This window comes from Salinimicrobium gaetbulicola (assembly GCF_042676025.1).
GTDB classification, from domain to species: Bacteria; Bacteroidota; Bacteroidia; order Flavobacteriales; family Flavobacteriaceae; genus Salinimicrobium; species Salinimicrobium gaetbulicola.
Window position 1 is genome coordinate 575,712 of the sequence record NZ_JBHTJP010000032.1, and the last position, 55,559, is coordinate 631,270.

The 55,559-nt window shown below is 40.3% G+C and carries 62 protein-coding genes (2 of these 62 cut by a window edge); 27 read left to right on the forward strand and 35 right to left on the reverse strand.

The features are described from left to right. The 7 genes from ACFQ1G_RS04030 to ACFQ1G_RS04060 all read right to left on the reverse strand — a co-directional run. Positions 1–284 carry the 5' portion of a response regulator gene (locus tag ACFQ1G_RS04030; protein WP_380736988.1) on the reverse strand. The gene continues 97 nt to the left of window position 1, outside the view, so 284 of the gene's 381 nt are visible here — the first part of the coding sequence; its start codon is at positions 282–284; the stop codon falls past the left edge of the window. Further along, complete coding sequence (locus ACFQ1G_RS04035) at positions 256–2,508, reverse strand: PAS domain-containing sensor histidine kinase (RefSeq protein WP_380736989.1); 2,253 nt, start codon at positions 2,506–2,508, stop codon at positions 256–258. Before ACFQ1G_RS04035 ends, ACFQ1G_RS04030 begins: the two co-directional genes overlap by 29 nt. A gap of 275 nt (positions 2,509–2,783) precedes the next feature. Further along, positions 2,784–4,775, reverse strand: coding sequence for an NAD-dependent DNA ligase LigA (gene ligA / locus ACFQ1G_RS04040; RefSeq protein ID WP_380736990.1), 1,992 nt, complete (start codon positions 4,773–4,775; stop codon positions 2,784–2,786). Continuing rightward, complete coding sequence (locus tag ACFQ1G_RS04045; RefSeq protein WP_380736991.1) at positions 4,772–5,437, reverse strand: VOC family protein; 666 nt, start codon at positions 5,435–5,437, stop codon at positions 4,772–4,774. The genes ligA and ACFQ1G_RS04045 overlap by 4 nt, the downstream gene beginning before the upstream one ends. Then, positions 5,434–6,285, reverse strand: a complete 852-nt coding sequence (gene prmC / locus ACFQ1G_RS04050; RefSeq protein ID WP_380736992.1) for a peptide chain release factor N(5)-glutamine methyltransferase — start codon at positions 6,283–6,285, stop codon at positions 5,434–5,436. Before prmC ends, ACFQ1G_RS04045 begins: the two co-directional genes overlap by 4 nt. Positions 6,286–6,288: 3 nt before the next feature. Beyond that, positions 6,289–6,792 carry a GNAT family N-acetyltransferase gene (locus ACFQ1G_RS04055; protein ID WP_380736993.1) on the reverse strand — a complete coding sequence of 168 codons (504 nt, stop codon included), beginning with the start codon at positions 6,790–6,792 and terminating at the stop codon, positions 6,289–6,291. A 68-nt stretch (positions 6,793–6,860) separates the two neighbouring features. After that, a complete protein-coding gene (locus ACFQ1G_RS04060) occupies positions 6,861–7,853 on the reverse strand; it encodes a 2-hydroxyacid dehydrogenase (RefSeq protein WP_380736994.1) in 993 nt (330 codons plus the stop codon). A gap of 190 nt (positions 7,854–8,043) precedes the next feature. On the opposite strand from ACFQ1G_RS04060, the gene ribD reads away from it, so the two are divergent. The 4 genes from ribD to ACFQ1G_RS04080 are packed head-to-tail and all read left to right on the forward strand — an operon-like array spanning position 8,044 to position 11,177. Then, the gene (gene ribD / locus ACFQ1G_RS04065) at positions 8,044–9,093 is read left to right on the forward strand and encodes a bifunctional diaminohydroxyphosphoribosylaminopyrimidine deaminase/5-amino-6-(5-phosphoribosylamino)uracil reductase RibD (protein WP_380736995.1); all 1,050 of its coding nucleotides are present in this window, start codon (positions 8,044–8,046) and stop codon (positions 9,091–9,093) included. Beyond that, complete coding sequence (locus ACFQ1G_RS04070; protein ID WP_380736996.1) at positions 9,086–9,694, forward strand: HAD family hydrolase; 609 nt, start codon at positions 9,086–9,088, stop codon at positions 9,692–9,694. Before ribD ends, ACFQ1G_RS04070 begins: the two co-directional genes overlap by 8 nt. Then, positions 9,691–10,572 (forward strand): EamA family transporter, encoded by an 882-nt coding sequence (locus tag ACFQ1G_RS04075; RefSeq protein WP_380736997.1) that lies wholly within the window; start codon positions 9,691–9,693, stop codon positions 10,570–10,572. The genes ACFQ1G_RS04070 and ACFQ1G_RS04075 overlap by 4 nt, the downstream gene beginning before the upstream one ends. Continuing rightward, the gene (locus ACFQ1G_RS04080; protein WP_380736998.1) at positions 10,560–11,177 is read left to right on the forward strand and encodes an IMPACT family protein; all 618 of its coding nucleotides are present in this window, start codon (positions 10,560–10,562) and stop codon (positions 11,175–11,177) included. Before ACFQ1G_RS04075 ends, ACFQ1G_RS04080 begins: the two co-directional genes overlap by 13 nt. A gap of 40 nt (positions 11,178–11,217) precedes the next feature. Here ACFQ1G_RS04080 and ACFQ1G_RS04085 read toward each other — a convergent pair whose 3' ends face one another. After that, positions 11,218–11,616, reverse strand: coding sequence for an acyl-CoA thioesterase (locus ACFQ1G_RS04085; RefSeq protein WP_380738449.1), 399 nt, complete (start codon positions 11,614–11,616; stop codon positions 11,218–11,220). Positions 11,617–11,830: 214 nt separating this feature from the next. Between ACFQ1G_RS04085 and dnaA the strand changes: the two genes are divergently transcribed. The 3 genes from dnaA to ACFQ1G_RS04100 are packed head-to-tail and all read left to right on the forward strand — an operon-like array spanning position 11,831 to position 14,456. Beyond that, a complete protein-coding gene (gene dnaA / locus ACFQ1G_RS04090; protein WP_380738451.1) occupies positions 11,831–13,258 on the forward strand; it encodes a chromosomal replication initiator protein DnaA in 1,428 nt (475 codons plus the stop codon). A gap of 9 nt (positions 13,259–13,267) precedes the next feature. Next, on the forward strand, positions 13,268–13,735 hold the full coding sequence (locus tag ACFQ1G_RS04095; RefSeq protein ID WP_380736999.1) for a low molecular weight protein-tyrosine-phosphatase: 468 nt from the start codon (positions 13,268–13,270) through the stop codon (positions 13,733–13,735). Further along, positions 13,722–14,456: an SAM-dependent methyltransferase gene (locus ACFQ1G_RS04100; RefSeq protein ID WP_380737000.1), complete on the forward strand. Its 735-nt coding sequence runs from the start codon at positions 13,722–13,724 to the stop codon at positions 14,454–14,456. The genes ACFQ1G_RS04095 and ACFQ1G_RS04100 overlap by 14 nt, the downstream gene beginning before the upstream one ends. Here the strand turns inward: ACFQ1G_RS04100 and ACFQ1G_RS04105 are convergent. From ACFQ1G_RS04105 to dapF, 4 genes are all read right to left on the reverse strand, one after another. Next, entirely contained in the window at positions 14,434–15,111 is a 678-nt protein-coding gene (locus ACFQ1G_RS04105; RefSeq protein ID WP_380737001.1) for a peptidoglycan-binding protein LysM, read from the reverse strand. The genes ACFQ1G_RS04100 and ACFQ1G_RS04105 overlap by 23 nt on opposite strands. 196 nt (positions 15,112–15,307) lie before the next feature. Continuing rightward, complete coding sequence (gene mltG / locus ACFQ1G_RS04110; protein WP_380737002.1) at positions 15,308–16,351, reverse strand: endolytic transglycosylase MltG; 1,044 nt, start codon at positions 16,349–16,351, stop codon at positions 15,308–15,310. Next, positions 16,341–16,874 carry a GNAT family N-acetyltransferase gene (locus ACFQ1G_RS04115; RefSeq protein ID WP_380737003.1) on the reverse strand — a complete coding sequence of 178 codons (534 nt, stop codon included), beginning with the start codon at positions 16,872–16,874 and terminating at the stop codon, positions 16,341–16,343. The genes mltG and ACFQ1G_RS04115 overlap by 11 nt, the downstream gene beginning before the upstream one ends. Next, the gene (gene dapF / locus ACFQ1G_RS04120; protein ID WP_380737004.1) at positions 16,861–17,655 is read right to left on the reverse strand and encodes a diaminopimelate epimerase; all 795 of its coding nucleotides are present in this window, start codon (positions 17,653–17,655) and stop codon (positions 16,861–16,863) included. Before dapF ends, ACFQ1G_RS04115 begins: the two co-directional genes overlap by 14 nt. A 125-nt stretch (positions 17,656–17,780) precedes the next feature. On the opposite strand from dapF, the gene ACFQ1G_RS04125 reads away from it, so the two are divergent. The 7 genes from ACFQ1G_RS04125 (at position 17,781) to ACFQ1G_RS04155 (ending at position 26,781) form a co-directional block, all read left to right on the forward strand. Beyond that, entirely contained in the window at positions 17,781–19,145 is a 1,365-nt protein-coding gene (locus ACFQ1G_RS04125; RefSeq protein WP_380737005.1) for a S1C family serine protease, read from the forward strand. A gap of 140 nt (positions 19,146–19,285) precedes the next feature. Then, the gene (locus tag ACFQ1G_RS04130) at positions 19,286–20,734 is read left to right on the forward strand and encodes a glyceraldehyde-3-phosphate dehydrogenase (protein ID WP_380737006.1); all 1,449 of its coding nucleotides are present in this window, start codon (positions 19,286–19,288) and stop codon (positions 20,732–20,734) included. A gap of 309 nt (positions 20,735–21,043) precedes the next feature. Next, a complete protein-coding gene (locus ACFQ1G_RS04135) occupies positions 21,044–21,628 on the forward strand; it encodes a PspA/IM30 family protein (protein ID WP_380737007.1) in 585 nt (194 codons plus the stop codon). A gap of 96 nt (positions 21,629–21,724) precedes the next feature. Beyond that, positions 21,725–22,411 carry a tRNA (guanosine(37)-N1)-methyltransferase TrmD gene (trmD, locus tag ACFQ1G_RS04140; RefSeq protein WP_380737008.1) on the forward strand — a complete coding sequence of 229 codons (687 nt, stop codon included), beginning with the start codon at positions 21,725–21,727 and terminating at the stop codon, positions 22,409–22,411. A 119-nt stretch (positions 22,412–22,530) separates the two neighbouring features. After that, on the forward strand, positions 22,531–22,881 hold the full coding sequence (gene rplS, locus ACFQ1G_RS04145) for a 50S ribosomal protein L19 (RefSeq protein ID WP_093112404.1): 351 nt from the start codon (positions 22,531–22,533) through the stop codon (positions 22,879–22,881). A 558-nt stretch (positions 22,882–23,439) separates the two neighbouring features. Continuing rightward, positions 23,440–25,665, forward strand: coding sequence for an NADP-dependent isocitrate dehydrogenase (locus tag ACFQ1G_RS04150; protein WP_380737009.1), 2,226 nt, complete (start codon positions 23,440–23,442; stop codon positions 25,663–25,665). A 174-nt stretch (positions 25,666–25,839) separates the two neighbouring features. Further along, a complete protein-coding gene (locus ACFQ1G_RS04155; protein WP_380737010.1) occupies positions 25,840–26,781 on the forward strand; it encodes a LysR family transcriptional regulator in 942 nt (313 codons plus the stop codon). Positions 26,782–26,829: 48 nt separating this feature from the next. Here ACFQ1G_RS04155 and ACFQ1G_RS04160 read toward each other — a convergent pair whose 3' ends face one another. The 3 genes from ACFQ1G_RS04160 to ACFQ1G_RS04170 all read right to left on the reverse strand — a co-directional run bounded on the left by ACFQ1G_RS04160 (position 26,830) and on the right by ACFQ1G_RS04170 (position 28,438). Then, positions 26,830–27,027 (reverse strand): hypothetical protein, encoded by a 198-nt coding sequence (locus tag ACFQ1G_RS04160; protein WP_380737011.1) that lies wholly within the window; start codon positions 27,025–27,027, stop codon positions 26,830–26,832. A 126-nt stretch (positions 27,028–27,153) separates the two neighbouring features. Then, complete coding sequence (locus tag ACFQ1G_RS04165; protein WP_380737012.1) at positions 27,154–27,954, reverse strand: TIGR00266 family protein; 801 nt, start codon at positions 27,952–27,954, stop codon at positions 27,154–27,156. A 28-nt stretch (positions 27,955–27,982) separates the two neighbouring features. Beyond that, positions 27,983–28,438: a DUF4442 domain-containing protein gene (locus tag ACFQ1G_RS04170; RefSeq protein ID WP_380737013.1), complete on the reverse strand. Its 456-nt coding sequence runs from the start codon at positions 28,436–28,438 to the stop codon at positions 27,983–27,985. 145 nt (positions 28,439–28,583) lie between these two features. Between ACFQ1G_RS04170 and ACFQ1G_RS04175 the strand changes: the two genes are divergently transcribed. The 5 genes from ACFQ1G_RS04175 to ACFQ1G_RS04195 all read left to right on the forward strand — a co-directional run bounded on the left by ACFQ1G_RS04175 (position 28,584) and on the right by ACFQ1G_RS04195 (position 31,968). After that, positions 28,584–29,108 (forward strand): DUF4870 domain-containing protein, encoded by a 525-nt coding sequence (locus ACFQ1G_RS04175; protein ID WP_380737014.1) that lies wholly within the window; start codon positions 28,584–28,586, stop codon positions 29,106–29,108. Further along, positions 29,105–29,452 (forward strand): PadR family transcriptional regulator, encoded by a 348-nt coding sequence (locus ACFQ1G_RS04180; RefSeq protein ID WP_380737015.1) that lies wholly within the window; start codon positions 29,105–29,107, stop codon positions 29,450–29,452. Before ACFQ1G_RS04175 ends, ACFQ1G_RS04180 begins: the two co-directional genes overlap by 4 nt. Beyond that, on the forward strand, positions 29,445–31,181 hold the full coding sequence (locus ACFQ1G_RS04185; protein WP_380737016.1) for a PspC domain-containing protein: 1,737 nt from the start codon (positions 29,445–29,447) through the stop codon (positions 31,179–31,181). Before ACFQ1G_RS04180 ends, ACFQ1G_RS04185 begins: the two co-directional genes overlap by 8 nt. Positions 31,182–31,199: 18 nt before the next feature. Further along, positions 31,200–31,358 carry a hypothetical protein gene (locus ACFQ1G_RS04190; RefSeq protein ID WP_380737017.1) on the forward strand — a complete coding sequence of 53 codons (159 nt, stop codon included), beginning with the start codon at positions 31,200–31,202 and terminating at the stop codon, positions 31,356–31,358. Between the two features lie 178 nt (positions 31,359–31,536). After that, positions 31,537–31,968 carry a PAS domain S-box protein gene (locus ACFQ1G_RS04195; protein WP_380737018.1) on the forward strand — a complete coding sequence of 144 codons (432 nt, stop codon included), beginning with the start codon at positions 31,537–31,539 and terminating at the stop codon, positions 31,966–31,968. Between the two features lie 74 nt (positions 31,969–32,042). On the opposite strand, the gene trxB is transcribed toward ACFQ1G_RS04195, so the two are convergent. Continuing rightward, positions 32,043–33,014, reverse strand: coding sequence for a thioredoxin-disulfide reductase (trxB, locus tag ACFQ1G_RS04200; protein ID WP_380737019.1), 972 nt, complete (start codon positions 33,012–33,014; stop codon positions 32,043–32,045). 155 nt (positions 33,015–33,169) lie between these two features. Between trxB and ACFQ1G_RS04205 the strand changes: the two genes are divergently transcribed. Both ACFQ1G_RS04205 and ACFQ1G_RS04210 read left to right on the forward strand, forming a co-directional pair. Next, complete coding sequence (locus ACFQ1G_RS04205; RefSeq protein WP_380737020.1) at positions 33,170–33,796, forward strand: trimeric intracellular cation channel family protein; 627 nt, start codon at positions 33,170–33,172, stop codon at positions 33,794–33,796. 151 nt (positions 33,797–33,947) lie between these two features. After that, a complete protein-coding gene (locus ACFQ1G_RS04210) occupies positions 33,948–34,304 on the forward strand; it encodes a hypothetical protein (protein ID WP_380737021.1) in 357 nt (118 codons plus the stop codon). On the opposite strand, the gene ACFQ1G_RS04215 is transcribed toward ACFQ1G_RS04210, so the two are convergent. The 11 genes from ACFQ1G_RS04215 to ACFQ1G_RS04265 form a co-directional block, all read right to left on the reverse strand. After that, positions 34,301–34,714, reverse strand: a complete 414-nt coding sequence (locus ACFQ1G_RS04215) for a DUF6691 family protein (protein ID WP_380737022.1) — start codon at positions 34,712–34,714, stop codon at positions 34,301–34,303. The genes ACFQ1G_RS04210 and ACFQ1G_RS04215 overlap by 4 nt on opposite strands. Positions 34,715–34,717: 3 nt before the next feature. Then, positions 34,718–35,275: a YeeE/YedE family protein gene (locus ACFQ1G_RS04220; protein WP_380737023.1), complete on the reverse strand. Its 558-nt coding sequence runs from the start codon at positions 35,273–35,275 to the stop codon at positions 34,718–34,720. A 76-nt stretch (positions 35,276–35,351) separates the two neighbouring features. Next, on the reverse strand, positions 35,352–36,248 hold the full coding sequence (locus ACFQ1G_RS04225; RefSeq protein ID WP_380737024.1) for an NAD(P)-dependent oxidoreductase: 897 nt from the start codon (positions 36,246–36,248) through the stop codon (positions 35,352–35,354). Between the two features lie 74 nt (positions 36,249–36,322). Next, positions 36,323–37,864: an acyl-CoA carboxylase subunit beta gene (locus tag ACFQ1G_RS04230; protein WP_380737025.1), complete on the reverse strand. Its 1,542-nt coding sequence runs from the start codon at positions 37,862–37,864 to the stop codon at positions 36,323–36,325. A 21-nt stretch (positions 37,865–37,885) separates the two neighbouring features. Next, positions 37,886–39,328 (reverse strand): acetyl-CoA carboxylase biotin carboxylase subunit, encoded by a 1,443-nt coding sequence (gene accC, locus ACFQ1G_RS04235; protein ID WP_380737026.1) that lies wholly within the window; start codon positions 39,326–39,328, stop codon positions 37,886–37,888. Between the two features lie 30 nt (positions 39,329–39,358). Beyond that, positions 39,359–39,844 carry an acetyl-CoA carboxylase biotin carboxyl carrier protein subunit gene (locus ACFQ1G_RS04240; protein WP_380737027.1) on the reverse strand — a complete coding sequence of 162 codons (486 nt, stop codon included), beginning with the start codon at positions 39,842–39,844 and terminating at the stop codon, positions 39,359–39,361. 136 nt (positions 39,845–39,980) lie between these two features. Further along, a complete protein-coding gene (locus ACFQ1G_RS04245) occupies positions 39,981–40,343 on the reverse strand; it encodes a DUF3703 domain-containing protein (protein ID WP_380737028.1) in 363 nt (120 codons plus the stop codon). 18 nt (positions 40,344–40,361) lie between these two features. Further along, entirely contained in the window at positions 40,362–41,699 is a 1,338-nt protein-coding gene (locus ACFQ1G_RS04250) for an MBL fold metallo-hydrolase (RefSeq protein WP_380737029.1), read from the reverse strand. 3 nt (positions 41,700–41,702) lie between these two features. Further along, positions 41,703–42,602 (reverse strand): sterol desaturase family protein, encoded by a 900-nt coding sequence (locus ACFQ1G_RS04255; protein ID WP_380737030.1) that lies wholly within the window; start codon positions 42,600–42,602, stop codon positions 41,703–41,705. 107 nt (positions 42,603–42,709) lie between these two features. Continuing rightward, complete coding sequence (locus ACFQ1G_RS04260) at positions 42,710–43,198, reverse strand: DUF2231 domain-containing protein (RefSeq protein WP_380737031.1); 489 nt, start codon at positions 43,196–43,198, stop codon at positions 42,710–42,712. Between the two features lie 2 nt (positions 43,199–43,200). Beyond that, positions 43,201–43,515 carry a hypothetical protein gene (locus tag ACFQ1G_RS04265; RefSeq protein WP_380737032.1) on the reverse strand — a complete coding sequence of 105 codons (315 nt, stop codon included), beginning with the start codon at positions 43,513–43,515 and terminating at the stop codon, positions 43,201–43,203. 138 nt (positions 43,516–43,653) lie between these two features. On the opposite strand from ACFQ1G_RS04265, the gene ACFQ1G_RS04270 reads away from it, so the two are divergent. From ACFQ1G_RS04270 to ACFQ1G_RS04285, 4 genes are all read left to right on the forward strand, one after another. Then, complete coding sequence (locus ACFQ1G_RS04270; RefSeq protein WP_380737033.1) at positions 43,654–44,001, forward strand: hypothetical protein; 348 nt, start codon at positions 43,654–43,656, stop codon at positions 43,999–44,001. A gap of 94 nt (positions 44,002–44,095) precedes the next feature. Then, complete coding sequence (locus ACFQ1G_RS04275; protein WP_380737034.1) at positions 44,096–44,503, forward strand: DoxX family protein; 408 nt, start codon at positions 44,096–44,098, stop codon at positions 44,501–44,503. Further along, on the forward strand, positions 44,500–44,928 hold the full coding sequence (locus tag ACFQ1G_RS04280) for a DsrE family protein (RefSeq protein WP_380737035.1): 429 nt from the start codon (positions 44,500–44,502) through the stop codon (positions 44,926–44,928). The genes ACFQ1G_RS04275 and ACFQ1G_RS04280 overlap by 4 nt, the downstream gene beginning before the upstream one ends. 19 nt (positions 44,929–44,947) lie before the next feature. Continuing rightward, complete coding sequence (locus ACFQ1G_RS04285; RefSeq protein WP_380737036.1) at positions 44,948–45,541, forward strand: TlpA family protein disulfide reductase; 594 nt, start codon at positions 44,948–44,950, stop codon at positions 45,539–45,541. 151 nt (positions 45,542–45,692) lie between these two features. On the opposite strand, the gene ACFQ1G_RS04290 is transcribed toward ACFQ1G_RS04285, so the two are convergent. The 6 genes from ACFQ1G_RS04290 to ACFQ1G_RS04315 form a co-directional block, all read right to left on the reverse strand. Next, complete coding sequence (locus ACFQ1G_RS04290) at positions 45,693–46,307, reverse strand: methyltransferase domain-containing protein (RefSeq protein ID WP_380737037.1); 615 nt, start codon at positions 46,305–46,307, stop codon at positions 45,693–45,695. Positions 46,308–46,313: 6 nt separating this feature from the next. Further along, the gene (locus tag ACFQ1G_RS04295; protein WP_380737038.1) at positions 46,314–46,934 is read right to left on the reverse strand and encodes a class I SAM-dependent methyltransferase; all 621 of its coding nucleotides are present in this window, start codon (positions 46,932–46,934) and stop codon (positions 46,314–46,316) included. Between the two features lie 3 nt (positions 46,935–46,937). Beyond that, complete coding sequence (locus ACFQ1G_RS04300; RefSeq protein WP_380737039.1) at positions 46,938–47,981, reverse strand: MBL fold metallo-hydrolase; 1,044 nt, start codon at positions 47,979–47,981, stop codon at positions 46,938–46,940. A gap of 5 nt (positions 47,982–47,986) precedes the next feature. Next, positions 47,987–48,451, reverse strand: coding sequence for a methyltransferase family protein (locus tag ACFQ1G_RS04305; protein WP_380737040.1), 465 nt, complete (start codon positions 48,449–48,451; stop codon positions 47,987–47,989). Between the two features lie 12 nt (positions 48,452–48,463). Next, positions 48,464–49,261: a sulfite exporter TauE/SafE family protein gene (locus ACFQ1G_RS04310; RefSeq protein WP_380737041.1), complete on the reverse strand. Its 798-nt coding sequence runs from the start codon at positions 49,259–49,261 to the stop codon at positions 48,464–48,466. A gap of 66 nt (positions 49,262–49,327) precedes the next feature. Next, positions 49,328–49,963, reverse strand: a complete 636-nt coding sequence (locus ACFQ1G_RS04315) for a Crp/Fnr family transcriptional regulator (protein ID WP_380737042.1) — start codon at positions 49,961–49,963, stop codon at positions 49,328–49,330. Positions 49,964–50,225: 262 nt separating this feature from the next. Between ACFQ1G_RS04315 and ACFQ1G_RS04320 the strand changes: the two genes are divergently transcribed. Further along, positions 50,226–51,632, forward strand: a complete 1,407-nt coding sequence (locus ACFQ1G_RS04320) for an FAD-binding oxidoreductase (protein WP_380737043.1) — start codon at positions 50,226–50,228, stop codon at positions 51,630–51,632. 102 nt (positions 51,633–51,734) lie between these two features. After that, positions 51,735–52,163 carry a VOC family protein gene (locus ACFQ1G_RS04325; protein ID WP_380737044.1) on the forward strand — a complete coding sequence of 143 codons (429 nt, stop codon included), beginning with the start codon at positions 51,735–51,737 and terminating at the stop codon, positions 52,161–52,163. 60 nt (positions 52,164–52,223) lie between these two features. On the opposite strand, the gene ACFQ1G_RS04330 is transcribed toward ACFQ1G_RS04325, so the two are convergent. Together ACFQ1G_RS04330 and serA are read right to left on the reverse strand one after the other, a co-directional pair. Next, positions 52,224–54,014 (reverse strand): hypothetical protein, encoded by a 1,791-nt coding sequence (locus tag ACFQ1G_RS04330; protein WP_380737045.1) that lies wholly within the window; start codon positions 54,012–54,014, stop codon positions 52,224–52,226. A 76-nt stretch (positions 54,015–54,090) separates the two neighbouring features. Continuing rightward, positions 54,091–55,559, reverse strand: partial view of a phosphoglycerate dehydrogenase gene (serA, locus tag ACFQ1G_RS04335; protein WP_380737046.1) — the 3' portion only. It continues 424 nt past the right edge of the window; only the last 1,469 of its 1,893 coding nucleotides appear in the window; the start codon falls outside the window, past its right edge; its stop codon occupies positions 54,091–54,093.

The window sequence follows — 55,559 nt, forward strand, 5'->3', positions numbered from 1 at the left end:
TTATCAAGTGCTGAAGTTAAAATATAAACAGAGAATTTATCTTTTATTTTAGGATCAAGGGTGTTGAAATACTCTAAAAACTCCCAACCTGTCATTGTTGGCATGTTTAAATCTAAAAACATAATCGGCTTATTTCCTTCCGAAAATCCTTTTAAGCTTTCCAGTGCTAATTCCGGATTTGTGAACACCCGTATTTCTGCCTGCTCATCAAATTTTTTAATTGTAAACTCACAAATAAGGTTGTTCGTAACGTCATCATCCACCAATATATAATGCTTCTTCATACTCTGTCTCCGTTTTACTATTATTAAAGCTTACTATAAATTCTGCACCCTTATTTATTTCACTTAAAACCGAGATTTCCCCTCCCATCATTTCAACCTGAGTTTTCACCATAAAAAGTCCCATTCCTTTACCTTCAACGTGATGGTGAAAACGTTTATATAATCTGAAAAGCTGGTCCTTTTTATTTTCGAGATCAATTCCCAAACCATTGTCTTTGAAAGACAGATACAGCTTTTCATTTTCGCTCCAGGATCTAATTTCAATTTTAGGATTTTGATCCGGTTTGCGGTACTTTATACTATTAAATATCAGATTATAAAAAACACTGTGTAAATATCCTTTAATAGAATGCCACTGCGGAACTTCAGAAAAATCAGTAACCACTTCCACCTTCTCTTTAATAATTAGGTGATTAATACTCTCGGTTACACTGTTCACTAATTCCTGGAACTTAACGGCCTCTTTCTTTTCACTGATCTCTGTCTTACTTTTTAGTATACTGTTGAGATCTGCAATAATATTATCAAGACGATCAATATTTTCAAAGAGTTCTGTTAGAAATCGCTGCCTTAGCTCTTCCGGATGATCTTTTTGAAGATAAAGCCCCTTCAAACCTAATAGGTTTGCAACCGGAGCCCTAAGGTTATGTGAAACAATAAATGAGTATTGTTCCAGACCTTTATTGGCATTGATCAACTCTACTGTATATTTTTCAAGACTGGAGTTGAGTTCCCTTAATTTTATCTCAGACTTTTTCTGTTCAGTAATGTCACTTGAAATTACTAAAAACCCATTCAGTTCTCCTTTAGAATTATACACAGGCGTTTCTGTTACATAAGCTGGGAATTCTTTACCGTCTTTTCTTATTGCATTAACTTCGCCCACCCAGTTTTTCCCGGTTTTTAGAACATCTCTAATGTTACTGCATAGTTCTTTGAGCTTCCCAGAAGTGGAAAAATCCAGAATATTCCTTCCTAAAGCTTCTTCTTTTGTCCAGCCGTAAATCCTGGTAGCCGTTTGGTTCCAGTAATTCACAAATCCACAGGTATCGGTCGCATAAACAGCCTGACCAATTCTATCCAAAAGATCGGCCTGGAAGTTTCTTTCCTCTGTAACCTGGCTCTTTTCAGAAAGGTCTCTTATGATCAATGAGGTTCTGTTCCGGCTTTTGGCATCAACATATACCGAGGAGGTAAGTTCAGCAGGAAAGAAAGTGCCATCCTTACGTTTCATAGTGATTTCAGCTTTCACCCTTCCAGTCCGTTTGCGCTCATTAATTGCTTCCATTACTCGGGGATCATTTAAATCAACAATTCCAAATCTCCCTACTTCACAGATTTCCTTCTCTGTCATTTGAAGCATCGAACAAGCAGCAGGATTAGCAGCCAGAATAGTACCATCGGTCACGGTTACAAGTACACCGTCCATGCTATTCATGAAAAAAGAACGATATTTTTCCTCACTTTCAATAATAGCTTCCTCTGCCAGTTTATACTCGGTAATATCACGAAGATTGATGGCGATCCCATGAATATCACTTATATGTAATAAATTGGTTAATGTCACCTCAAGGCAAATTAACTCGCCGGTTTTCTTATGGGCGCAAACTTCGATACTTGGACCTGTTACTCCCGGTAATTCCAGGACGACCGTCATTGCTTCCTGTACCTTTTCCTTTTCCTCTGAAGCCAACAGCTCATAAAGGTCAAGATTTAAAACTTCTTCCCTTGAATAACCAAGGATCGTCGTAATTGCCGGGGAAACATAAGAATGCGTCCCATCTGGAGTTAATATAAGGGTAGCATCTGAACTATTCTCAACCAGGGTCTTAAACTTCCTTTCGTCATGACTCAGGTATTTTTTGATAAGGAAGGGAAGTTTACCCGGCCTGTCTCGAAAGATATAACTCCTTATTCCCCTGTTGAGTAAATTAATAGCGCCTTTTTCGGCCTCCTCGTCAATAATTAAGATAAGCGGTATTGAATCATCTATCTTTTTAAATTGAATTAGGATCTCGTCAATATTAATTTTACTGGAAGTAATATTATAATCCATTAAGATTACCTGAGGCTCAAATAGCCGAACGGTGGCTACCATTGCTTGTTCAGATTCAACAGATTGTGTTTTTATTAAATATTCTTTACCCGAAAGCAGCTTCCTTAGATCTACACCCTCTGATTTGCCACCTGTAAAATATAAAATTTCGTTAAATTCTTTCCTCATTGCCTCTACATAAAACCTCTATTACACTCAAAAAACCCTCACGACTTTCACCCGAAAAATAGATAAAACGACTCATTTAATCGATAAAGCACACAAAATCAAGTGGTAAATATACTTGAAATCCTGAATTAAAAAATTAATTCAGGATAAAAATCACAAGCAATATTTATTTTAAAGAAATGTTAAAATTAAAACAAGGATTCCTTTTAGCTCCGGAAGATTATTTATCAATGATCTTTAGGAAAGTTTGAGAACAAAGGGAAATTTCCAACTTACTATTTCAGCATTCTAAGAAAATCTTCCTCACTAATGATCGGAATTCCCAGATTTTCTGCCTTCGCGTGTTTGCTTGGCCCCATATTTTCACCAGCAATTACATAACTGGTTTTTGAGGAAATAGATCCCGAAACTTTACCGGCATTATCTTCGATCATTTTCTTAAGGTCATTTCTGGGCATAGAGAAAACCCCTGATACTACAAAGGTTTGTCCTTTCAGTTTAACTGTTTGATTGGCTAATTTTTCTGCAGAGATAGCTAACTGAAGGCCATAGCCTTTAAGACGTTCGACGTTCTTTACATTTTCTTCCGAAGAAAAGAACTCCACCACACTCTCAGCAATTCGCTCCCCTATTTCATCGATCTTCTCGAGCTCCTCTTTAGATGCCTTTTCCAGCGCTTCAATATTCTTAAAGTGGTTTGCCAGTTTCTTGGCGACAGTTTCTCCCACATATCTTATTCCCAAAGCGAACAAAACTCTTTCAAAAGGAATATTCTTTGAATTCTCAATTCCCTGGATCAGGTTGTCAGCCGATTTTTCAGCCATTCGTTCCAAAGGAAGAATCTGTTCCTTTTTCAGCTCATAAAGATCAGCGTAGTTTCCTATTAAACCTTCATTTACCAGTAGAGCGACTGTTTCTCCTCCCAGGCCTTCAACATCCATTGCCTTCCGGGAAATAAAATGCTGAATACGCCCAATTACCTGTGGCGGGCAACCGTTAAAGTTGGGGCAATAATGTTGAGCCTCCCCTTCATTCCGAATAAGTTCTGTTCCACATTCAGGACATTCTGTGATATATTCGGTGGGCTTGGAGTTTGGATCACGCTGTTTGAAGTTCACCCCAATAATTTTTGGAATGATCTCCCCGCCTTTTTCCACATAAACCTCATCGCCCTCTCTCACATCCAGTTTCTGGATCTGGTCAGCATTATGGAGAGAAGCCCGTTTCACTACGGTTCCACCAAGTTGTACAGGTTCTAAATTGGCTACAGGAGTGATCGCTCCCGTCCTACCGACCTGGTAAGTGATTTTATTCAAGTGAGTTGTAACCTGTTCTGCCTGGAATTTATAAGCCATGGCCCATCTTGGCGATTTAGCCGTGTGACCCAATTCTTCCTGTTGGTGCAGGTCATTTACTTTCACCACTACCCCATCGGTCTCATACGGCAGGTCGTGACGATGAACATCCCAGTAATTGATATATTTTAATACTTCGGAAAGGTCTTTTGCCAGAATAGCTTCATCAGGAACTTTAAATCCCCAGGATCTTGCTTTTTCCAGGCTTTCATACTGAGTCTTCAGACCAAGTTTGTGACCTTTTAGCCCGTACAATAAACAATCAAGCGGTCTTTTTGCAACTTCAGAGCTATCCTGAAGCTTCAGGCTTCCCGAAGCAGTATTCCGTGGATTCGCATAAGGTTCTTCCCCCGCTTCCACCCGGGCCGCATTCAAATGGGCAAACCCTTCATAAGGAAGGACGATCTCTCCCCCGATTTCAAATTTTTCGGGGTAATCCCCTTTTAATTTTAAAGGAACCGAGCGAATGGTACGCACATTATTAGTTACATCATCTCCTTTGAAACCATCACCCCTGGTAACAGCCTGTTTGAATTCACCTTTAACATAGGTCAAACTTATGGATGCCCCGTCATATTTTAGCTCACAGGTGTAATTTACCTCGCCATCAACTTGCTTCCTGATTCTTTTTTCCCAGTTCTCAAGATCCTCTTTCGAGTATGAATTGTCAAGTGAATACATTCTGTGTTCATGTGTCACGGTCGCAAAATTCTTGGTAACCGCACCTCCAACCCGTAATGTGGGCGAGTTATCATCATGAAATTCGGGATGAGCCTCTTCGAGTTTTTGAAGTTCTTTTAATTTTTGGTCAAAATCATAATCAGAAATTTCAGGCTTATCCAATACGTAATACAAATGATTATGATGGTGTAGCTCCTCGCGAAGTGCCTTTATTTTTTCCCCTGTGTTCATGTAAGTTCTAATCTATCGTTTTTAAATACCGCTCCAAAAGAAGCCTGAGCGATGGTAAATTTTATCTCAAATGGAGAGGCATATGCCTTATCTCCGGTTGGGATCCAGTCCTTAATATTTTTATTGATGATAATGAACAAACCTTCATCATCACCGGTGGCGCAAAACCGTTCGTAATCGCCTGTGAATTTCTCCAGTCCGAAATTTGAATTCAAAAACTGGAATTCATCTTCCACATTTTCAGTAGCAAGCCCTATTTCACTGACTCCTAAAAAGCTTTCTTCGGAAAAATTTTCAGGCCCTTCAGAAAAAAGGTCAGTCCGTGAGATCAACTCCACTATATTCCTGTCAGCGTCATAAAAATAGACCGACCTTGCCTTCCAGTTGGGAAAGTCAATTATCTTATCTTCCCCGTCTTTCAATATCCCAACTCGTTCCTCTAACCAGGCCAAAGCTTTCTCTTCCTGTTTCGGTGGAATGTGAATAGCATAGTGGTATGGAGTAGCATTTTCGACCTGCTCAAATTCTATCCCTGTATAACCTATACTTACCTGGAAGGAGTTTTCATGAAAATTTTTAACAGGCAGGCCTAATACCTCCTTATAAAAGTGTAATTGCTCCTGAAGGTTTGGAGTATATAATTTCAGAAAATCTATTTTCATGACTTTTCCCCTTTAAGCATACGATCGACCCCGAAAATATCCTTTTTTAATTGGGTTTGAAAATTTTTATTTTTCAAGACCTCTTCCGTTTCCTTTCCAAGATATTGGTTGATCTCAAAATAAACGGAACCATTTTCCTTCAATGAATTCTCTGCCAACTCACTTATCTTTTGGTAAAAGATCAAAGGATCATGATCTTTCACGTATAAGGCTGATTCCGGTTCAAAATCCAGCACATTACGGTGCATAGCTTCTTTTTCAAGGTCCCGCACATAAGGTGGATTGGATACTATAATATCATACTTAACCGGCAAGGAAGCGGCACTTAAAATGTCCTTTTGAAGGAATTCTATTTCAACTCCATTCATTTGGGCATTCCCTTGGGCTGTTTTTAACGCCTCTTCTGAAATATCAATGGCTGAAACTTTAGAATTCGGAAGGTTTTTTGCCAGGGAAACCGCGATACAACCACTACCCGTGCCTATATCCAGAATGTTCAGGGTCTTTTTCCCTGTTTTTTCAATATCATCCAGGATCCATTGAACCAATTCTTCGGTTTCAGGCCTGGGGATCAAAACGGCAGGATTCACTTTAAAGGTCAGGCCGAAGAATTCAGTTTGCCCGGTAATATATTGTATTGGCTCGTGCTTCTTTAAGCGTTCCAGAGCTTTTTCCAATTGCTGAAGTTCAGTTTCAGTCAGACTTTTATTCGGTTCTAAGGCCACCTGCAGGCGGCTCATCTTTAAAAAAGCTTCCGTGAGAATATTAAAAAAAGAACTGACCTCCTCTTTTGGGTACTCCTTTTGAAGTACGTCTATAAATTGATTTTTAAGATCCTTCAGCAGCATATTTTAAAGAGCCTCTAGTTCATTAAGATCTTTGATCATCCACATAGTGCAACTATAATGTCCGGTATTACCCAACGGACCTTCCAGAGAGCGAAAACCGGTGCGAGCATATAGTTTTCTGGCATTTTCCATGTAAGGAAGAGTTTCCAGGTAACATTGCTCATAACCCAAGTTCCGGGCGTGATCAAGACAGATCTTCATCATTTCAGCCCCGGCACCTTTACCCCGGGCTTCCGGCAAGAAGTACATTTTTTGAAGTTCACATATCCTGTCGTCTCCACCTTCCAAAGGAGCGATCCCGGCGCAACCGGTGATCTTATCACCTTCGACCAGGACAAAATAATCCATTCTATCCTTATTGTATGCCTCGAACATGTCATCTAGAGATGCATCTTCATAAGCAGTCCCAACTTTGGGAACTCCCATTTCAATCAAAACACTCTGAATGACTGTTTTTACCTGCTGATTATCTTCAGGTTGAATTTTTCGGATGGTATATGTATTCATTGCTTTTTCAGTAATTTTTCAATCCCCGATAGGCTTTGCGGGTGCCCGTAAAAGTACTATTTACACTCCTACCCTCCAATAAGATTTTCGTTCATTCTTCCTGCTTCAAAATCTGAAATATTCTGCAAGGTAACCTTAGCTATCTGTGTCATGGCTTCTTCAGTAAAAAACCCCTGATGGGCAGTGATCAGCACATTAGGAAAACTCATCAATCGGGCTATAAGATCATCTGAAACGATCTGCTCAGAAAGGTCTCTAAAAAAGAGGCTTTCTTCCTGCTCATAAACGTCGATTCCCAAATAACCCAGTTTTTGACTTTTCAAAGCTCTAATCGCTTCTTTTGTGTCGATCACGGCTCCCCTTGAAGTATTTATAAGCATCACTCCTTTTTTCATCATAGAAAATGCCTCTTTATTTATGAGGTGATGCGTTTCTGGAGTTAATGGACAATGAAGGGATATGATATCTGAGATTTTCAAAAGTTCTTCCAAAGAGATGTATTTCACCCCCTTTTCCTTTAATCCCGAAGATTCTTCAATATCATGAGCAATCACTTCACAACCCAGGCCTAACATGATATCAGCGAAAACACTCCCAATCATTCCTGTTCCAATCACTCCCACCACTTTCTTATGCAGGTTGAAACCCAAAAGATGATCTAGTGAGAAATTATTTTCCCTGATCCTGTTAAATGCCTTATGCGTTTTCCTGTTCAAAGTGAGGATCAGGGCAAGAGCGTGCTCAGCAATAGAATTCGGCGAGTAGGCCGGCACCCTGTATACTTTCATATTTTTTTCCGCGGAGGTTTTCAGGTCCACATTGTTGAATCCTGCGCACCTTAGAACGATCACCTCCACTCCAGAATAATGCAAGATTTCGATGGTTTCGGGATCTACCTTATCATTTACAAATACGCACACTCCTTTGAAACCATTTGCTAATGAAGCAGTGTGACGATTTAACGGAACCTCAAAAAAACTAAGATCATGCTTGAATTTTGCATTTAGCTTTTCTAAAAATTCCCGGTCATAGCTTTTTGTACTGAATACCGCTACCTTCATTTAATCAAAATTTAATCTCTAAAAACAATTTTAGGAGCCCGAAGCATCAACACCTTAAATTACTTAAAAACAACTACTAATTAAATTTAGGGTGACAAAAATATTTAGTTTCATGTTCATAAATCCATTCATCCAAAAGTTGAAATAACGAAGGGTCTAAATTCTATGTTATAAATACTATTTTTGTCACATGAAGATCCACGAAAGATACATAGATCGATGCATTCAGCTGGCTCAAAACGGGAGAGGACGCACCTTCCCCAATCCTATGGTTGGCAGTGTTATCGTGTATAACGACCGGATCATTGGTGAAGGCTGGCACAGGAAAGCCGGAGAACCTCATGCCGAAGTAAATGCCGTAAATGCGGTAAAAGACAAAGAGCTTCTCAAAAAAGCCACGATCTATGTTAGCCTGGAACCCTGCAGCCACTATGGCAAGACTCCTCCTTGCAGCAATTTGATCATTGACAGCGGTATTAAAAAAGTGGTGATTGGCACGGTTGATCCTTTTTCTGAAGTTGCCGGAAAAGGAATTAAAAAACTTTTTGATGCGGGTTGTGAAGTGATCGTAGGAGTTCGGGAAGAAGCCTGCCGGGAACTGAACAAGCGGTTTTTCACCTTTCACACCAAAAAAAGACCTTATATAATTCTAAAATGGGCCGAAACCAGGGATGGATTTTTGAGCCCCGGGAACCTGGACACCACAGAAAGGGAACCTGTCTGGATCTCTAACCGATATTCCAAACAACTGGTTCATAAATGGAGGTCTGAAGAGCAGGCAATCATGGTAGGAACAACAACTGCAGTTGTTGACAACCCCAAACTCAATACCCGCCTGTGGCATGGAAATCACCCGGTGAGAGTTGTTTTAGACAGACAATTAAGAATTCCCGCGGAGTCCTATATTTTTGATGACAGTATCAAAACCCTGGTTTTTACAGAAAAAGATACTTCAGAAAGAGATTCCGAAAATGTCATTTTTGAGAAACTTAATTTCAATGCTCCTCTGCCAAAGCAGGTGTGTGAAATTTTATACAAGTACGAGATCCAATCTGTGATCATTGAAGGCGGACGTCAAACTCTGGAAAGTTTTTTAGATGAAGGTTATTGGGACGAGGCAAGAGTTTTTACCGGAAATACTGAATTTGGAAAAGGGATTACTGCCCCCAGTATTGCGGGCACACTAATTTCTGAAGAACACATCGCTTCAGATCTATTAAAGATTTACAAGAATGATTAAAACGATAATTTTCGATTTTGGGGACGTTTTTCTGGACCTGGATAAGGCGGCTACAAAACGAGAACTGGAAAGGCACGCTATCTCTGATTTTTCTGAAGAAATACTTCAGAAGAACCGCGAATATGAAATGGGTTTGCTTTCTTCGGAAGAATTTATTGGAACTTACCGCTCTAATTATCCGCAGTTGACTTCCGAAGCATTCACCAAATCATGGAATGCCATTCTCCTGAAGTTTCCTGAGCACAGATTGAGCTTTTTAAAGGAACTGCAAAAAGAAGGAAAGTACAAGCTTATTTTGCTCAGTAACACGAACGACATTCATATTGACTGGGTGAAAGAGAACATTGATTTTTTCGAAGATTTCAAAAACTGCTTTGATGCCTTTTATCTCTCTCAAGAGATCAATCTTCGCAAACCGGAACACTCTATTTATGAATTCGTTCTCAAACAACATGGTCTTAAACCTGAGGAGACGCTTTTTATAGACGATACTCCTGAAAACACTAAAGCAGCTGCCGAATTGAACATTCACACCTGGAATATAGATCCCGCTACCGAAGATGTAGTTGATCTATTCACTATTAAAAAGGAATTATTTTGATCTTTCTCCTCCTAAGCGTTCTTTCATCAAGTGTGATCTTTGTGATCTTTAAACTCTATGACCGGTTTAAGGTCAACACCCTACAAGCTATCATTTTCAACTATTTTTTCGCATTTGGAGCGGGAATGCTCGTTGACGACCAGCCTTTCAACCTGGAACGCATACCTACTGAATCTTGGTTTTTGGGTACGTTCATACTTGGGTTCATGTTCATCGCAGTTTTTTACCTGGCTGCGATTACTACGCAACGTAGTGGACTTTCGGTAGTTTCAGTGGCCACAAAAATGTCGGTTGCCATCCCGGTTCTCTTCGGAATCTTTTTATACAATGAAAGCACCGGTTTCATTAAAATTATCGGAATCATTTTCGCGTTGTTCGCCGTATACCTCACATCCATCAAGAAAAAGGAAGGGATCACAATTCGGAAACGCAACCTGATCTTTCCACTTTTGGTCTTCTTTGGAAGTGGGATCATCGACACCACCTTAAAGTATCTTGAGACAACTTATGTTGCCGAGCAAGACGTAGCACGATTTACTTCTACTATATTCGGAATTGCGGGTTGTATTGGAATTACAATTTTGCTCATCCAAAAAATCAAAGGTTCTTTAGATCTAAACTTTAAAAACCTGCTGGGAGGGATCGCTTTAGGAATTCCCAATTTTGGTTCCATTTATTTCCTGGTACTCGCCTTAAGAACCGGCGGAGTGGAAAGTTCGACCATATTCCCTTTGAATAACGTGGCAATTGTTATGGTATCCACCTTCCTGGGAATTCTGCTTTTCAAGGAAAGAATGCTTCCAAAGAACTGGATAGGAATAGGCTTCGCAGTCATTAGTATAATTTTGATCGCAACTGCAGAGCAATGGATGAAATAAAGGATACATATAAGACCATTACAAAAGCTTCAGAAGAAGTCCTTTTCAAAGACAAGAACAGCAAATTCTTTGGATACGCTTTTCCTGTCAACAATGAAGATCAGATCAAAGATCACCTTGAAGACCTGAAGAAAAAACATCATGCGGCCCGGCACTGGTGTTATGCCTGGCAACTGGGAAAAGAAGATTTTCGGTACAGGGCAAATGATGATGGTGAACCTTCTAATTCTGCGGGTATGCCAATCTACGGACAGATCCAGTCATTTGAGGTTACCAATGTCCTTATAGTAGTGGTTCGTTATTTTGGCGGAGTTAAATTAGGTGTAGGCGGATTGATCAATGCTTATAAAACTGCGGCCCAAATGGCACTTGAAGCGTCAAATATTGTAACCCGCACGATTGATCTGAAGTTTGAGATCGCATTTGATTACCCTGAAATGAACAAAGTAATGCGCGTCATCAAGGAGAACAACCTGAATGTCATTGACCAGATCCTGGAATTAGATTGTAAGATCATTATTTCTGTTCGAAAAAAGGAAGCGGAAAGGATCTTTGAAAAATTTGACGCGACCTATAAAGTTAAAATAACCGAACTGGAAGATTAACTTTTAGGAAGTAATAAAAAGAGGGGGTTTTCCGTTTCTTTTAAAAGCCCAATTTATCGAGAACATATTGCGGACATTTTATGGGTTTATTCTTTTCCATGTCCATAAAAACAAGAGTGGTTTCCGCTTCCGTTAATAATTCCCCATTTTGGTTAAATATTTTATAACGAAATTCTATCCGAACACCGGGTTTTTTAAGAAGAGTGGTCTCAATTTTAAGCTCGTCATCAAATTTTGCAGATTTTTTAAAAATTAATTTTAGCTCATAAACCGGAAGCATCACCCCCTGTTCTTCCATCTTTTTATAAGAGACTCCTATCGCCTGAAGCCAGTCAATACGGGCAATCTCAAGATATTGCGCATAATTCCCGTGATAGACCACTCCCATTTGGTCGGTCTCTGCATATCTAACTTTAACATACGAATTATGGCTTTTCATCATTTTTTTGTGGGATTATTTAAATCGGTTTTGTACTTTCATCACAGGAACACAGTATGCTAAAATTTTTGTTAATTTTCAAGAGGCAAACCGTTTTTTTTTCAGATAATTTGTTCACATATTTGTTGCTCTAATAAACCCGGGAGAAAGAAAATTTTCTCTTTTTCTTATGGAAGTCACTACTAACAACCGAATTAAAAATTTAGAATCAGGAATGTCAGAAACTGCCCAATCAGTTTGGAACAGCTGTCTAGCTTTCATTAAAGATAATATTACCCCCCAGGCATACAAGACCTGGTTTGAACCCATTCAGGCTGTTAAACTTACTGAAAAAGCATTAAGCATTCAGGTCCCTTCTAAATTTTTCTACGAGTGGTTAGAGGAGCACTATGTCAAATTACTAAAGGTCTCCTTAAACCGGGTTTTAGGCGACCAGGCAAAGTTAGTGTATGTTATCAAAATGGAGAACACATACGGTAACAAACAACCGTTCACCGAAAAGATCCCGAGCACTAACAGGTCTAATATGTCTTCTCAAGAAGTAGATGTACCTATTAAGAATAAGAATCCGGAACTTAAAAATCCGTTTATCATACCGGGTATTCGAAATGTAAAGATCGAGTCCCAGCTAAACCCAAGCTACAACTTTGATAATTTCCTGGAAGGAGATTCCAACAGGCTGGCAAGATCAGCCGGATTAGCGGTAGCGAATAAACCGGGAGAAACCTCCTTTAACCCACTGCTCATTTTCGGGGGAGTTGGTTTAGGAAAAACCCACCTGGCTCACTCCATTGGAATTGAAATAAAAGACAAATACCCTGAAAAGACCGTTCTTTATATTTCCGCGGAAAAATTCACGCAGCAGTATATAGAGTCCGTAAAAAAGAATAACCGGAATGATTTCATTCATTTCTACCAGATCATTGATGTATTGATCGTGGATGATATTCAATTACTTTCCGGAAAAGCCGGAACTCAGGATGTATTCTTCCATATTTTCAATCACCTGCACCAAAACAGAAAACAAGTAATCCTTACTTCAGATAAGGCTCCTGTAGATATGCAGGATATTGAACAAAGATTGTTATCCCGTTTCAAATGGGGTCTTTCCGCGGAATTACAGCACCCTGATACAGATACAAGGATTTCGATCATCAAGAATAAATTGTACCGCGACGGGGTTGATATGCCGGAAGAGATCATTGAATTTCTGGCCAATAATATTAAAACCAATATTCGTGAGCTGGAAGGAGCCATTATTTCATTGATCGCGCACTCGTCTTTCAATAAAAAGGATATTACACTTGATCTTGCCAAGAAGATCGTTGACAATTACGTTAAGAACACCAAACGCGAAGTATCTATTGATTATATTCAAAAGATCGTTAGTGAATACTTCCAGATGGATGTTGAAACCTTACAGTCTAAAACCCGAAAAAGACACATTGTTCAGGCAAGACAGCTTGCGATGTTCTTCGCGAAGAAATTCACGAAAGCTTCTTTGGCAAGTATAGGTTCACAAATTGGAAAACGAGATCACGCGACGGTACTGCATGCCTGCAAGACGGTTGACAACCTTGCCACTACAGATAAGCAATTCAATAAATTTGTAGAGGATATCAACAAGAAACTTACTCTCTAAAAAGAACTTATGAAAACCAGGGTTTTGATGGTGTGTCTCGGAAATATCTGCAGGTCACCCCTGGCCGAAGGCATTTTAAAATCTAAAGTTGATTCAAATAAGGTTATTGTCGACTCGGCAGGAACCAGTAATTACCATGTAGGAGATTTGCCCGATGAGCGCTCGGTTTCCATTGCTAAAAAGAATTCACTCGATATAACTTATCAAAGAGGACGACAATTTACTACTGAAGATTTTGACAATTTTGACTTGATCTTTGTAATGGATATGTCCAATTATCGCGATGTGCTTTCCCTTGCCAGAACAGAAGAAGATCAAAACAAGGTTTCATTGATCCTTAACGAGATCTTTCCCGGGGAAAATGTTGAAGTGCCCGATCCTTACCATGGAGGCCATGACGGTTTTAAAAGAGTTTATGAAATGCTTAATGAGGCCTGCGAAGTAATTGCCCGTAAAATAGAAGATGATAGTGAATGACCCTTTTTTATATTCCGGAAAATTATATCTAATTCCAACCACCCTTGGAGATAATGATCCATTAGAAGTATTACCTGCCTCTGTTCAAAAACATATAGAAAGGATCGACACTTTCATCGTTGAGAATGAAAAGACAGCGAGAAGAGCCATTAAAAAACTGGTTCCCTCAAAATCTCAGCCTTCTTTAAAACTTTTCACCTTAAATAAGCACACAGATCCTGCGGATATTCCCTCTTTTCTAAAGCCTTGCATAGAAGGAACAGATGTTGGCCTTTTAAGCGAGGCCGGATGTCCGGGAGTTGCAGATCCGGGAGCCGAAATTGTAAAGATCGCTCATCGGGAAGGGATCAAGGTGGTACCACTTGTCGGCCCCTCCTCTATTCTTTTGGCTATGATGGGATCTGGAATGAACGGTCAAAATTTTGCTTTCAATGGCTACCTCTCAATAGATAAATCGGCTAGAAAGAGTGAGATCAAGAACCTGGAAAGACTATCGTTGGAAAAGAATCAGGCTCAACTTTTTATAGAAACTCCTTACAGGAACAATAAAATGCTGGAAGATCTGATCTCCATACTTCATCCGGCCACGAGGGTTTGTATAGCCTGCGATATTACATTAAGTACAGAATTTATTGTAACGAAACCCGTTTCGGAATGGGCTAAAACAAAAGTGGACCTTCATAAGAGGCCCACTATTTTTATACTGCAGAAGGATTTTTAATCTTCGCTTTTGCTTTCCTGTCAGGAACTACAAAAGAAGTATCATATCCCGCAAATTTTCTAAAGTAATGTTTTATGGAAGTTCCGAAGCCGTCATTAAAACTGAAAGCTCCACCGCTTCTCAAGTATTTTTTCACGTTTCCGGCACCCGCCAAGTGAGCAGCGGCCAGAATACCTGACTCTGTTATCTTAACGCCATTGATCACCTTGTCCTGGAAACGAGCAATATCCCTTCTAAGGATCCACTTGTTACGTGAGGTGTTAGCATAAAATGCAGCTTCCTGAAGATCGGGATTATTAAGAAAAAGATTAGTATCCTTGATCCCAATCATTTTAAGGGTACCTCTACCAAACTGGTATTTCCCCATATAACCAAAATCATTGATGATCTTGTAATCTCCACCCGATTCTTTAAACCCAAGAGCTTCCTTGAAAGCGATGTAGGATTTTCCAAGTTCAGGATAATTCCTGACCTCATCAAAAACAACTACATCCTGGACCCCGGGAACCGTAAAGTTTAGTTCCTGGTTAGCTACTGAAAACTCAGTAGCCAAATACTCTTTGACTTCTATAGCTTTCTTGGTTGAGAAGCTATAAAAAAATATAGAAGCTCCTAAAACTGGTAAAACTGAAAATTTTGCAATTTTCTTTTTCATCCTATTTTGTTTTGGTTGAAATAATCCTAAGATTATCCCAATTCGGCCGACAAATATATGATAAAATTTAATAAACTCATTGTCAGCATGTTAAACAATTCTTAAAGCAATTTTTGCTCTTCGAACAAGTATTAAGCACAGAACGTGCCAAAAATGAAACTGCACACCTTGAGTTAAAATTCAGTATACCAGAAACTTATCTGTTTATTTTTTGTTTGTTGATCCAACGCACATATTCGCGTTTATTGATATTGTGCTGAGAAAGTGTTTTGGAAAATTTATGATATCCAAAGTTCTCCACATCAACTACAAAGTAAAAATAATCGTGGTCCTCATAATTCAAAACTGCGTTTATTGAGGAAATATCAGGCATACTTATTGGGCCCGGAGGAAGTTCTTTATATAAGTAAGTATTATAAGGCGAATCAATTTTAAGATCCTTGTAGAGTACCCTTTTTATAACGGTATCAAAATCCTGCAACTTATCTTTCAAGGCATAGATCACGGTAGGATCTGCATCCAGCTTCCAGCCGTTATTCAGCCTGTTCATATAAACACCTGCAACCCGTGGTCTTTCGTCCACCTTAGCGGTCTCCTTTTGAACTATGGAAGCGACCACCATTACTTCGTGAGGTGTCAACCCGATCTCCTCTGCTTTCTGCAATTTTTCAGCTGTCCAGAAACGGTCATATTCTTTCTTCATTCGCTCCCTAAATTCTTCAGCGGAAGTATTCCAGAAGAATTCATATTTATTGGGAAGGTACATGGAAAGGGCATTGTTCTCGTTAAAGTTATTGGCGGCCAAAAACTCAGAATCTCTCATTGCCTGTAATAATTCTGTACTATCGGCCTCAATTTGGACTGCTACCCTACCCGCAAGATTCTCCAGTCTTTCCTGGTTATTAAAGGTTACCCACACCGGAATATTTCGGCTGCGCAACACATTGATCATTTCGTTATTGTTCATACCTTTTTTCAGAATGAACCTTCCCGCCTTTATATTAGCCGTGTACCCTTTTCTTTTAGCTACCTGATCAAATTCAGCAATATTATCGACCAAAGGCTCTAATTGATCCCGAACTTCAGAATAATCTGATCCGGTTGGGATATAAACATTTACTTTTTCCTCTGAAAAAGCAGTATTTGGAGAAAAGATCACATCATATATATAATATGAGAATCCGGCTAAAGCTACGATGCCTAAAATGGCAATAACGACTAATATTTTTCTAATGTACATCCTTGTTTATCAACTGATATAAAAGTTCATCTTTAAAGGTACCGTTTACCAATACCCAATCTTTTTTATGTGCGGTCTTTATAAAACCGGCTTTTTCGAATAAATTCTGACTTGAAATGTTATCTATTCCAACATTCGCGTATACCTGGTGAAGTCCCAGTCTGATAAAACTATATTTACGCAGAAGCTTAAGAGCCTCAGAAGCAAAACCTTTTTGGCGATGGTTTAGGTTCTTTATTACGATCCCAACAGCAGCCCGACGATGTTTTGGATCAAAATCAAATAGATCAATAAAACCTGCAGGTGTGCCATCATGTTCGCAAATGACCAGCCTTAACTGTTTTACTTCATAAATATCCTTGTGGGAGTTCTCAAGATATTGCCTGAGAATGAATTTGGAAAAAGGTGCGCTGGTAGAACTAACTTCCCAAAATTCCTCATCATTTTCTACTGAAAAAAGAAATTCAAGGTCGTGAGGCTCCAGAGCCCTTAGAAATATTTTGTCTCCTTTAAGCGTTAACATTCACAATTCCTTTAAAGACCTGTTTGGCCGGCCCGGTTAGCCAAATATTCTGAAAACGGGTTTCCTCAGGCTCAAATGAAACTGTCAACATACCTCCTTTGGTTTCAAGATGGACCGTATAAGAATCAACCTTCCCAGATGCATAGGCCGCCAATGCGACAGCAGTTACGCCAGTTCCACAGGATAAGGTTTCATCCTCTACTCCTCTTTCATAGGTGCGAACCTTAAAATTAACTTTATCAAGCATCTCGACAAAGTTTACGTTTGTCCCTCCTATTGAACTATATTCATTTGAATAGCGAATGGCAGCTCCTTCAGCTTTCAGATCAATGGAATCAATATTTTCGGAAAAAATTACATGATGAGGAGACCCGGTATTTAGAAAAAAAGCATGATCCTTCTCTTCCACTCCTTCAACATTGGTCATCTTAAGTCCTATCAATTCATTTTCGATAGTTGCCTCATGAAAGCCGTCAATTGCTGTAAACGAAGCTTTATCCTTTACGATCCCAAGAAAATTCGCAAATGCCACGATACATCTCCCTCCGTTTCCGCACATAGAACTCTCGCGGCCATCGGCATTGAAATAGACCATTTTAAAATCGTCATTAGCATTGTCCGGTTCCTCTAGCAATATCAGGCCGTCAGCACCTATGCCAAATTTTCTGTCACAAAGACTTTTTATTAAATTGGTATTGTTTTTGGATAAAATTCCCTGGCGGTTATCGACCATCACAAAATCATTTCCGGTTCCCTGGTATTTATAAAAAGTAAGTTCCATCAGGCAAGAATTAAAGAGCCAAAGATACAATAAACAACGAAAACTGTACAGGATTCTGTACTGCTTGTAAGCAATAAAAGTTTTAAAAATTAAGTTTAATCAAAAAGAAAAAATAACACTGGACCATGAAAAAATTTTTTAGTCTTTTGATTGTTTCCGCTTTAGGAGGTGCCCTATCTTTAGGTAGTTATGTTCTTTTTTTTGATGATGAACCAGTCTACCTCGAAGAAACACCAAGTATTCCCGATTACACGCCTGTTAACTTTGAGTCCGTCCCCGGCTCAAGCATGGCTGACTTTTCCGAAGCCGCAAACGAATCTATACATGCTGTAGTACACGTTAAAAATATGGCAATTACCCGAAATCCTTTTTCGAACAGCAGAACTGGAATAGCTCTTCAGGGAACGGGATCAGGGGTAATCATCTCTCCTGACGGTTATATTGTAACCAACAACCACGTGATCCAGAATGCCAGTGAAATTCAGGTTACCTTGAATAACAATGAAAGTTATATGGCCAAGGTAATAGGAACCGATCCTAAAACTGACATTGCCCTACTAAAGATCGATGCCGAAGACCTTGATTATTTACCTTTCGGGGATTCCAATAACACCCGTATTGGGGAGTGGGTACTGGCGGTTGGAAATCCGTTTAACCTCACCTCTACTGTGACTGCCGGGATCATCAGCGCCAAGTCTCGTGATCTGGGAATGGATTCCAATATTTCCTCCTTTATTCAAACCGATGCTGCCATTAACCCGGGAAATAGTGGAGGCGCGCTGGTAAATATCCACGGAGAATTAATAGGTATTAATACCGCTATCACTTCACAAACCGGTAGTTATGTAGGTTACGCGTTTGCAGTTCCATCAAATAACGCCCGAAAGATCGTGGAAGATATCCTGGAATTTGGGGATGTTCAACAGGGCATTCTTGGTATTCGAGGAGTTCAGGCTTCAAGATTACCTGCCGAAATGGAGATCAATATTACCGAAGGGGTTTATGTTGATTATGTAGAACAAGGCAGTGGAGCGCATAAGGCAGGTATTCAAAAAGGGGATATCATTAACAGAATAGACAATGTGAACATTAGAAAATTTTCAGATCTGAAAGGCTATATTGATTCAAAACGCCCCAATGATGTGGTCGAAGTACAGGTATTACGTGGAAATGATGAGAAAGTTCTGGATGTAAAACTTACAAAATATGAAACTTACCAGATCAAGGCTATTGGACTGGAAGTGACCAATGCGAACCCTGAAGACCTAAAAAGAAATAAAGTTGACCACGGAGTAAAGATCACAAGGGGCCTCACTCCTCAAATGCAGAACGAGAGCCTAGCAGGAACTTTGATCACCGCTATCGACAATATTCCGGTCAAAAATATTGACGATGTGAAGAGAGTGATGTCAGGAAGAGATCCTTCAGATCCTATTAGTGTCACCTTTATAGCTCCAAACGGGGAAAAACAAAAATACGTTTGGCGTTAGGCAAGATAAACTTGTTCAAAAAATGCACTAAAAGCTACCTCAAAAAGGGTAGCTTTTTTTTTACGGAAATACCTTTACGAAAACGTTTGAAATATATTATTTTTGCACCGATTTTAACATTCAACACAACTCTTGTAAAAATGAATTCAATCGAAGTTTACGAAAAAGAATTAGCATTCCAGGCAGACCGTCGTCGTGCCGCGGTGAGGTTTATCAAAACCGTAAGTGACCTGTGGTATGACAAGTCTATTGAACTGGTCCTTTTCAGGAACCAGTTAATTGACCGAAACGTGAGTGATATACTAGATCTTCACGAGTATGCCGGAGAATTTGTTCAAAAACCTATTTCGATATTTGATTCGGTAGAAATAGCAGAAGCAATTAAGAATCTTGATTTTCCTTCAGCTAAACTGGACATAGGTAAATTGACCTTTGAGTACCATCTCGAGGATCAAAAATATGCGAATGCGACCGCTTTTGTTTCAGAAAAGCTTAAAGACGCAAAGCAATCAGAGGAGATCACCCCTAAGGATGTCGTACTTTATGGCTTCGGAAGAATTGGGAGATTACTGGCTCGTGAGTTAATGACCCGTACCGGGAAAGGAAGCCAATTGAGACTTCGCGCTATTGTAACCCGCGGAAAAATCGATCAGAACACTCTAGAAAAAAGAGCTTCCCTGCTGAAGAATGATTCGGTTCACGGAGATTTCTCAGGAACGGTTTCTATTAATGCGGATAAACAATGCCTTGTGATCAACGGGACTACGGTACATATGATATCTGCCAATAATCCTGAGGAGATCGACTATACACAGTATGGTATAAACGATGCCTTGATCATTGACAACACAGGGGCCTTTAGAGATGATGAAGCTCTGAAAAGACATTTAACTTCTAAAGGAGCCAGCAAAGTCCTTTTAACCGCACCAGGCAAAGGTATTCCAAATATAGTTCATGGGGTAAACCATAAAGAACATGACCCGGATGAAGTATCTATTTTCTCTGCAGCGTCTTGTACAACAAATGCCATTACTCCGGTATTAAAAGCTGTGCAGGATTCGTTAGGAGTTGACCATGGTCACCTTGAAACCATTCATGCCTACACCAATGACCAAAACCTGGTTGACAACATGCACAGCAAATATAGACGAGGCCGTGCTGCCGCTCTTAACATGGTTATCACCGAAACAGGTGCCGGAAAAGCAGTTTCCAAGGCACTACCTGTGTTTGAAGGAAAACTAACATCCAACGCCATTCGCGTTCCTGTACCAAATGGATCTTTAGCCATCTTAAACCTGGCAGTAGAAAACCCAACCAGCAAAGAGGGTATCAACGAGATCATTAAAAATTATGCTTTGGAAGGTGACCTGGTAGAACAGATCAAGTATTCTATGGACAATGAGCTAGTTTCATCAGATATCGTAGGTTCTGCACAGCCTTCCATCTATGACAGCAACGCCACCATTGTCACTGAAGATGGTAAGAACGTGATTCTTTACGTCTGGTATGATAATGAATATGGATACAGCCACCAGGTTATCAGGCTGGCAAAATATATAGCTAAGGTTAGAAGATTTACTTATTATTAGGATTTATTCAAACCTTAAATAATCCAAAAACCCATCTTTTAAAAGGTGGGTTTTTTTATTGGTTCAAAAAGGCAATTTTATTTCAAAGTTTCAAGGATCTAAAGTGATGAAAATGAACAAATAACTACTCATAAAAAAATTAACTTTTAACATGGATGAAAGCTTTATTTATTCGTAATTTTGCGGCCTCATTAAAAAGAACTGGCCTACAGATTCACAGTTAGTTAAGTGTGAAAAAAAAGTGAAAATTTTCACAATATCCTGATTCTGGTCTCGTTCTGATAGTGTTCAAAAAAAATTATAAAAACTATGAAAAAACTATTATTCGCCTCAATTTTTACCTTTTGTTTTTCTGGTGTTGGATTTGCCCAAAATTCTGATGAAACTACTATCGACGAAAAATTCGCCGAATTGATCACTAACTCTAACAACTTTAAGGGATACAAAGTTGTTGACACCGGGGAACTTACTACCCTTCAAAACCTTACTTCTAAAAGGATTGCAGACTTAAAAGAAGAGATCGCTGCTAACAAGGAGGCAACCCTTGCTTTCAAACAAAAGATCGCTACGCTAAAAACCGATCTTGAAACTATGGAAGCAAAACTGGAACAGGTTTCTGCAGAAAAAGACGCCATTACTTTCTTAGGTTTACCTTTCAGCAAAGCTTCATACCAAACCACCATGTGGGGAATCGTTGGGATCCTTGTCCTTGCTCTTGGCTTATTTATCGTTCGTTTCAAAAAGAGTAACGTTCACACCCAGGAAGCCAGAAAAAATCTTACTGAACTGGAAAAAGAATTTGACGCATACCGCACAAAAGCTCTTGAGAAAGAACAGCGTCTTGGCCGTCTTTTACAGGACGAGAAAAACAAGCAAATGAAACTTGCTAAATAAGTTTCTCAAAACATTTACTTTATTGGTTAGCTGATAAGGCCTGCTATAATTACATTTGCAGCACTATAACAGGCAAACTTGCCGAATCATTTCGTTATGCGCATTGACATAATTACCGTTGTTCCCGATATCCTGAAAAGCCCTTTCGAAGCCTCTATTTTAAAAAGAGCGATCGAAAAAGGCCTGGTTGAGGTACACCTTCATAACCTGAGGGACTATGTAACCGATAATTATAAACAGGTGGATGATTACCAGTTTGGGGGAGGCGCAGGAATGGTAATGATGATAGAACCTATTGACAAGTGCATTTCTGCTTTGAAAGCTGAAAGGGAATATGACGAGGTCATTTACATGACTCCAGACGGAAAGACACTGAACCAGGGAACAGCAAACGAACTATCATTAAAAGAGAATATCATTATTCTTTGCGGCCATTACAAAGGAGTAGATCAAAGAGTGCGCGAGCATTTTATTACCAGGGAGATCTCTGTAGGAGATTATGTTCTTTCAGGAGGAGAACTGGGAGCAGCCGTTCTTTGTGATGCGGTAATTAGATTATTACCCGGAGTTTTAGGAAATGAAACTTCCGCATTGACCGATTCTTTCCAGGATAATCTACTCGCTCCGCCTATCTATACCCGTCCTGCGGAATACAAAGGTTGGAAAGTACCGGAGATCCTTACCTCCGGAAATTTCCCGAAGATAGAAGAATGGCGGGAGGAACAGGCTTATGAACGCACAAAAAGACTACGCCCTGACCTGCTGGAAGATGAAGGAAAATAAATTTTCCCATTTGGGCATCGGCATTAAAATATTTTTATAATTTTGCACACGTTTCTAAACCAACCTCTGGCGAAAACCGTGAACGTTGCTTTAGACTTTATATTTAAACCATTATTGATATGGAATCGTTAGTTAAATTTGTACAAGACGAGTTTGTTACTAAAAAGGATTTCCCTGAATTTTCAGCCGGAGATACTATTACTGTTTATTACGAAATTACAGAGGGTGCTAAAACCCGTACGCAGTTTTTCCGCGGAGTTGTAATTCAAAAAAGAGGAACCGGAGCTTCTCAAACTTTTACAATCCGTAAAATGAGTGGTACTGTTGGTGTAGAGCGTATTTTCCCTCTAAACCTTCCTGCGCTTCAAAAGATCGAGATCAACAAGCGTGGTAAAGTACGTAGAGCAAGAATCTACTACTTTAGAGAACTTACTGGTAAAAAAGCCCGTATCAAAGAAAGAAGAAGATAATCTATTTAAGATATCCTTTCAAAAAGCCCCAAATTTGGGGCTTTTTTTATGCAGTATTTTCTTAAATTTCTTCCGGGTAAATTTTAGCATTTATTTCACAACTATTTGATAACTAATAAGTTGCATTTAAGTGTGTTTTTCCTTATATTTATAAGTGAATTTTAAAAGGGTTAGAATGTCGCAAGGAATTCACTTTTAAAATTTACTAATGCAAAGATCTTTACATTAGTTTTTATCATTTTTTACCGTTCTTTAAATAGTTTAATTTGGTAAAAACACCTTGAAGCAATTTATACACACTCTTTTGGGACATATAAATTGTTTCAGATGAAATAACGTTTTGCTTGTGAAATGATGAAAAGTTTTACGCAGAACTAAAAGGTTCAGCAAAAATGTTATTTCATTAGGAAGCCATTTCATTATATACTTATAGTGAAATGGCTTTTTTTATGCTAAAAATTAGATCTTCTCCCCGCTTCTTCCCCACTATATCTATGAAAAAACCTTTAAAAATGGTAAATTGCGCACACTTTACTGAAAAAAATTAATACATACCATATGACACAGAAAACCAAGATCATCTACACCAAGACTGACGAGGCTCCAGCCCTTGCGACATATTCTTTACTTCCAATTGTACAGTCTTTTACCAAACCCGCAAATGTGGATCTTGAAACCAAGGATATTTCCCTGGCAGGACGCATACTTTCTCAATTCCCTGAGAAATTGACCGCCGACCAAAAAGTTGCTGACAGCCTGGCTGAATTAGGAGATCTTGCTAAAACACCGGAAGCCAATATTATCAAACTTCCAAATATCAGTGCTTCCATACCTCAATTAAAAGCAGCGATCTCAGAACTTCAGCAAAAAGGATATTCGCTTCCTAATTACCCTGATGAACCAAAATCTGAAGAAGAGAAAGCCATAAAAGCTAAATATGACAAGGTAAAAGGTAGTGCTGTAAACCCTGTGTTACGTGAAGGAAATTCAGACAGGAGAGCTCCTAAGGCTGTAAAGAATTACGCCAAAAAACACCCTCACTCTATGGGGGAATGGGCATCAGACTCTAAGACACATGTAGCTACCATGGGGAAAGACGACTTTTACTCTAATGAGAAGTCCGTTACCCTTTCTGAAGACACCAAAGTAAATATCCAGCTTGTAAATGCTTCAGGAAATGCGACCGTACTTAAAGAAGGTCTTAAACTTTTAAAAGGAGAGATCATCGACGGTACTTTCATGAATAAAAAAGCGCTTGTGAAGTTCCTTGAGGAGCAGGTAAAAGACGCTAAGGATAAAGGAGTGCTATTCTCACTTCATATGAAGGCTACAATGATGAAGGTTTCAGACCCTATCATTTTTGGCCATGCCGTAAAGGTATTCTTTAAAGACATTTTTGATAAATATGCTTCAGATCTTGAAAATGCAGGTGCAGACCCAAACAGTGGTTTAGGCGATGTATTGAGTGCCATTTCTAATCTTCCGGAAGATAAAAGATCTGAAATAGAGGCTGCTATAAAAGCCGATATTAATAATGGTCCTGACCTGGCAATGGTAAATTCAGATAAAGGAATTACAAACCTTCACGTACCAAGTGATGTGATCATTGATGCTTCTATGCCGGCCATGATCAGAACATCAGGGCAAATGTGGAATGCCGAAGGTAAAACACAGGATACCAAGGCCGTAATACCAGACAGTAGTTACGCCGGGGTGTACCAGACTACCATTGAATTCTGTAAAAAGAACGGGGCATTCGATCCAACCACTATGGGAACTGTTCCTAATGTTGGACTAATGGCTCAAAAAGCTGAAGAATATGGTTCGCATGACAAGACCTTCGAAATTTCTGAAGATGGTCGTGTGCAGGTAGTAAATGCAGAAGGAGATGTTCTTATGGAGCACAGCGTTGAACAAGGCGATATCTGGAGAATGTGTCAGACAAAAGATGCGCCTGTTCAGGACTGGGTGAAACTAGCGGTGAACAGAGCAAGAGCTACCGGGACGCCAACCATTTTCTGGTTGGATAAGAGCCGGGCTCATGATGCCGAACTAATCAAAAAGGTGAATGAATACCTTCCTCAGCATGATACTTCAGGACTTGACATCAGGATCATGTCTCCCGAAGAAGCTACTCAATTTACTTTAGAAAGACTTAAAGACGGAAAAGACACTATTTCTGTAACAGGTAATGTATTGAGAGATTACCTTACTGACCTCTTCCCTATTCTTGAACTGGGAACCAGCGCAAAAATGCTTTCTATCGTTCCTCTTATGAATGGCGGCGGGTTATTTGAGACCGGTGCAGGTGGATCTGCTCCAAAACATGTACAGCAGTTCGTGGAAGAAGGTCATTTAAGATGGGATTCTCTGGGAGAGTTTTTAGCACTTGCTGTTTCATTAGAACATCTTGGAGAAAAGTACGGGAATAAGAAGGCTTTGGTACTTTCGGAAGCTTTAGATAAGGCTACGGAAGAATTTCTTGAAAAGGATAAATCTCCATCCAGAAAAGTGAACGAACTTGATAACCGCGGAAGTCATTTCTACTTAGCATTGTATTGGGCGGAAGCTTTATCTGAACAGGAAAAAGATGCCGAACTAAAAGAAATTTTCTCAAAAGTAGCCAAAGAGCTAAAGGAAAATGAAGATCAAATCCTTCAGGAATTAATCGATGCTCAGGGAGCACCGGTAAATATTGGCGGGTACTATAAACCTGAAGAAGATCTTACAAGTAAAGCGATGAGACCTAGCGAAACGCTTAACAAGATCCTTAACGGGAAGTAGTTTCTATTTTGATTTATTATAAGAGAGCCGGAAAGTTTTTCCGGCTCTTTCTTTTCATAATAGTTTGAAGTAAAAAAGATTCAAAATAAAACCTGCTTAATAGATAAACAGGTTTTTTTTTGCGATTGTCATAAGAAAAATAAATACTTTTGCCTGCATATTAAAAAACTATCCATGACAATTACTCAGTTGCATTACGTTTTAGCAGTTGCTGAACATCAAAACTTCACAAAAGCTGCCCAGAAGGTATTTGTTACCCAGCCTACCCTTTCCATGCAGATACAAAAGCTGGAAGACGAGTTGGACGTGCTAATTTTCGACCGAAGCAAAAAGCCTATTGAGCTGACAGAAACCGGTAAGAAAATAGTACAACAGGCCCGTAACATTGTCAATGAAAGCGACCGGATTCAGGATATCGTAGACCAGCAAAAAGGTTTTGTCGGTGGATTATTCAGGCTGGGAGTGATCCCTACTATCATGCCAACTCTTCTGCCTATGTTCCTGAAGGCTTTCATTAAAAAATATCCGAAGGTAAAACTGAAAATTGAAGAGCTGCACACCGAAGCGATCATAGAAAAATTACAGGACGGTCATTTAGATGCTGCTATTGCTGCCACTCCTCTTGAAATTCCGAATATTAAAGAACAGCCTCTTTATTATGAACCATTCGTAGGTTATATACCTGAAGGGCATAGATTGAATGGAAAGATCAAACTGGAAGTTGAGGACCTTGACCTTGATGACATCCTGTTACTGGAAGACGGTCATTGTTTTAAAGATGGTATTTTAAATATCTGTAAATCTACAAAAGCAGCAAGCGATGATCATTTTCAATTGGAAAGTGGAAGTTTTGAAACCCTTATAAAACTCGCAAATGAAGATTTAGGAATGACCCTGCTTCCTTATTTACATACCCTGGAACTGAAAGATCAGGAAAAAAAGAATTTGAGAATGTTCAAAGAACCTTCCCCGGCGAGGGAAGTCAGTTTAATTTACAACAAAAGCGAACTGAAAATGCAGATCATTGAAGCTTTAAGGGCAACAATCGCTGGAGTTGTGAAAGGAGCCATTACCTTTCAAAATGTAAAGATCATAAGTCCACTTCCTAAGAAGTAAAACAATTTTTCAAGCAAAAAAAAAGCGGCTTTTCAGCCGCTTTTTCTATTAAGTCTTAAGATAAATTAAACATTGGTTAAGTTCGGGATTCTGCCTGATCAAAGTAAAAATGAATAATTTCAATTCTTCGATCTCGTAAGGTAATAAACGCTGAAGCGCTTTTTTAACCTCTTTGCAGAAAAGCGTCACATCAAAACTCACTTTGTCAAGCACCGTTTTGGTGTATTCAAACATCGCTCTCGCCATAGTTAAATGGTATTTAAATAAAAACCTGGTTAGTAAAGGTAAAGAACTTTTATAGGCTTTCTTTTTTTGGATTTTCAACAGACTAAATTTAAGAAAAAATTTAGTTTCAGGAGAAAAATTTAACTGTTAAAATCGATTATCTCCATCCATTAAATTTCCTAATCCGCCAAGAATACTGCCCTCTCCTTTATCTTTCCCGCCTCCCTGAGGGGCGGCTGCAAGGATCCTTCCAGCCAGCCTGCTAAAGGGCAATGATTGGATGAAGACTGTTCCCGGTCCCGTAAGGGTCGCATAGAACAGACCTTCCCCTCCAAAAATGCTGTTTTTTATGCCACCTATAAATTCAATATTGTAATCTACATCTTTTGTAAAGCCAATGATGCAACCGGTATCTACTTTCAGTTTTTCTCCCGGTTTTAGAACTTTCTTGGCAGTAGTCCCTCCAGAATGAACAAATGCCAGCCCATCCCCTTCAAGTTTCTGCATGATAAATCCTTCCCCACCAAAAAGCCCGCGACCAATTCTTTTGCTGAATTCTACTCCTATTGACACCCCTTTGGCCGCGCATAAGAAGGCATCTTTTTGGCAAATGAACTTTCCGCCATATTCGGTAAGATCTATAGGAATCACTTTCCCGGGGTAAGGAGAAGCAAAACTGATTTTCTTTTTTGCCATATTCTCGTTTGAAAAGATGGTCATGAAAAGGCTTTCTCCGGTAAGCAATCTTTTACCGGCTCCTAATACCTTTCCGAGGAAACCTTCATTTTGCTTTGAGCCATCTCCAAATATGGTATCCATTTTTATGCCGTCATCCATCATCATAAAATTGCCGGCTTCAGCAATTACAGCTTCCCTGGGATCCAGTTCCACTTCCACATACTGCATCTCCTCTCCAAAAATCTCGTAATCTATTTCGTGTGAATTCATTTTTAAGGAATTTAATTTTATAATGTTTTTAGCTTTTCGCCCTTATGGTCCATTCAAATTCAAATTGGGATACCTCTTCCCCATTTTCGTTGACTCCAATAGATTTCATCCAGAAGGTTTGGCCTTCTCCAGTTTCTAGAGTTCTTTCAATTGCATTAGAGATAAGGTGACCGTCCTGGCAGGTAAAAGTGATCCTGCCGGTAGCCTTTTTAGTAAACCTGGCATTGTTCTGAGCCACTAACATGGAAATTCTTTTCCCACTGTCCTGGATTCCGCTCATAACAAGAGCTCCTGTAGATAGTTCTGCCGCCATAGCCTGGACAGCAAAATAAAGTGAGTTGAAAGGATTTTGGTTGATCCATGTATGTTTCACCCCCGTAACGCATTCCCGTTCATTTATCTTTTTAACCCGCACACCACAAAACCAGGCACTGGGTAATTTGAACATTAAAAAAGAATTTAATTTTTTTCGGGTGATTTTCATGTTTCAGATAGATTTTGCCTAAAAGTATTCATTTTTTTGATCATCCTAAAATGTTAAATTATGTTAAATTTTCGATTAATACAGTACTTTGTTTTGCATAATACCATCTTTAAGATATATATTTGTATTAGAAAATCAATCAAAAATGACATCACAAGTACAAAATCCGGACAAAACAGTAGCAGCTTTCATCCACCTGTCTACTTTTTCACAGCTCTTTTTCCCTTTGGGAAATTTTATTTTTCCGCTAATCTTTTGGATGGCTAAAAAAAATGACCCTTTTGTGGATGAGCATGGAAAACAGGCCCTGAATTTTCAGATAAGCCTTTACCTCTATTCGGTATTCCTAATCGCAATTGCAATAGCTGGAATAATATTGCTAGGACTGAATACCTCAATTGAGGATCCTTTTTACCTGGATCATCATTTTAATTTTTCAGGAAACCTTCCTGAAGCTGCCCCCATAGTCACCTATGTTATGATAATGCTGCTCTTACTGCTTTCCTTATTTGTTTTAAATATCTACGCTGTGATTTCGGCTACCATTAAGGCATTCGAAGGAGAGTATTATAAATATCCATTAACCATCAATTTCATCAGTCCGGCACCTGTCGGAATAAATCAATCAAAAAATGAACAGTTTAACAACACTCAAAATGAAACGCTATGAAGATTGAAAATACCAAGGCTCAAATGCGTAAAGGTGTGCTGGAATACTGCATTCTTTCCGTCTTAAAAGACAATGATGCGTATGTAGCCGAAATTCTTGACACTCTCAAGAGCGCCAAACTACTGGTAGTTGAAGGAACTATTTATCCTCTTCTCACCCGACTTAAGAACGCAGGTCTTTTAAATTATCGCTGGGAAGAATCTACCAGCGGTCCGCCACGGAAGTATTACGGACTAACCGAGACCGGCAAAATATTTTTAAAAGAACTTACCCATACCTGGGACGAACTGCAAACCGCAGTGACAATTGTAACCACCAACAAAAATTCTAATAATCATGAATAAGACAGTTAATATAAACCTTGCCGGCATATTCTTTCATATTGATGAAGACGCTTATGCCAAATTGCAACACTACCTGGACGCGATCAAAAGATCTTTGAGCGGTACTAACGGCAGGGACGAGATCATTAATGATATCGAAGCCCGTATTGCTGAATTATTTAGTGAGAAGATCCAGAATGAGCGCCAGGTGATTGGAACCAAAGAAGTTGAAGAGGTGATCGCTGTAATGGGGCAACCCGAAGACTATATGCTGGACGAAGAACTTTATGAAGATGAACCGTCCTACACTAAGACCAAAGGAAAGAAATTGTTCAGGGATACCGAGCACTCATACATTGGTGGAGTATCTTCAGGATTGGGACATTTCCTTGGGATCAACGCCATCTGGTTGCGTCTCGCATGGATCCTGTTGACCATATTCTCCACCGGTGCTTTCATCCTTATTTACATTGCCCTATGGATCTTCGTGCCTGAAGCTAAAACTACAGCCGATAAACTTGCTATGCGGGGAGAACCGGTAACTATTAGTAATATCGAACGAAAGATCCGCGAAGGATTTGAGGATGTTTCAGGAAAAATGAAGGACATAGACTATGAAAAATACGGCTACAGTGCTCGAAAAGGAGCAAATTCTGCAGCCACAGCAGTAGGAGACGGAATATCATTCCTACTGAATCTGTTCGTAAAGTTCATTGGGATCCTTTTATTATTGATCGCAGGTACCACCTTAATAGGCTTGTTCATAGGTTTCTTTACCGTAGGAACATTCGGGATCATAGAAGCTCCCTGGATGGAATGGGTAGACATGGTTGGTCCCGGACAGGAAAACATCTGGGTCATTTCCATCCTTGCATTTCTTGCCATAGGGATTCCCTTCTTCTTCCTTTTTATACTAGGTCTGAAGATATTGGTTAAAAAGCTGAAGTCAATAGGAACTACCGCTAAACTGGTGCTTCTGGGATTATGGATCATATCTGTCCTTGGGCTTATCTTCTTCGGAATAAAGCAGGCTACGGAAAGAGCTTATGACGCAGATGTTGTGATTACTGAAACACTTCCGGTGAAAGCCAATGATACCTTATACCTGAAAATGGAAGGAAATCCGGTTTTGAATTCCACCCCATACCGAAGCGGAAAATTTAATTATTCCTTAGACGAGAATGATCAAAAGGTGCTTTGGTCACAAGATATTCGTCTGGTTGTAAAGTCTACTTCAGACTCATTAGGAAGAATAGAGATCCAGAAAACCGCTGAAGGAAAGAATTATGAGGATGCCCGTGCCAGAGCCGAAAAGATCAATTATTCCACCTCTTTTTCAGGAAATGAACTGAAACTTGGAGGACAATTAACTACGGCACCTGAAAACAAATACAGAGACCAGGAAGTTCAGATAACTCTTTACCTTCCGGAAGGAAGCATCCTTTATGCGTCAGATAACACCTATTCCTTTCACAGGAATTCTGATTGGTATGAGGACATCCTTGAAAATGGGAAAGAAGAAAGGTATCTTTTAATCACCCGCAATGGAGTAGATTGTTTGGATTGCCCTGAAGGGGATGATTCCTGGGAAGAATCTGAAGGAGAATGGCTGGAGGAAGAAGATGACGAGATCAATGCCAGGATTGATGTTGACGGAGAAGAGATCAATGTCAAGATCAACAAAAAGGGTGTAAAGGTTAAAGATGAGAATAACGAAGAGATCTTGAAGATCAACTCTTCAAATATATAAACTTTAAAATCGCAGGTCATGAGCATATTATACGAAATATTAATAGCCGCCGTGTTCTCTGCACTTCTTTCGCCCCAAACGGAAGTAAAGGAAACACAGCCTGAAAAGGTAAAAACCGAAAAGGTTTCGACAACACCTTCTCAGGACTGTAACACAAAAAAGATCGAAAAAATTTGATCACTAACCATCTAAGAAAAGAACGGGTCTGAAAATTGAATTTCAGACCCGTTCTTTTTTGCTTCATTCTAAGATTATAACGGACCTGTTCTTAAATGAGGATTAACAGGTCCAATTTGTTTTCCGGGAACCGTTTCCCTACCTTTGTTAAATATTTGTTAACCTTAAATATTTACTAATGAGTTTTTTACCTACAGATGAAGAATACCGTAATCTGCTCCATTCTAAAGAACTCTACAAGCAGATATTCGACAGTTCGGTTCTCCCTATCATCATTCATGACATGTATTTAAACATTATTGAAGTGAATGATAAAGTGATCGAGGTGTTTGGTTATTCCAAAGAGGAGATATTAGACTTAAAGATTTTGGATCTGCACACCCACAACGAACTGGAACACTCCCTGGAGGTGCTGGAGAAAATGCAAGAATCAGATCGCCTGACGGTTAAAACTGAGTTCAAACGAAAGGACGGTTCAATTATTACTGCAGAAGTATCCCCGTGTAAGATAAAATTGAAGAATACTGCCTTTATCCATGTTCATATAAATAACATAAAGGATCTGGAAGAAGTCGAAACAGAAACAGAGGAACTTTTAAATAAAAAATAAAGTTGAAGAAGGATCATTAAAAAAAGGCTGTTAAAAACAGCCTTTTTTAATTTTAAGATCTTAGACAGTCAGTCTTATTCTGCAATGACCTCTTCATTGCTTTCTACAGAAGCCAGGTAACGTTCGGCATCTAAAGCAGCCATACAACCTGTTCCGGCCGCAGTAATAGCCTGTCGGTATTCTTTATCCTGTACATCTCCGGAAGCAAATACTCCGGGTACATTCGTTTTAGTAGATTTTCCTTTGGTGATCAAATAGCCGGTCTCATCCATTTCTAATTGACCTTTGAAGATCTCGGTATTTGGTTTATGACCAATAGCGATGAACAATCCTGTGATCTTGATCTCCTCTTTTTCACCGGTTTGGTTATTCACCATTCTAAGACCTTCTACAACCTGGTCACCAATTACTTCATCCACTTCAGTATTATATCTTACATCAATGTTCTTAGTGTTCATTACACGGTGTTGCATGGCTTTAGAGGCTCTAAACTCATCTTTTCGAACCAGCATAGTCACTTTAGAACAAATATTGGCAAGGTAGGTTGCTTCTTCGGCGGCGGTATCTCCTCCTCCAACGATTGCCACATCCTGTCCTTTATAGAAGAACCCGTCACAAACGGCACAGGCCGAAACTCCGCCTCCACGTAAACGTTGCTCACTTGGAAGTCCCAGATATTTTGCCGTAGCACCGGTAGAGATGATCACAGTTTCAGCTTCGATCCAGGTCGCGTTATCCACACAGGCTTTATGAATACCTCCTACTTCTTTACTGAATTCAACTTCGGTCACCATTCCCATTCTAACCTGAGTACCAAAACGCTCAGCTTGTTTTTGAAGGTCCACCATCATGGCAGGACCGTCAATTCCGTCAGGATATCCCGGGAAGTTGTCAACTTCTGTAGTTGTGGTCAGCTGTCCCCCTGGTTCCAGTCCGGTGTACATAACAGGATTGAGATCTGCACGAGCCGCATAGATGGCCGCGGTATAACCTGCAGGCCCGGAACCTATGATCAAACACTTTATTCTTTCAATATTTTCACTCATTTCAAATTCTTTTTGGTCTTGTAAAAGTAGTAACTTTCAATAAAAACTTACAGAAAAGCAGATACAGATTTACTATTCTTTTATAAACGAAGTGAATACAGGAGTTCCTTTAAAAGAAGGTTTCAAGAGTATTCTTTAAAACTTACCTTTGTTCTATGATCGAACTATCCATCTTTAATATCCTGGACCTTCTGGGAACGATCGCCTTTGCCATTTCCGGAGCCTTATCGGCCATGAACCGGCGCCTGGACCTATTCGGGATCTTTATCATAGCTTTTGTAACTGCAATTGGAGGTGGAACCTTACGGGATGTTCTTATTGGAAGCACGCCGGTGAACTGGATGGAGAATATCATTTACATCTACCTCATTGGGACGGTAACCATTTTTTCCATCGTCTTCAGAAATAAACTGAACTACCTCAAAAAATCCCTCTTCCTTTTCGATACGATAGGACTGGGCGTTTTTACCATCACAGGAGTAGAAATGGGAGTTAAAAATGACCTGGACCCTATTATCTCTATTGCACTGGGAGCCATGACCGGAACCTTTGGAGGGGTGATCAGGGATATCTTGTGTAATGAGATCCCGGTGATCTTCAGAAAAGAGATCTATGCCACGGCTTGTATCATTGGTGCGCTTGCTTTTGTGATTTTAGACTCCTTTGAAGTAAGCACAGACATCACTTACATAGCCACCTCCCTCACGGTAATAGTCATACGCTTACTGGTCGTAAAATATCATATTTCCCTGCCTTCCTTTTATCCCTCTCCACGATCTTAGGTAACTGTACTTTTCCAGGTTTAACCATTCCGGAGATATTTTGGAATGTCGCCTGTTAAATTACCTTAAATACTGTAACATTTTGATTTCCAGACAGTCTATTAAATAAAGAACGTTCCTCCCAAGATTGTCGAATCAAAAAACGCTAGTCATGAAAATCTTTAAAATGTTATTACTCGTGTGTGCTATTTCATTCAGCACATTATTGACAGCAAACCCGGTAGAACGGTTTGCCGACTTGAACTCTATTTCATATGAAATTGAAAAGATCCTTGAAGAATCACATTATGATATTGAAGAAGATCTTAAAGTAACTATTTTCTTCTCCATTTCTGAAGATCAACGTATTCAGTGTCTAACGGTTGCATCAGGAAATGAAGATGTGAATTACTTCATCAAAAAGGAACTTGAAAACAAATTACTTTTAGGTGAGGAATGGAGAAAAGGAGTTATTTACGAACTAACTGTTGATTATGCAGATGTGGTTCTTAAATACGCCGCTATCTAATGAGGCAATTTCTTCCGAAGCAATCCATACAGAAAGGCCCCTAAAACTGCTCCAAGCAATACTACCACGATCGAGACGTATCCCGCGCCTATCAACGTATAGATAGGTCCGGGACACGCGCCTGCCAAAGCCCACCCCAGTCCAAATATCACTCCTCCAAAAAGGTAATTTTTGAAGCCTTTTTCCTTAGCTTCGATATTTACCGGAGTACCGAAAAAGGATTTTACATTCAATCTTTTTATCAACTGCACGCCAATAACTCCAAGGATCAAAGCAGATCCTATAATACCGTACATGTGGAAGGATTCAAAACGGAACATTTCATAAATCCGAAACCACGAGGCGGCTTCAGACTTGTACATCACAATCCCGAAAAAGGTCCCGATAAATAAATAGGCTGTTGTTCTCATTTTCTAAAAAATTAAGGGGAATAAAAGATGTACCATCACAAGGCCACCAATAAAAAATCCTATTACCGCGATAAGTGAGGGCAACTGCAAATTACTAAGACCTGAGATCGCATGACCCGAAGTACATCCTGCCGCATAGCGGGCACCGAAGCCAATGAGGATTCCTCCAATTATAAGTATCAATAATGCGAAAGGGTCTGTTAAGGCAGAAACACTGAATAATTCATTTGGCAGGTATGCTTCTCCGGCACTTTCGAAACCAAGCTCTTTAAGATTGGTTTGAGTTTCGGGATTTATGTCTACTGCTTTATTAGGACTTAAAAGATTTGCGCCAATAAACCCTCCTATTGCAGCTCCCAAAATAACTATCAGGTTCCAGCGGTTCTTTCGCCAATTGAAATTAAAATACTCGGCCTTTTTCCCGGCGCCGCAAACGGCGCACATAGTCTCCAGGTTTGAAGACATCCCGAACTTTTTCCCCATTAAAATCAGGAGAAACATTACCAGGGCGATTAAAGGCCCGGCCACATACCAGGGCCAGGGTTGATAAATCCATTCCATTGAAAGCAATTTTCAGCAAAGATACGTTAACCGGACATGTTTATCCCGATTTGCACAATAGACAATTCCAATGTCGTTATTTCTTGAGAAAATCCTTCAGATTTTGAAGTACCTTTTGAGACAGGCGTTTTTCGGTCTCCCGGGTCCAGCCGGCACTTTTGTTTGCTAAAATCACATTTTGAAAATTTTCTACTTCTTTTGAAAGACCAGACTTCCCATCCCCGTCAAAAATGGCAAAATTTCCCTGTTGGTGAATCCATTGCTTAAATCCGTTTTCTTCAAAAGGTAGACCCAGAGATGTATTGATAAGGATCTTACCACTTCCGAAAGTTTTAAATTCGGCCTCCTTTAGCAAGACCGTATACTTTGGCAGGTGAAAGGAAATTATTTCAGACCTTTTCAAAAGTACCTCCAGGGGCAGGTAATCCACCCCTCTTTCCTCCCATTCACTTTTTCGGGTGCGGCTGAAATAGAATAGGTCTGCTCCAAATGGAAGCAGGCATTTGGCAAGGAGCTGACCGGTGGTTCCCAAGCCTATAATGCCAATCTTTTTACCTGTTAATTCTTCGGGTTCCTCTTTCCACTGATTATCACCGAACCCATGAAGAAGATCGATCAATTTAGACACTATGAATTCGGCAACCCCGGGATCGCCATAATCAAAGATCCCTGTTACAGTAATGCCTTTCTTTCTTGCAAAATTTACCGCCACATTGGCCGAAGCATCGTCATACAGGCTACAGGCCATGCCTATATATTTCAGATTAGGGAATTGTGCAATAATGTTTTCATCAAGGGTGGTGTGCCATGAAACCAATACTGCATCTGCATCTTTTATCCTCTGAACTATTTCCTCATTAGTCTTGGGATAATCATTATAAACATCCATCTCTTCGGTGTACTTTTTTAACTCCTTCAGAGCTGATGCCTGCAACTTTATATTGTCAACACAAACGAGCTTTTTGAATTTCATAAGCGTTCCATTTAAACATAAAACCGACTGTAAAAGCCGGTTTTATGTGATAATCTCTTAATAATAGCATTCTTTTATAATGGGATATTCCCGTGTTTACGATCTATACGTTCTACCTTTTTGTTCTCTAACATACTGAAGGCTTTTAGTAGTTTTCTGCGGGTTTCCTTTGGCATGATCACTTCATCAATGAATCCGCGTTGGGCAGCCTTGAATGGGTTCGCGAATTTTTCAGCATACTCGGCTTCTTTTTCTGAAAGTTTCACTTCAGGATTTTTTGCCTCCTGGATCTCCTTTCTAAAAATGATCTCACTGGCCCCTTTCGCGCCCATAACCGCGATCTCTGCGGAAGGCCAGGCGAAATTAAGATCGGCACCAATATGTTTGGAGTTCATTACATCATAGGCACCGCCATACGCTTTACGGGTGATCACCGTTACTCTTGGCACTGTGGCCTCACTCAGCGCATAAAGAAGTTTAGCGCCATGCAAGATGATCCCGTTCCATTCCTGATCTGTCCCGGGAAGGAAACCGGGAACGTCTACCAGTACCAATAACGGAATATTAAAGCAGTCACAGAAACGGGTGAACCTGGCGGCTTTCTTGGAAGAATTCACGTCCAGCACGCCGGCCAGGCTCATAGGTTGATTAGCTACAATTCCAATACTACGCCCGCCCAATCTTGCAAAGCCCACAATAATATTGTCAGCATAGTTCTTATGGACCTCAAAAAAGGAATTTTCATCTATGATCCCTTTGATCACCTCGTGCATGTCATAGGGCTTACTGGAACTGTCAGGTACGATCCCCTCCAGATTCTCCCTTACTTCATCACCCAATTCATAATCCAGTTTATGAGTGGTCTCCCGATTGTTCTGCGGAATATAGCTCAGTAATTTTTTAATATCCTCTAAACAACTAATGTCATTAGCAGATGTAATATGTGTAACCCCCGATTTAGTAGAATGTGTACTGGCGCCTCCCAGTTCTTCGGAAGTAACCGATTCATTGGTAACGGTTTTCACCACATTTGGTCCGGTCACGAACATGTAACTGGTATCCTGAACCATGAGAGTGAAATCTGTCATAGCAGGTGAATACACTGCGCCTCCGGCACACGGCCCCATAATGGCAGAAATCTGCGGGATGACCCCAGAAGCCTGAACATTGCGGTAAAAAATATCGGCATAACCACCTAAAGATTTAACTCCTTCCTGTATCCTGGCTCCTCCGGAATCATTTAAGCCAATTATGGGAGCTCCCACTTTCATGGCATGATCCATTACTTTACAGATCTTTTCTGCATGGGTTTCAGAAAGAGAGCCTCCAAAAACGGTAAAATCCTGGGCGAATACATAGACCAATCTTCCGTTGATGGTACCATAACCTGTAACAACCCCGTCTCCATAGTATGTCTCGTTTTCCATTCCAAAATCTGTGGTACGATGCGTCACCAGTATACCAATCTCTTCAAAAGAACCTTCATCCAACAAATAATCAACCCGTTCCCGGGCAGTAAGCTTCTTTTTTTCGTGTTGTTTGGCGATGCGTTTTTCACCTCCTCCCTGGAGAGCTTCAGTAATCTTCTCTTTTAATTTCTCTTTATTTTGGCTCATGTGATTTGTTCAAATTGGTCGTTAGTGATTGGGTAACCTCAATACTTGTCGGTCCTCAAGGTATTGCTTCAGGGCTATTAAAGCTGCCAGCTCCCCTTCCTCTTCTGTTTGCTTCTGCAGTTTTTCTGCGGAATAATATTTTTTCACAAAATGGGTATCAAAGTTTCCCCTTCGGAAGGCTTCGTGTTCAAAAACAAATTTTCCGAAGGGTAAAGTAGTACTCACTCCTTTGACCTCATATTGATCAATGGCTTTAACCATTAACTGGATCGCCTCCTCACGGGTTTTACCGTAGGTGATCAATTTCGCCAGCATAGGATCATAATAAATCGGGACTTCCATGCCTTCCTCAAAACCGTCATCCAGCCGTATGCCGTCTCCTTTTGGTCCGCGATATCTTTCCAGTTTACCCACACTTGGCATAAAATCTTCTAATGGATCTTCAGCATATACCCGTAGCTCTACAGCATGGCCACTAATGGTGAGATCATCTTGTTTAAACTGAAGTTCCTCTCCCCTGGCGACTTTTATTTGCTGTTCGACCAGGTCGATCCCGGTAATTAATTCCGTAACGGGATGTTCCACTTGCAGGCGGGTATTCATCTCCAGAAAGTAAAAATTCTTGTGTTCATCCATCAGGAATTCAACAGTTCCGGCTCCTACATAGTCACAGGCTTTTGCCACCTTAACAGCGGCCTCTCCCATTTTTTGACGAAGGACTTCATCAAGGATAACTGATGGGGCTTCCTCCACCACCTTTTGATGTCTTCTCTGGATACTGCACTCCCTTTCAAAAAGGTGAAGAAAATTGCCATGTGTGTCAGCCAGCACCTGTATTTCTATGTGGCGCGGACTACCAATGTATTTTTCAATAAAAACTGAACCGTCTCCAAACGCCGACTCGGCTTCGCTAATAGCCCGCTTCATTTGATCTTCCAGGTCCTTTTCCTTTTCTACGATGCGCATTCCTTTTCCTCCTCCCCCGGCGGAAGCTTTAATGAGAATAGGAAAGCCGATTTCTTTGGCGATTGTTTTCGCCTTTTCAGGATCGGTAATCGCTTCGTCGATCCCGGGGACCATGGGAATATCATATTTTTTGACGGCATCTTTTGCTGCCAGTTTACTCCCCATAACCTTAATAGCCCTTGAACCGGGTCCAATCCAGATGAGGCCATTCTGTTCGACCTTTTCGGCGAATTCGGCATTTTCACTCAGAAAACCATAACCGGGATGGATACCATCAACAACTAGTTTTTTAGCAACTTCAATGATCTTATCACCCAGTAAATAGGATTGATTGGAGGGAGCTTCCCCTATGAGTACGGCTTCATCGGCAAATTTCACGTGAGGGGCATTACGATCGGCGGTAGAATATACCGCGACTGTCTTGATCCCCATTTTTTGAGCAGTTTTCATCACCCTCAGCGCGATCTCACCACGATTTGCAACCAGTATCTTTTTCATGCTGTCTATTTCTATTCAGATTAAATTCTATTATTCCATTTCAATAAGAAGCTGACCTTTATCTACGGTCTGTCCTTTTTCTACACCTACAGATTTCACAACTCCATCTCGTGGAGCTGTAAGTGTATTTTCCATTTTCATGGCCTCCAGAACCAGCAAATAATCGCCTTCTTTCACCTCATCCCCTTCCTTCACCTGAACGTCAAGGATTAGACCGGGCATTGGGGCCTTTATATCATTCACCACATGGGCGGCAGCCAGAGACAATCCCATATCTTCGATCAAAAGATCAAGGTCATTGGAGATGTTCACCTCATAGATGTTGGAATTGATTTTTACCGAATAAGTTTTATTGAGAAAATCTGATTTTTGAATGGTAGCTTTAAAAGATCTGCTTTCTTTCAGAACATGAAAATCGGTTTTGGAATTCTTAGTAAGATCTAAACTATCTAGTTGCTCTTTCGTGAACCGAAATTCCATTTCTTTGTTCACTGCGACTTTAAAATTTTGTTCCATAAAGCGGGGTTTTTCGGAGCTTTTCGTAAATATAAAAAAATAATTTCCCCATTAAATTAAGAATAACATAATATTGGAAAAAGAAAAAGGCTGTTTGATCTCTCAAACAGCCTTTTTCGTAAATATGTTACAGCAATTACCCCTTCTGCAATATTTCCTGAATATCATCGGGAATTGGCATAGGTTGAAGTGGCGGAACATTTGCACCACCGGTATTGCCAAGTGGTATCTGCCCCACAAATGATTTTACACCACCTATTAATAAGCGAGGTATTTGACCTAAGATCTCTTTCCAGTCCTTTATAGAAAATCCAAATTTCAACATCAACCAATGGGCACGGGAATGCTCAATAGGATAGGCCTGGCCAATTACATGTGCCCGCTCCAAATGATACCAGGCATGAATAAGGTTGCCCCGCTTAAATGACTCCCTGTACTGTTCCAGTTCTTTTAAATAATAGAACTTAATTTCTCTGGGAATGGTGGTATTGAACTTCATCTTATTAAGGATTAAGAATTAGCTGAACTTTTTAATATCCTCACTCATGTCAAAGATCTTTACATTCCCGAATTTATTTTCGAGAATACTGCTACCTGCAGAAGATCTATATCCTCCGGCACAATGAACCACTATAGGTTTATCAGCCGGTACTTCATCTGCTCTCTCTCTCAATTCATTTAAAGGGATTTCTACCGCTCCCTCAAAGATCTTCTTTTCGGCAACCTCACTATTATTTCGGATATCTACAATTGTGTATTCTTCCTGGTGCTTTTTAAAGTCCTTCAGGTCAAACTGATCTGACTTTTTAGAAACTTTTTCAGAAAGGGTAAATATTCCTTTCAATTGTTTTTCATACCCGATCTTGGCAGTTCTTTCCAGCATTTCACGAACATCTGTAATACTGTTCACAACCAGGAAAAATGGCTCATTCGGCTTTACAATCGCACCTAACCAGGTCTCATACTTATCGTTTTCTCCTCTTGCCATGATATTGATACTGTTTGGCAAATGCCCTCTTTTGTAAGCATCGCCATCACGCGTATCGACCACGGTAGTACCATTCTCAACATTCTCTACCAACAAATGCAGTTTCACACCGGCTTTTGTCTTTTGAACGTTGTCCGCACCGGTCTTGTTTACATCCACATTGAATCCGAAGTAATGCGGAATGAACGGCTGGTCTTTTAAAATGGTCTCTACGAACTCTTCTTCAGTTTGCTCCTGGAAAGCCCAGTTATACTTGCGCTCATTTCCAAGAGTACTGGAAGAATCTGTACTCATATTCTTTCCGCAAAGTGAACCCGCTCCGTGAGCAGGATAAACGATCGCATCATCTGGAAGCCCATTGTACTTGTTCTGCATGGTATGGTACATATCCTTAGCAAGTTCCACTCTTTTAGCGGTCATATTTCCGGCTTTCTCACGAAGATCTGGGCGCCCAACGTCTCCAATGAAAAGAGTATCTCCAGTAAACAAGGCTGTTTTCTTTTTGCCTTCAGCTACAATAGTGATACTGTCAGGTGAGTGACCAGGTGTATTCAAAGCCTTAAAAGTGACCTCTCCCATTTCCACACGATCTCCTTCATCAAAACCCTGATGCTTATAATCTGCCCCTAATAATTTACTCACGTAAATAGTAGCCCCGGTTTGCTCATGGATCTGCAAATGACTACTTACAAAATCGGCATGTGGATGGGTTTCAAAAACCGCCACGATCTTAGCATTATGTTCCTCTGCATACCTGTAATATTGCAAAGGATTTCTACTGGGGTCTATAAGGGCCATCTTACCATCACTCACAATAGCGTATGAATAATGTGCAAGAGGCGAATCTTTAAATTGTTTTATTTTCATGATCTAATATTTTTCTGTTTTTAAAACTTTATTTTTATTCCTGAAAGGAACTACAAGTTGCTGCGTGAATCCTTCAGGAAAATCTTCATCTCCTTCAAATCCTAATTCTATGTTCCGGCCATTCTTCGGAATGTATGCCGTTCCGAACAAATAGTCCCAAAGACTCAAACTAATTCCGAAGTTCATCCCCGAAGGATGCGCTTCCGGGAGATCTTTTGCATGGTGCCAAATATGCATTTTCGGGTTGTTGAAGATATAACCTAATTTACCATAACTCCAACCTACATTAGCGTGATTGATATGCCCTACCAAAACGGTAAACATATGGACTACAAAGAACTCCTTGATCCCGAAGCCTATCATTGCCAGTGGAATATACTGAATGCTTTTGTAAATCACCGTTTCCATAAAGTGAAATCTAAACTGGGCCGCAAAACCCATTTCCTTCACTGAATGGTGTATTTTATGAAATTCCCATAACCACGGCCTTTTGTGCAGCTGCCTGTGAACATTCCACTGAATGAAATCTGCCACCACGAACATGATAAGCAACTGTACCCAAACAGATAAATGTTGTACCTCGATAGCTACAATATTTTCAATTCCGAAGAGACCCAGAAAATCATTAAATAACTGAACGCCTATATTCGAAATGGCATTGTAGCCTACCAGGGAAAAAAGAAAGAAGTTGAATAAAATGTAAAAACTATCCAGCCAAAAATCCTTTCTAAATATCTTCTGATTTTTTCTCCAGGGTAATAAGATCTCAAGGCACCATACCAGCAACGACAATCCCAACAGCCAATAAAAATAATTGGTCCAGCCGGGATTGGTGATCTCTTCTGCCAGGTAATTGAAATACCCTGAAAAAGACTCTTTAAAAATGCTTATATACCTGTTCAACCATTGTTAAATTTAGGGTAGCAAAAATACATTTTTAATACACTTCAAGCAGTAACATGAGTTACACAAGTCTAAAAATAATAAAATCAACGAATTACAATTCTAAGTTACTCAAATTCGGAACAATCTGGACTTGGAGTATATACACCGGCGGCCTGTTGGTATACCAGGGTTGCCCCCAGGTGGCCGACATAAGTAAGCAACACGGTACTTCCTGTAAGAATAAGGATCACCACGATCAGGAATATCTTATTTTTAAATAGAGGGATTTTAATGTAACGAAGACCATCAATGAGGAAGGCTGCAGTATACAGCCAGGCGGTGGTCCAGGCCATATTTTCGTGCTCTTTAAGAACGGTAGGATCACATAATTCTTTAGATACGATCCCATCGGCAAGATTACCTGTGAAAATGGCGACCCAGGCTCCAATTACTCCAAGACCCAACAAGACCGTTCCTCCCCGCTCCCATACCTCTCTTTTATAACGTAAGGCAACTATTTTAAAAAGGAAAGCTACGATCAATAAGGCTATCGGAAAATGGACCGCTAAAGAATGTAAAACCTCGGTCCGCCAAAAATCAGGCACTTGTTCCATAACTATTCAAGTACTTTTACAGAAACAGGATCCAGTCGTTTTCCTTCTTTTTTCACTTCTACTTCTACCCTCATTCCTTCTTCCAAAATCGAAAAATCAACTGTAGAACCGTCCCTTGTCAGTTCGGTCTCATCTGTAAAATAAAGTTCGAGGGTTTTGTTGTCATCGGTCTCCACATAGATCTCCGTTTTTGACGGTTCTACCTCCTTGATGGTTCCTTCATAGGTTCCCGATTCTACCACATCGGTCTTTTCTCCGCAAGAAGAGAATAACAAAATTGTAGCTACCAGCAAAGTGCTTAAAATCTTGGCTTTCATAATGGAATGTTTTAAATTGGTTTCTAGTATGTTCCTATCTCTAAAGTACCTAAAAACAGCGGTTTCCCAAAATAAAGAATAGCTTATGTAACATTTGTCACATAAACTCCAATCCGACCTGATTATATTTGTTTCTTCATGCAGTTAAAAAATCACGTAGCGCTTTTACTGGTTGTCATTTTCCTGGGAAAACTTGTGACCGTTGACTCTAAAGGCTTTGGTGCCCTTTTGGATTCATCGGGCATGACCCTGGTGAATAAAATGTGTTCAAAAAAACTGCCGAACAATAAAACTTCGGAAGACCTTTCTACAGACACCGTAATTCAGGGTCTGGAAATGGATTTTCTATGCCATACTGCATTTGATCATAATATTACAGAATGGGGTGTGACAATGACCGAAGACAACTTTCGAGAATATAACTATCAGACTCCAGGAGTTTTTTCATCCCTACAGAAAAAATTCTACCCGCCCCCCAAGGTCTGATATTTTTACGTCTACAAATTGCACGGGTCTAAATCTGAAGACATACTTCGTCTTGTTTTAACCCCCATTTATCTAATCATCATATTACATATTAATGACCACTAAAATTGTAGTGACGCGTCGTTCGGTTCAGATTTTCCGAATAATGCTAAGCGGAATCTTTCTAGTTGCCAGTTTCAGCCATATCGTCAAGGTAGATAAAACTGTGCAGCGTATAGATCAGGCCAGGTTTAAAGGCATCGCCTATTTCTTTGGAGAACCAAAGCTCCTGGTGATCACCTCGGGAATCGTAATGTTTATTGCAGGTATTGGACTTTTAGCAGGGTTTAAAACCCGGTGGGCCGCAATAATTCTTGCGGCAGTCTTGATCCCTATCACCCTTACCGTACAGGTAGGCCAGATCACTACCCTTGGACCTCTTTTTAAGAACATCGCGATCCTTGGCGGATTAAGCTTTTTTATCATCAATGATTTTAATAACCCAGAAAAAAATAACAAATGAAAAATATACTTTTAGCGAGTTTCGCAATACTACTTAGCCTCTTCACCAATCCTTTACAGGCCCAGACCAACCACGAAAAACATGCAGATCATGTAAATTATGTGATCCTCACCCGCAAGGTGCCACAATTAAAGCCAATACTGTCAGCAGCCGAAGAACTTGCTTTACAGGATGGTGACAAATTCGGGGATTTCCAGGTGGTGGTCTGCGGAAAAGCCGTACAGGACCTTACCAATAAAGAGACCATGAGCGGCTTTCTTCAAAAAGCCGAAAAATCAGGCGTAATCATCAATGCTTGCGGATTTTCTCTGAAGAAATTCGGTGTAGACAAAGCTCAACTTCCCGAAGAACTTCGGGTTGTAGAAAACGGTATACTTCACAATTTCGAGCTTCAGAAGAAAGGATACCTAAGTATCGAACTTTAAACCATTAAACCATCTACCCATGAATAAAAAATTGAAAAAGAATTTAATAGAATACGGAATTATTGGCGCTGTTTTCATCATGCTTTTCGTGACCGGACTTCATACAGAAGTATTTGGGTTTTTGCAAAGAGGGATCCTCGCCACGGGGCTCATGAACCCAAATACAGAGGAAAAAGCTGAAGTAGCTGCCACAACCCCCGCAAAAGGCGCAATTCTGGACCTCAACCTGGTGAATTCAAAAGGAGAGCAGGTGAACATGAAGCAGTTCAAAGGGAAGGTCATCTTCCTGAACTTCTGGGCCACATGGTGTCCTCCCTGTATCGCAGAAATGCCCGGCATACACAATCTTTATAAGGAAGTAAAGGATGATAATGTGGAATTTATCATGCTTTCTGTAGATCAGGATTTTGAAAAAGCCAAAAAGTTCAAAAAGAACAAGGGTTACGAATTTGAGATCTACCAGGCCACAGATCCCATTCCGCAGATGTACTCCACCAGAAACATTCCAACAACCTATGTAATTGATTACGAGGGTAATATTGCCTTAACTCATTTAGGAATGGGGAATTTTGACACCAATGATTTCAAACAATTTCTGAAAAACCTGCAATAAATTGATCACGGCTGTCAAAAATCTGACTTTTGGCAGCTGTTTTCCAGGCCAAGAAAAAAAGAATTTTATGAGAAAAGGTATACTTATAGATAATTTTATCTTGGTAGGATGTTTAAAAACCTGCAGCAATTGAAGCCTGCAGGTTTTCTTTTTATTTTTTTTGAGCCACGAACCTTATGACCGATCCAAGCCCCTTATGGTGCACACCTTCCTTTAGATCTACCTCGGCTTCGTAAAACTCCAGAAATTTGAGTTCTCCAAAATCCTTTTTTATTTCTTCCATTGAAAAGAGCAAGGCTTCATCTTTAGGTCCACCCACTTTGGGGTTGACCTGCTGGTAGGCAGGGTGTTTTTCACTGAAGCCTTCAAAGAATACCAGCCCGTCCCGTCTCAAATAAGAGATAAGGCGTTTGTGGTAATCTGCTCGTATTTCTGGAGGGAAATGTGCATAGATCAGCGCAACTGCATCAAACTCTTCCTTCTCATATCCCAGTTCAGGAAGCTTACCCACCTTATATTCTATTTCAACCCCTCTTTTTTTGGCTAGTTTCTCTGCTTTCTTTTTTGCTTCACTGCTTTGATCAAAAGCGCCAACCTTCCATGCCTCTTCAGCTGCGAACACCGCATTTCGCCCCTCTCCTTCGGCAGCGAAAAGTATCTCTCCCGGTAAAAATTCCAAGAGTTTTTCTTTAAAATACTCATTGGGTTCTTCCCCATAAATGTATTCTTCCCCACTGAAACGCCCGTCCCAAAATTCCTTATCCATCGCTTTTTATTTAGGATCCTTCCTGAAACTGCAAAAGGTGAAATTTTGTGTTCCTCCGGAAGGGGTTTGATGATCAATATTTTTACAGCTTAAAGTGCAATATCCCTTAGAAAAAAGGTCCTGCATCTCACTTATTGAATACTGTTTGATCTCCAAGCCACTACATTTGGTAGGACCTTTTTCAGAGAAAGTACCCATCACCACGAAACCACCCGGTTTCACGGCTTTATCCACTGTCGCCAGATAACTTTTTACCTGCTGTTCTTCCGTCAGAAAATGAAAAACAGCCCTATCATGCCAAAGCTCGTATTGTCTTTCCGGTTGAAATTTGGATACATCTGCCACGATCCAATTCACCTCATCCGCTTTTTCCCCAAGGCGCTCCTTCGCCCTCTCTAAGGCCTTTTCTGAAATATCTACCACCGTCACATCTGTGAAGCCCTGAGATATCAAGAATTCAGCTAAAAAACTATCTCCGCCGCCTATGTCGATAATGGCCGCGTCTTTTTCCAATTTACAATCGGTTATATACGACAGGGAAACTTCAGGCATGGGTTCATACCAGCTAACCTCAGTAGGTTTCTTGGTCTCATAAACCTTGTTCCAATGATCTTTTCTATTTTCCATAAACTAATCGTTATTTTCAAACTCCCACCAGGGTTCCCGGGGGATATCATTATTTAATGAATAAGCTTCCCCAACCCGGGGAACCACAAAGTTAATATTCTCTTTCCCGGCTGCTGAAATAAATCGTTTCACAGGTTCATTCCAGGGGTGCATGGAAAGCACAAATTTGCCCCAGTGAACCGGTTGGACCAGATCGGCATTAAGATCTATAGCTGCCTGCACGGTTTGCTCAGGGAACATATGGATCTGTGGCCAGAATTTATTGTATTGCCCGCATTCTAAAAAAGCAAGGTCAAAAGATCCGAAATGCTCCCCGATCTTTTTAAAGCTCTGATCATACCCCGAATCTGAACCAATAAAGAACCTATAATTATCAATTTCTAGAACAAACGAGGACCATAAGGTTTGTGCGCGCTTAAAACCTCTTCCTGAAAAATGCCTGGAGGGCGTTGCTGTAATTTTTACTGCTTCGGAAAGTTCTTTGGTCTCCCACCAATTGAGTTCTGAAAATTTGTTTTCTGAAACACCCCAATATTCCAGGTGCGATCCCACTCCCAAAGAAGCAACAATGGTTTTTACTTTTGCATCCAGGTCCCTGATACTTTCCCAATCCAGGTGATCATAATGGTCGTGAGTAAGGATCAACAGGTCTATCTCAGGGAAATCTTCAGCATTAAATGTATCTGCTCCCGGAAATGCCTTTCCGAAGAACCTGAAAGGAGAGGCTGTACCGCTAAAAACAGGATCTACAAGAATATGGTAATCATTAACCCGTATCAGATAAGAAGAATGACCAAACCATACCACTTCCGGTCCTTCTCCATTCAGCTCCTTTAAGTTCGTTTGGACATAGGGGATTTCCGAAGCAGGGCTAACGGAAGAAGGCCTGGAAAACATCTTTTTCAGCAGCGTAAAGATCGACACACCATCAGGATTGACCGAAGTAGGCTCCACATTTTGAAAACTTCCGTCATGATAATTTGAAACAGATCTGATCCTTGATAGGCGACTGCCTGTTGGATTCTTTCCGAAAGATTTAAAATTCATAGCGCCTAGATTCTCCAATTAAATTTAGGGAAAAATCTACCGGTTTGGGCTTTATAAGATCCATATTCGGGAAAACGTTCCTGGAGTCGTTTTTCCTCATAGCTGCTTTTGGCATAAAAAAGACCGGCCAGTACCAGGCTAATGATCAATTTATACCCCGATCCTAACCAAAAGGACAAGCCAAAGGCGATCATCAATATTCCGGAATAAATAGGATGTCTTGCAAATGTGAACGCTCCGGAAGTGATAAGTCTGGAGCCTTTTTTAGGACTTGGAAAAGGTGATAATCTGGTATTAAGCTGTATGAAGGCTATTACAATTAATATACCACCAATACCGGCCACAAAAAGTGCGATCCAACGCAGGTTTTCAGGAAATTCAAGGAATAAATTTTCTGCATCAAATAACCACGCTAGAAAGATCACGATCTGCAGCAACACATATATTTTATCTTTTAATGGTACCGGCATAGATCACTATTCTTAAAATAATTCTTTCCAGACAATATAAATTCCCATGATCAAAACGAACCATCCAAAACCCTTTTTTAGCTTTTCACCGTTAATGAACCTGTTCAGGTAGACACCCAGGAAAATACCCATTATTGAAAGGGAAGTGAAGATCAGTAAGAAAGGCCAGTCTATTTCCATGTTTTGGACATCTCCAATGAATCCAATTAGAGATTTGATAGAAATTATCAGTAAGGAAGTCGCAACCGCTTTTTTCATGGGTAGCTTTGCAAGCAATACTAAAGCCGGAATTATCAGGAACCCTCCACCGGCTCCAACAATACCCGTAAGAACCCCTACGATAACACCTTCAATAATGATCAAAGGGTAGTTGTATTTAACTTTTTCAGCAGGTTCAGATTTAACTTTCCGCTCCTTTATCATCGACACTGAAGCCAGGATCATGATAAAAGCAAAGAATAACATGATCGCCAGGTTCCTGGTAACCTCTATCTCTCCTATGGTCAGGATGTGCTCAGGGATAGCCGGAACTAAAAATTTCCGGGTAATATAAACGGCTATAAAAGCTGGAATGGAAAAAACAATGGCCGTTCTATAGGCCACCCGCTTCTTTTGCATATTCTTAATGGCACCTACCAGTGCAGAAGAGCCCACCACAAAAAGTGAATAAGCCGTAGCCAACACCGGATTCACTCCGAGCATGTAAACCAGCACAGGCACAGTTAAAATTGAACCACCACCCCCGATCAATCCCAGAACCACACCTATTAAAAGTGCGCCAAAATATCCCAGAATCTCAATTATTTCCATAGCTAAAATTTTCGGGGCAAAAGTAGTTCTTCAAACTTAGGTAGAAAGTAACATTTATTACAGTACCTAAAGATCGATAACCTTAATATTATTGCGTTGCAACTGGATCTTTCCTTCCAATTCCAATTTTTTAAGCAGTCTTGAAATTACCACCCTTGAAGTATGAAGGTCATATGCGATCTCCTGGTGAGTCACCTGTATCAACTCACTCCTATTGATCTTAGCCTTATCCTGCAGATAACGCATTAAGCGTTCATCCATATTCAAAAATGCAATGGTATCAATGGTGTCCAGCATTTCTGAAAGTCGGGAATGATAACTTTCAAAAACAAAATTCCTCCAGCTTTTATATTTAGAGGTCCACTCCTCCATTTTCTCAATTGGGATCATGATCAGCTTTGTATCCTTTTCAGCAATGGCCCTGATCTCACTTCTGGTTTGCCCCAGGCAACAGGATAAGGTCATAGCGCAAGTATCCCCGCGCTCCAGAAAATAAAGCAATAACTCGTCCCCGTCCTTATCTTCTCTCAAAATTTTAATGGCCCCGTCAAGCAACAAGGGCATACTTTTCACATATTCCCCAATTTCTATGATCTTTTCGCCGGCTTTAACCTCTTTTAAAGATCCAAATTTTGATATCTCTTCTATAAGATCATCTTCAAAAATGAAATGATATGCTTCTATTAATTCCTCTTTAATCATGGAGACGATTTTTTCTGAAGTAAAATTAAGAGTTTAAATAAGAAAAACAGCAATTGAGCTCTACACTTTAAAAAGTACTTTCTAACCTTTAAAATATCAATACATAGATTCATTTTCAATGACTTGAAAATCAATTTTTTACGTACCTTAGAGAGGTTCTCCTAAAATACTTTGTTGCCTCTAAATTCTTCCTTTGTTATAAGCTTCAGTTTTGGTGCTCCCCATCTGGTTTAATATTAAAAACACACTAAATTAATTAGTTATGGATATTCAAGGTACAGAAAAATTAAGATCTGAAATGGAGGGACCGGTACTTTTACCCGGCGACGAAGGTTATGATGAGGCGCGCGCACTTTGGAACGGGATGTTCGATAAGAAACCCGCGGTGATCGCTCAATGCAAAAGCACTCGGGACGTTGTGAGTGCGGTCAACTTCGCAAGAGAGAATGAACTACTGGTAGCTGTAAAAGGTGGCGGACATAATTCGGCTGGAACAGGTTCCTGTGACGACGGACTTATGATAGACCTGTCTCTTATGAATAAGGTTGAGGTTGATAAAGACACACAAATCGTGACTGCTCAGGGAGGTGCTTTACTTTCTGAAGTAGATGCTGAAACCCAGAAACACGGGCTCGCAGTTTCTTCAGGTATCATTTCACATACCGGGGTTGGCGGATTAACCCTGGGAGGCGGCTTTGGCTGGATAAGCCGAAAGTTCGGACTTACCATAGACAGTCTTGTTTCTGCTGAAGTTGTTACCGCAGATGGGAAAGTGGTCACCGCCAGTGAATCTGAAAACCCAGATCTCTTTTGGGGGATTCGGGGAGGCGGTGGAAACTTCGGGGTAGTGACAAGTTTCAGAATAAAAACCCATAAGATCGGGAATGAAGTATTCTCAGGGGTCATTGTCAAAAAATTCGAAGCCCTAAAAGAATATATGCGCTTCTTTAGAAGTTATGTGAGGAAGATGCCCGATGAGATCACCATCTGGTTGGTAGTTAGACATGCCCCACCACTACCCTTTATTCCGGAAGAATATCACGGAAAATTGGTGGCACTTATTCCATTTGTTTACCTGGGAGAAAAGGAGAAAGGAGAAGAATTAATACAGCCAGTAAGGGACGCTGAAGAAACTATAGGTGACGGATCGGGCATGCATCCCTGGACAGCCTGGCAACAAGGTTTTGATCCACTGGTGGAGCATGGCGCGCGCAATTACTGGAAATCGCATCACATCAAAGAGCTTTCAGATGAATGTATTGATGTCATCTATAAGTTCGCTCAAAGCATGCCTTCTCAGGAATGTGAAATATTTGTTCCGCATATGGAAGGCGCACCCAGCAGGGTTTCTTCAGATGCAACAGCATTTCCCCACCGAAATACACCATTTGTACTGAATATTCATACCCGCTGGAGAGATGAGGCCGATGATAAAAAGGCTTTGAAATGGGCCAAGGATTTCCATGAAGAAACAGAGCCTTTCAGCCAGGGAGTTTATGTCAACTTTTTGAGTGATGAAGGATCAGCCCGCGTGCGGCAGGCCTACACCGAAGAGGTTTGGGAAAAGCTGGTTGAGGTGAAAAGAAAATGGGATCCAAATAACCTTTTCAAGGTGAATCAAAACATAGATCCTCAATCCAGCTGGAGACAACATGATCTGGTTCATTAATTACAAACGGTTTTAATTAAGGAACAGGTCATCAAAAAGTACATTTTAGAGTTCACTTTTTATTGTCTGTCAAATTCATTACTTTAATAGAAAATCATATTTATGAGCAGTAAGATTCAGACATTCTTATTATTTACGGGAGAAAACCACGGAAAAGCAGAAGAGGCGGTTAACTTTTACACCACTCTTTTTGACGATTCTGAAATTTCAGATATCCAAAAGTACGGTCCTAACGACCCAGAACCAGAAGGGTCTGTGAAACAGGCACATTTCTCATTGAACGGACAAAATTTCATTGCAAAAGACAGTCACCTGAAACACAACTTTGATTTCACTCCTGCTATTTCCTTTTTCATTGAAAGTGATAGCCAGAACGATATTGAGGTCGCTTTCCGAAAGCTTGCAAAAGATGGAGTTGTCTTTATGCCATTAGAAACATACCCGTTCAGCCCCATGTTTGGCTGGGTACAGGATAAGTACGGAATTTCATGGCAACTTAATTTAACTCCTGAAGTGGTAAAGGATAAATAACAGGTACTTCTAAAAGTTTATAAATATCCCTCCAAAACAAAATTTTGGAGGGATATTTAATTATTCCAGATTTTGTTTTAATTCCAGGATCCTGGAATTCATCTGCTGCAAACCATTTTCAAAAGCCTGCTTGTTCTTTATCAATTCTTTTTTAGAAAGATTATGGTAATGATCTACCCCTTCCAGGAGATTATCACAGAAGGTCTTCCAGCCTTTAATATCTCTGGGGCCCGGGCGCAGGCAACTCTTTATTTCCTCCTGCACATACTCCACATAAAGCTGTAATTCCTTGAGGAACATATGCGCTCTTGAAGGATTTTGCGGTAACTCTTTTCGACCATAGATATGATCTGTCATTTCCTGTAAACTAGAGACCTTAGAAAAATTTGCAATATTGGGCCCAGGACAAATTGTAACAGCGTCCAGTTTTTTAACCATAGGCACCTTGTAATTGAGACTGGCCGAATTACTAAGGCCAATGCAAAGACATTCTTTACTTAACAGGTCAGCTTTTTGCATTTCCAATTCCTCTACGGGCAGATCTGCAGATTCCAATTGTTCGAGTTTTAATTTTTGATATCTCCTCGATGCTGTACAGATAGGTTCTTCAGTAAATTCAGTGTTAGAGACCAGGTATTTTTCAGTACATGGACTTCCCGGTTTCCCCTTATTTATTCGTTGCTGTCTTTCCTTGTCAGCCGTTGTGCCTTTCAGATAATTAAACCGAACTCCCAGCGGGGAAGCTTTGCTAAGTACTACGTCCCGCTCCGTACTTTTAGATAAAAGATCTAAAGTTTCATCATCAACCGTAGTGGCTTCAGGACATAATAAGAACGGGGTTCCCCAGCCAGTTCCCGAAACCTTATAATGGTTTATCAACAACTGTTGTTCTTCGGCTGTTCCAATTCCTCCCTGTACGGTAATATTAATGGGATGCGGTTTATCAAAACCTTCCTCTCCCCTTTGCTGAATCGCAGGATTATAAAGACTGAAAAGGTCTGCTGCGAGTTCCTCCTTTTTATTTTTGAACTCCTCCAGGATGGGCCCCAGTAATAATCCCTGGGTCGCAAAGGCATGGCCTCCGCAATTTAGTCCCGACTCAATTCTAAACTCGCTTACCCAGATCCCCTTTTTCGCGAGGTATTTCCCCTGAATAAGAGCTGAACGATAATCGCTCACTTTGATCACTACTTTCTTTTTAAACACTCCCCAGTCTGAAGCGTCAAATTCCCTGAAATTTTCCAGGTAATTGAAAAGCCTGGGGTTCATACCCGCTGAAAAAATAACCGCAGAGTTTTCCAGATCACTCTCAGCATAAGCTTTTAAGGCACCCAGCGCATCTGAACCATCGGGAATTATTTCCCCTTTTTGATCCTTATTGTTCTTATCTACTTTGGTCATGATATTAACCTCAATAGCTCCGGGTTTGACATTTCGTCGCAGGAATTGTTCAAGTTCGGCCCTGGCCTCACCGTGAGCTTCCAGAAACTGATGATATTTTGCTTTCAGGCCGCTTTCTTCAGGCAGCATTTCAAAATACTTTACAATTTCTGATCCCGTTTCAAAGGCCGTTTCCTTTAGCTTATCCAATTTAGTGTGGACAGTGCGGTTCACCAGGTTTAAATAATCGGTTATTCTGCGAACCCGGTAATTTTCCTCATGTTTTTCGATAGGTACATAAGGTTCATTGTTTTCCTGGTAATAGTACTTCCTCATCATTTCTACCAGATTGTCTTCAATAATTGACAAAGCTGAATTGATTCCGTAGCAGGCCACTTTTACCGGACTATCTATGGTAAAAGAAATGCCCATCACGGGGATGTGGAAATTATGTGGTGATAGTGTATACATATTTCATTATTTTTAGGCAAGCTTCAAAGATGGCTAACCTCTAAAACATGAAATATGATTAAGGTCATAACGGCTTTTAATAAAGCACCCTAAATCTAATGGTTCCTTCAATGCCTCGCATCTCCTCAATTACCTCTTCGTTGTAAGCCTTATCAATGTCGGTGATCACATAACCAATTTCCTCATTGGTCTTAAGGTATTGTCCCACAATATTACAGTCATGTTCAGACAACACATTATTGATATGGGCGATGATACCAGGCCGGTTCTTGTGAATATGAATAAGCCTGTGAGCATTTTCCAGAATAGGCAATTGAAGGTTGGGGAAGTCCACACTATTAGTCGTGCTCCCGGTGTTGATATATTCAATGATCTTCCCCGGAACAAAATTCCCTATGTTCACCTGGGCTTCCTGGGTGCTGCCCCCAATGTGCGGAGTCAGGATCATATTCGGGAGTCCCCTAAGTTCAGATTCAAAAGTCTCATTATTCGTCTTGGGTTCCTTCGGAAATACATCCACTCCGGCACCTTTCAATTTTCCGGAAGTAATATTCTTTTTCAAGGCTTCGATATCCACCACATGACCCCGACTCAAATTCAGAAAGACAGCGCCGTCTTTCATCAGGTCAAATTCTTTTGGACCAATAAGGTTCTTATTTTCCTTTCGGCCGTCAACGTGCAAACTTACAATATCTGAAACCTCCAGAAGCTCCTCTAAACTGTGACATTTTGTAGCATTTCCAAGCGCCAGTTTTTCCATCAGATCATAGTAATATACATCAAATCCAATGGCTTCAGCAACTACAGAAAGTTGTGCGCCAATATTTCCGTAGCCCACGATCCCAAGCTTTTTTCCACGGATCTCATTGCTCCCGGAAGCCGATTTATTCCATTTTCCCTGGTGCATTTCAGCAATCCTGTCCGGAAGGCCACGCATCAATAGAATGATCTCCCCAATGGCTAATTCCACCACCGACCTTGTATTACTGAAAGGCGCATTAAAGACCGCGATCCCTTTCTTAATGCACTCATCCAGGTCGATCTGGTTGGTACCAATGCAGAAAGCGCCCACCGCGATCAAACGATTGGCATTTTGTAACACTTTTGCGGTAAGGTGGGTTTTGGACCTGATCCCCAAAACGGAAACATCTTTTATCCTTTCTGAAAGCTCCTCTTCATCCATAGCTCCGGAATAGGTGGAAACATTATAGCCTTCATTCTTAAGGATCTTTTCAGCATCCTCATGGATATTTTCAAGTAATAACACCTTTATCCGGTTCTTGGGATAGGAGATCGCTTTGTTCATTTTATGTAAATACAGGAACTCATCCAGACTTGGAGTTATATGATCTGCTTTTTCCAGGACATTATCACGCTCCACATTTTCAGTGAAAGCATAAAACTTATTGGCAAGGCCGGCCGCTTTGATCTCATAATCCGTATACCCGTCTCCAATGACATATACATCGCCCTGAAGGTCCAGGCTCTTAAGGATCTCCACCTTTCCGTTATTGGAAGAAAGTAAATTGTCCTGATCGAATCCTA

Excerpts from the sequence above, each read along its gene's own strand:
- ACFQ1G_RS04035 (WP_380736989.1), bottom strand. The coding sequence starts at position 2,508 with ATGAGGAAAGAATTTAACGAAATTTTATATTTTACAGGTGGCAAATCA.
- ligA (WP_380736990.1), bottom strand. The coding sequence starts at position 4,775 with ATGAACACAGGGGAAAAAATAAAGGCACTTCGCGAGGAGCTACACCAT.
- ACFQ1G_RS04045 (WP_380736991.1), bottom strand. The coding sequence starts at position 5,437 with ATGAAAATAGATTTTCTGAAATTATATACTCCAAACCTTCAGGAGCAA.
- prmC (WP_380736992.1), bottom strand. The coding sequence starts at position 6,285 with ATGCTGCTGAAGGATCTTAAAAATCAATTTATAGACGTACTTCAAAAG.
- ACFQ1G_RS04055 (WP_380736993.1), bottom strand. The coding sequence starts at position 6,792 with ATGAATACATATACCATCCGAAAAATTCAACCTGAAGATAATCAGCAG.
- ACFQ1G_RS04060 (WP_380736994.1), bottom strand. The coding sequence starts at position 7,853 with ATGAAGGTAGCGGTATTCAGTACAAAAAGCTATGACCGGGAATTTTTA.
- ribD (WP_380736995.1), top strand. The coding sequence starts at position 8,044 with ATGAAGATCCACGAAAGATACATAGATCGATGCATTCAGCTGGCTCAA.
- ACFQ1G_RS04070 (WP_380736996.1), top strand. The coding sequence starts at position 9,086 with ATGATTAAAACGATAATTTTCGATTTTGGGGACGTTTTTCTGGACCTG.
- ACFQ1G_RS04080 (WP_380736998.1), top strand. The coding sequence starts at position 10,560 with ATGGATGAAATAAAGGATACATATAAGACCATTACAAAAGCTTCAGAA.
- ACFQ1G_RS04085 (WP_380738449.1), bottom strand. The coding sequence starts at position 11,616 with ATGAAAAGCCATAATTCGTATGTTAAAGTTAGATATGCAGAGACCGAC.
- dnaA (WP_380738451.1), top strand. The coding sequence starts at position 11,831 with ATGTCAGAAACTGCCCAATCAGTTTGGAACAGCTGTCTAGCTTTCATT.
- ACFQ1G_RS04095 (WP_380736999.1), top strand. The coding sequence starts at position 13,268 with ATGAAAACCAGGGTTTTGATGGTGTGTCTCGGAAATATCTGCAGGTCA.
- ACFQ1G_RS04100 (WP_380737000.1), top strand. The coding sequence starts at position 13,722 with ATGATAGTGAATGACCCTTTTTTATATTCCGGAAAATTATATCTAATT.
- ACFQ1G_RS04105 (WP_380737001.1), bottom strand. The coding sequence starts at position 15,111 with ATGAAAAAGAAAATTGCAAAATTTTCAGTTTTACCAGTTTTAGGAGCT.
- mltG (WP_380737002.1), bottom strand. The coding sequence starts at position 16,351 with ATGTACATTAGAAAAATATTAGTCGTTATTGCCATTTTAGGCATCGTA.
- ACFQ1G_RS04115 (WP_380737003.1), bottom strand. The coding sequence starts at position 16,874 with ATGTTAACGCTTAAAGGAGACAAAATATTTCTAAGGGCTCTGGAGCCT.
- dapF (WP_380737004.1), bottom strand. The coding sequence starts at position 17,655 with ATGGAACTTACTTTTTATAAATACCAGGGAACCGGAAATGATTTTGTG.
- ACFQ1G_RS04125 (WP_380737005.1), top strand. The coding sequence starts at position 17,781 with ATGAAAAAATTTTTTAGTCTTTTGATTGTTTCCGCTTTAGGAGGTGCC.
- ACFQ1G_RS04130 (WP_380737006.1), top strand. The coding sequence starts at position 19,286 with ATGAATTCAATCGAAGTTTACGAAAAAGAATTAGCATTCCAGGCAGAC.
- ACFQ1G_RS04135 (WP_380737007.1), top strand. The coding sequence starts at position 21,044 with ATGAAAAAACTATTATTCGCCTCAATTTTTACCTTTTGTTTTTCTGGT.
- trmD (WP_380737008.1), top strand. The coding sequence starts at position 21,725 with ATGCGCATTGACATAATTACCGTTGTTCCCGATATCCTGAAAAGCCCT.
- rplS (WP_093112404.1), top strand. The coding sequence starts at position 22,531 with ATGGAATCGTTAGTTAAATTTGTACAAGACGAGTTTGTTACTAAAAAG.
- ACFQ1G_RS04150 (WP_380737009.1), top strand. The coding sequence starts at position 23,440 with ATGACACAGAAAACCAAGATCATCTACACCAAGACTGACGAGGCTCCA.
- ACFQ1G_RS04155 (WP_380737010.1), top strand. The coding sequence starts at position 25,840 with ATGACAATTACTCAGTTGCATTACGTTTTAGCAGTTGCTGAACATCAA.
- ACFQ1G_RS04160 (WP_380737011.1), bottom strand. The coding sequence starts at position 27,027 with ATGGCGAGAGCGATGTTTGAATACACCAAAACGGTGCTTGACAAAGTG.
- ACFQ1G_RS04165 (WP_380737012.1), bottom strand. The coding sequence starts at position 27,954 with ATGAATTCACACGAAATAGATTACGAGATTTTTGGAGAGGAGATGCAG.
- ACFQ1G_RS04170 (WP_380737013.1), bottom strand. The coding sequence starts at position 28,438 with ATGAAAATCACCCGAAAAAAATTAAATTCTTTTTTAATGTTCAAATTA.
- ACFQ1G_RS04175 (WP_380737014.1), top strand. The coding sequence starts at position 28,584 with ATGACATCACAAGTACAAAATCCGGACAAAACAGTAGCAGCTTTCATC.
- ACFQ1G_RS04180 (WP_380737015.1), top strand. The coding sequence starts at position 29,105 with ATGAAGATTGAAAATACCAAGGCTCAAATGCGTAAAGGTGTGCTGGAA.
- ACFQ1G_RS04185 (WP_380737016.1), top strand. The coding sequence starts at position 29,445 with ATGAATAAGACAGTTAATATAAACCTTGCCGGCATATTCTTTCATATT.
- ACFQ1G_RS04190 (WP_380737017.1), top strand. The coding sequence starts at position 31,200 with ATGAGCATATTATACGAAATATTAATAGCCGCCGTGTTCTCTGCACTT.
- ACFQ1G_RS04195 (WP_380737018.1), top strand. The coding sequence starts at position 31,537 with ATGAGTTTTTTACCTACAGATGAAGAATACCGTAATCTGCTCCATTCT.
- trxB (WP_380737019.1), bottom strand. The coding sequence starts at position 33,014 with ATGAGTGAAAATATTGAAAGAATAAAGTGTTTGATCATAGGTTCCGGG.
- ACFQ1G_RS04205 (WP_380737020.1), top strand. The coding sequence starts at position 33,170 with ATGATCGAACTATCCATCTTTAATATCCTGGACCTTCTGGGAACGATC.
- ACFQ1G_RS04210 (WP_380737021.1), top strand. The coding sequence starts at position 33,948 with ATGAAAATCTTTAAAATGTTATTACTCGTGTGTGCTATTTCATTCAGC.
- ACFQ1G_RS04215 (WP_380737022.1), bottom strand. The coding sequence starts at position 34,714 with ATGAGAACAACAGCCTATTTATTTATCGGGACCTTTTTCGGGATTGTG.
- ACFQ1G_RS04220 (WP_380737023.1), bottom strand. The coding sequence starts at position 35,275 with ATGGAATGGATTTATCAACCCTGGCCCTGGTATGTGGCCGGGCCTTTA.
- ACFQ1G_RS04225 (WP_380737024.1), bottom strand. The coding sequence starts at position 36,248 with ATGAAATTCAAAAAGCTCGTTTGTGTTGACAATATAAAGTTGCAGGCA.
- ACFQ1G_RS04230 (WP_380737025.1), bottom strand. The coding sequence starts at position 37,864 with ATGAGCCAAAATAAAGAGAAATTAAAAGAGAAGATTACTGAAGCTCTC.
- accC (WP_380737026.1), bottom strand. The coding sequence starts at position 39,328 with ATGAAAAAGATACTGGTTGCAAATCGTGGTGAGATCGCGCTGAGGGTG.
- ACFQ1G_RS04240 (WP_380737027.1), bottom strand. The coding sequence starts at position 39,844 with ATGGAACAAAATTTTAAAGTCGCAGTGAACAAAGAAATGGAATTTCGG.
- ACFQ1G_RS04245 (WP_380737028.1), bottom strand. The coding sequence starts at position 40,343 with ATGAAGTTCAATACCACCATTCCCAGAGAAATTAAGTTCTATTATTTA.
- ACFQ1G_RS04250 (WP_380737029.1), bottom strand. The coding sequence starts at position 41,699 with ATGAAAATAAAACAATTTAAAGATTCGCCTCTTGCACATTATTCATAC.
- ACFQ1G_RS04260 (WP_380737031.1), bottom strand. The coding sequence starts at position 43,198 with ATGGAACAAGTGCCTGATTTTTGGCGGACCGAGGTTTTACATTCTTTA.
- ACFQ1G_RS04265 (WP_380737032.1), bottom strand. The coding sequence starts at position 43,515 with ATGAAAGCCAAGATTTTAAGCACTTTGCTGGTAGCTACAATTTTGTTA.
- ACFQ1G_RS04270 (WP_380737033.1), top strand. The coding sequence starts at position 43,654 with ATGCAGTTAAAAAATCACGTAGCGCTTTTACTGGTTGTCATTTTCCTG.
- ACFQ1G_RS04275 (WP_380737034.1), top strand. The coding sequence starts at position 44,096 with ATGACCACTAAAATTGTAGTGACGCGTCGTTCGGTTCAGATTTTCCGA.
- ACFQ1G_RS04280 (WP_380737035.1), top strand. The coding sequence starts at position 44,500 with ATGAAAAATATACTTTTAGCGAGTTTCGCAATACTACTTAGCCTCTTC.
- ACFQ1G_RS04285 (WP_380737036.1), top strand. The coding sequence starts at position 44,948 with ATGAATAAAAAATTGAAAAAGAATTTAATAGAATACGGAATTATTGGC.
- ACFQ1G_RS04290 (WP_380737037.1), bottom strand. The coding sequence starts at position 46,307 with ATGGATAAGGAATTTTGGGACGGGCGTTTCAGTGGGGAAGAATACATT.
- ACFQ1G_RS04295 (WP_380737038.1), bottom strand. The coding sequence starts at position 46,934 with ATGGAAAATAGAAAAGATCATTGGAACAAGGTTTATGAGACCAAGAAA.
- ACFQ1G_RS04300 (WP_380737039.1), bottom strand. The coding sequence starts at position 47,981 with ATGAATTTTAAATCTTTCGGAAAGAATCCAACAGGCAGTCGCCTATCA.
- ACFQ1G_RS04305 (WP_380737040.1), bottom strand. The coding sequence starts at position 48,451 with ATGCCGGTACCATTAAAAGATAAAATATATGTGTTGCTGCAGATCGTG.
- ACFQ1G_RS04310 (WP_380737041.1), bottom strand. The coding sequence starts at position 49,261 with ATGGAAATAATTGAGATTCTGGGATATTTTGGCGCACTTTTAATAGGT.
- ACFQ1G_RS04315 (WP_380737042.1), bottom strand. The coding sequence starts at position 49,963 with ATGATTAAAGAGGAATTAATAGAAGCATATCATTTCATTTTTGAAGAT.
- ACFQ1G_RS04320 (WP_380737043.1), top strand. The coding sequence starts at position 50,226 with ATGGATATTCAAGGTACAGAAAAATTAAGATCTGAAATGGAGGGACCG.
- ACFQ1G_RS04325 (WP_380737044.1), top strand. The coding sequence starts at position 51,735 with ATGAGCAGTAAGATTCAGACATTCTTATTATTTACGGGAGAAAACCAC.
- ACFQ1G_RS04330 (WP_380737045.1), bottom strand. The coding sequence starts at position 54,014 with ATGTATACACTATCACCACATAATTTCCACATCCCCGTGATGGGCATT.